This window comes from Collinsella sp. SGI.180 (assembly GCF_050313455.1).
Lineage (GTDB): Bacteria > Actinomycetota > Coriobacteriia > Coriobacteriales > Coriobacteriaceae > Collinsella.
This window is the reverse complement of sequence record NZ_JBNPLL010000016.1, coordinates 1-55,292: the sequence shown is the minus strand read 5'-3', so window position 1 is coordinate 55,292 and position 55,292 is coordinate 1. Positions and strand designations below refer to the sequence as shown.

At 61.3% G+C, this 55,292-nt stretch carries 42 protein-coding genes and 3 tRNA genes; 8 read left to right on the top strand and 37 right to left on the bottom strand.

Annotated elements, in window-relative coordinates; translation table 11 throughout:
* Positions 1 to 42 precede the first annotated feature (42 nt).
* From ACQRAP_RS07000 to ACQRAP_RS06900, 21 genes are all read right to left on the bottom strand, one after another.
* Positions 43 to 129: transfer RNA gene (locus ACQRAP_RS07000), tRNA-Leu, on the bottom strand.
* A 43-nt stretch (positions 130 to 172) separates the two neighbouring features.
* A complete protein-coding gene (locus ACQRAP_RS06995; RefSeq protein WP_427795232.1) occupies positions 173 to 1,090 on the bottom strand; it encodes a TatD family hydrolase in 918 nt (305 codons plus the stop codon).
* Complete coding sequence (rsmA, locus tag ACQRAP_RS06990; protein WP_427795231.1) at positions 1,080 to 1,940, bottom strand: 16S rRNA (adenine(1518)-N(6)/adenine(1519)-N(6))-dimethyltransferase RsmA; 861 nt, start codon at positions 1,938 to 1,940, stop codon at positions 1,080 to 1,082. The genes ACQRAP_RS06995 and rsmA overlap by 11 nt, the downstream gene beginning before the upstream one ends.
* 107 nt (positions 1,941 to 2,047) lie before the next feature.
* Complete coding sequence (gene metG, locus ACQRAP_RS06985) at positions 2,048 to 3,649, bottom strand: methionine--tRNA ligase (protein WP_154517665.1); 1,602 nt, start codon at positions 3,647 to 3,649, stop codon at positions 2,048 to 2,050.
* A 69-nt stretch (positions 3,650 to 3,718) separates the two neighbouring features.
* Entirely contained in the window at positions 3,719 to 4,597 is an 879-nt protein-coding gene (gene rsmI / locus ACQRAP_RS06980; protein WP_427728408.1) for a 16S rRNA (cytidine(1402)-2'-O)-methyltransferase, read from the bottom strand.
* A 6-nt stretch (positions 4,598 to 4,603) separates the two neighbouring features.
* Positions 4,604 to 5,665 (bottom strand): glycoside hydrolase family 5 protein, encoded by a 1,062-nt coding sequence (locus ACQRAP_RS06975; protein WP_427795230.1) that lies wholly within the window; start codon positions 5,663 to 5,665, stop codon positions 4,604 to 4,606.
* A gap of 603 nt (positions 5,666 to 6,268) precedes the next feature.
* Positions 6,269 to 6,341 (bottom strand) — tRNA-Phe (locus ACQRAP_RS06970).
* 181 nt (positions 6,342 to 6,522) lie between these two features.
* On the bottom strand, positions 6,523 to 6,882 hold the full coding sequence (locus ACQRAP_RS06965; RefSeq protein ID WP_427795229.1) for a DUF192 domain-containing protein: 360 nt from the start codon (positions 6,880 to 6,882) through the stop codon (positions 6,523 to 6,525).
* Positions 6,879 to 7,355, bottom strand: a complete 477-nt coding sequence (locus ACQRAP_RS06960) for a hypothetical protein (protein WP_427795228.1) — start codon at positions 7,353 to 7,355, stop codon at positions 6,879 to 6,881. Before ACQRAP_RS06960 ends, ACQRAP_RS06965 begins: the two co-directional genes overlap by 4 nt.
* Entirely contained in the window at positions 7,355 to 9,415 is a 2,061-nt protein-coding gene (locus ACQRAP_RS06955; RefSeq protein ID WP_427795227.1) for a hypothetical protein, read from the bottom strand. Before ACQRAP_RS06955 ends, ACQRAP_RS06960 begins: the two co-directional genes overlap by 1 nt.
* Before the next feature lie 76 nt (positions 9,416 to 9,491).
* A complete protein-coding gene (locus ACQRAP_RS06950; protein ID WP_427795226.1) occupies positions 9,492 to 10,028 on the bottom strand; it encodes a TadE/TadG family type IV pilus assembly protein in 537 nt (178 codons plus the stop codon).
* A complete protein-coding gene (locus ACQRAP_RS06945) occupies positions 9,964 to 10,182 on the bottom strand; it encodes a hypothetical protein (RefSeq protein ID WP_427795225.1) in 219 nt (72 codons plus the stop codon). Before ACQRAP_RS06945 ends, ACQRAP_RS06950 begins: the two co-directional genes overlap by 65 nt.
* Before the next feature lies 1 nt (position 10,183).
* A complete protein-coding gene (locus tag ACQRAP_RS06940; RefSeq protein ID WP_154517646.1) occupies positions 10,184 to 10,414 on the bottom strand; it encodes a hypothetical protein in 231 nt (76 codons plus the stop codon).
* 293 nt (positions 10,415 to 10,707) lie between these two features.
* The gene (locus ACQRAP_RS06935) at positions 10,708 to 10,941 is read right to left on the bottom strand and encodes a hypothetical protein (RefSeq protein ID WP_427719148.1); all 234 of its coding nucleotides are present in this window, start codon (positions 10,939 to 10,941) and stop codon (positions 10,708 to 10,710) included.
* 10 nt (positions 10,942 to 10,951) lie between these two features.
* On the bottom strand, positions 10,952 to 11,593 hold the full coding sequence (locus ACQRAP_RS06930) for a type II secretion system F family protein (protein WP_427795223.1): 642 nt from the start codon (positions 11,591 to 11,593) through the stop codon (positions 10,952 to 10,954).
* The gene (locus ACQRAP_RS06925) at positions 11,590 to 12,516 is read right to left on the bottom strand and encodes a type II secretion system F family protein (protein ID WP_427795221.1); all 927 of its coding nucleotides are present in this window, start codon (positions 12,514 to 12,516) and stop codon (positions 11,590 to 11,592) included. Before ACQRAP_RS06925 ends, ACQRAP_RS06930 begins: the two co-directional genes overlap by 4 nt.
* Entirely contained in the window at positions 12,489 to 13,817 is a 1,329-nt protein-coding gene (locus ACQRAP_RS06920; RefSeq protein WP_427728424.1) for a CpaF family protein, read from the bottom strand. The genes ACQRAP_RS06925 and ACQRAP_RS06920 overlap by 28 nt, the downstream gene beginning before the upstream one ends.
* Positions 13,814 to 15,451 carry an AAA family ATPase gene (locus ACQRAP_RS06915; RefSeq protein WP_427728426.1) on the bottom strand — a complete coding sequence of 546 codons (1,638 nt, stop codon included), beginning with the start codon at positions 15,449 to 15,451 and terminating at the stop codon, positions 13,814 to 13,816. The genes ACQRAP_RS06920 and ACQRAP_RS06915 overlap by 4 nt, the downstream gene beginning before the upstream one ends.
* Positions 15,451 to 16,110 (bottom strand): Flp pilus assembly protein CpaB, encoded by a 660-nt coding sequence (gene cpaB / locus ACQRAP_RS06910; RefSeq protein WP_427795220.1) that lies wholly within the window; start codon positions 16,108 to 16,110, stop codon positions 15,451 to 15,453. The genes ACQRAP_RS06915 and cpaB overlap by 1 nt, the downstream gene beginning before the upstream one ends.
* Positions 16,111 to 16,367: 257 nt before the next feature.
* A complete protein-coding gene (rsgA, locus tag ACQRAP_RS06905; protein ID WP_427795234.1) occupies positions 16,368 to 17,321 on the bottom strand; it encodes a ribosome small subunit-dependent GTPase A in 954 nt (317 codons plus the stop codon).
* Positions 17,322 to 17,790: 469 nt separating this feature from the next.
* Complete coding sequence (locus tag ACQRAP_RS06900) at positions 17,791 to 20,472, bottom strand: cation-translocating P-type ATPase (protein WP_427795219.1); 2,682 nt, start codon at positions 20,470 to 20,472, stop codon at positions 17,791 to 17,793.
* 442 nt (positions 20,473 to 20,914) lie between these two features.
* On the opposite strand from ACQRAP_RS06900, the gene pyk reads away from it, so the two are divergent.
* Positions 20,915 to 22,375, top strand: a complete 1,461-nt coding sequence (gene pyk / locus ACQRAP_RS06895) for a pyruvate kinase (protein WP_154517625.1) — start codon at positions 20,915 to 20,917, stop codon at positions 22,373 to 22,375.
* Positions 22,376 to 22,578: 203 nt separating this feature from the next.
* Here the strand turns inward: pyk and ACQRAP_RS06890 are convergent, their stop codons facing one another.
* From ACQRAP_RS06890 to pheS, 6 genes are all read right to left on the bottom strand, one after another.
* A complete protein-coding gene (locus ACQRAP_RS06890; RefSeq protein WP_427795218.1) occupies positions 22,579 to 23,427 on the bottom strand; it encodes a hypothetical protein in 849 nt (282 codons plus the stop codon).
* A 79-nt stretch (positions 23,428 to 23,506) separates the two neighbouring features.
* Positions 23,507 to 24,277, bottom strand: coding sequence for an energy-coupling factor ABC transporter ATP-binding protein (locus tag ACQRAP_RS06885; protein ID WP_427795217.1), 771 nt, complete (start codon positions 24,275 to 24,277; stop codon positions 23,507 to 23,509).
* A gap of 44 nt (positions 24,278 to 24,321) precedes the next feature.
* Complete coding sequence (locus tag ACQRAP_RS06880; RefSeq protein ID WP_427795215.1) at positions 24,322 to 25,158, bottom strand: energy-coupling factor transporter transmembrane component T family protein; 837 nt, start codon at positions 25,156 to 25,158, stop codon at positions 24,322 to 24,324.
* Positions 25,136 to 26,221 (bottom strand): cobalt transporter CbiM, encoded by a 1,086-nt coding sequence (gene cbiM, locus ACQRAP_RS06875; RefSeq protein ID WP_427748314.1) that lies wholly within the window; start codon positions 26,219 to 26,221, stop codon positions 25,136 to 25,138. The genes ACQRAP_RS06880 and cbiM overlap by 23 nt, the downstream gene beginning before the upstream one ends.
* Positions 26,222 to 26,467: 246 nt before the next feature.
* Complete coding sequence (gene pheT / locus ACQRAP_RS06870) at positions 26,468 to 28,921, bottom strand: phenylalanine--tRNA ligase subunit beta (RefSeq protein ID WP_427747845.1); 2,454 nt, start codon at positions 28,919 to 28,921, stop codon at positions 26,468 to 26,470.
* A gap of 181 nt (positions 28,922 to 29,102) precedes the next feature.
* Entirely contained in the window at positions 29,103 to 30,179 is a 1,077-nt protein-coding gene (gene pheS / locus ACQRAP_RS06865; protein ID WP_154517607.1) for a phenylalanine--tRNA ligase subunit alpha, read from the bottom strand.
* Between the two features lie 505 nt (positions 30,180 to 30,684).
* On the opposite strand from pheS, the gene ACQRAP_RS06860 reads away from it, so the two are divergent.
* Positions 30,685 to 32,259, top strand: coding sequence for a carboxypeptidase M32 (locus ACQRAP_RS06860; protein ID WP_427795214.1), 1,575 nt, complete (start codon positions 30,685 to 30,687; stop codon positions 32,257 to 32,259).
* A gap of 205 nt (positions 32,260 to 32,464) precedes the next feature.
* On the opposite strand, the gene glmM is transcribed toward ACQRAP_RS06860, so the two are convergent.
* The 3 genes from glmM to ACQRAP_RS06845 all read right to left on the bottom strand — a co-directional run bounded on the left by glmM (position 32,465) and on the right by ACQRAP_RS06845 (position 37,267).
* Positions 32,465 to 33,796 (bottom strand): phosphoglucosamine mutase, encoded by a 1,332-nt coding sequence (glmM, locus tag ACQRAP_RS06855; protein ID WP_154517601.1) that lies wholly within the window; start codon positions 33,794 to 33,796, stop codon positions 32,465 to 32,467.
* Between the two features lie 3 nt (positions 33,797 to 33,799).
* A complete protein-coding gene (locus ACQRAP_RS06850; protein WP_427795213.1) occupies positions 33,800 to 36,094 on the bottom strand; it encodes a DUF4012 domain-containing protein in 2,295 nt (764 codons plus the stop codon).
* Positions 36,095 to 36,244: 150 nt separating this feature from the next.
* Positions 36,245 to 37,267 (bottom strand): DMT family transporter, encoded by a 1,023-nt coding sequence (locus ACQRAP_RS06845; RefSeq protein WP_427795212.1) that lies wholly within the window; start codon positions 37,265 to 37,267, stop codon positions 36,245 to 36,247.
* Positions 37,268 to 37,557: 290 nt separating this feature from the next.
* On the opposite strand from ACQRAP_RS06845, the gene ACQRAP_RS06840 reads away from it, so the two are divergent.
* Positions 37,558 to 37,632, top strand: a tRNA-Val gene (locus ACQRAP_RS06840).
* 545 nt (positions 37,633 to 38,177) lie between these two features.
* Here ACQRAP_RS06840 and ACQRAP_RS06835 read toward each other — a convergent pair.
* A complete protein-coding gene (locus ACQRAP_RS06835) occupies positions 38,178 to 39,191 on the bottom strand; it encodes a hypothetical protein (RefSeq protein WP_427795211.1) in 1,014 nt (337 codons plus the stop codon).
* Between the two features lie 387 nt (positions 39,192 to 39,578).
* Between ACQRAP_RS06835 and ACQRAP_RS06830 the strand changes: the two genes are divergently transcribed.
* Positions 39,579 to 40,265 (top strand): DUF5710 domain-containing protein, encoded by a 687-nt coding sequence (locus tag ACQRAP_RS06830; protein ID WP_427795210.1) that lies wholly within the window; start codon positions 39,579 to 39,581, stop codon positions 40,263 to 40,265.
* A 445-nt stretch (positions 40,266 to 40,710) separates the two neighbouring features.
* Here the strand turns inward: ACQRAP_RS06830 and ACQRAP_RS06825 are convergent, their stop codons facing one another.
* On the bottom strand, positions 40,711 to 41,793 hold the full coding sequence (locus tag ACQRAP_RS06825) for an HNH endonuclease (protein WP_427795209.1): 1,083 nt from the start codon (positions 41,791 to 41,793) through the stop codon (positions 40,711 to 40,713).
* Between the two features lie 215 nt (positions 41,794 to 42,008).
* On the opposite strand from ACQRAP_RS06825, the gene ACQRAP_RS06820 reads away from it, so the two are divergent.
* On the top strand, positions 42,009 to 42,500 hold the full coding sequence (locus ACQRAP_RS06820) for a hypothetical protein (protein ID WP_427795208.1): 492 nt from the start codon (positions 42,009 to 42,011) through the stop codon (positions 42,498 to 42,500).
* Between the two features lie 100 nt (positions 42,501 to 42,600).
* On the opposite strand, the gene ACQRAP_RS06815 is transcribed toward ACQRAP_RS06820, so the two are convergent.
* On the bottom strand, positions 42,601 to 44,067 hold the full coding sequence (locus ACQRAP_RS06815; protein WP_152067326.1) for an ATP-binding protein: 1,467 nt from the start codon (positions 44,065 to 44,067) through the stop codon (positions 42,601 to 42,603).
* A gap of 576 nt (positions 44,068 to 44,643) precedes the next feature.
* On the opposite strand from ACQRAP_RS06815, the gene ACQRAP_RS06810 reads away from it, so the two are divergent.
* Entirely contained in the window at positions 44,644 to 47,688 is a 3,045-nt protein-coding gene (locus ACQRAP_RS06810; protein WP_427795207.1) for an insulinase family protein, read from the top strand.
* A 389-nt stretch (positions 47,689 to 48,077) separates the two neighbouring features.
* Positions 48,078 to 48,674, top strand: coding sequence for a 5-formyltetrahydrofolate cyclo-ligase (locus ACQRAP_RS06805; protein WP_427795206.1), 597 nt, complete (start codon positions 48,078 to 48,080; stop codon positions 48,672 to 48,674).
* Between the two features lie 91 nt (positions 48,675 to 48,765).
* Here the strand turns inward: ACQRAP_RS06805 and metA are convergent, their stop codons facing one another.
* On the bottom strand, positions 48,766 to 49,692 hold the full coding sequence (gene metA / locus ACQRAP_RS06800; RefSeq protein WP_427795205.1) for a homoserine O-acetyltransferase MetA: 927 nt from the start codon (positions 49,690 to 49,692) through the stop codon (positions 48,766 to 48,768).
* Positions 49,693 to 49,903: 211 nt separating this feature from the next.
* On the opposite strand from metA, the gene ACQRAP_RS06795 reads away from it, so the two are divergent.
* Complete coding sequence (locus tag ACQRAP_RS06795; RefSeq protein WP_152067319.1) at positions 49,904 to 50,881, top strand: L-lactate dehydrogenase; 978 nt, start codon at positions 49,904 to 49,906, stop codon at positions 50,879 to 50,881.
* 380 nt (positions 50,882 to 51,261) lie between these two features.
* On the opposite strand, the gene ACQRAP_RS06790 is transcribed toward ACQRAP_RS06795, so the two are convergent.
* From ACQRAP_RS06790 to ACQRAP_RS06780, 3 genes are all read right to left on the bottom strand, one after another.
* Positions 51,262 to 52,230: an SIS domain-containing protein gene (locus ACQRAP_RS06790; RefSeq protein ID WP_427795204.1), complete on the bottom strand. Its 969-nt coding sequence runs from the start codon at positions 52,228 to 52,230 to the stop codon at positions 51,262 to 51,264.
* A 144-nt stretch (positions 52,231 to 52,374) separates the two neighbouring features.
* The gene (locus ACQRAP_RS06785) at positions 52,375 to 53,130 is read right to left on the bottom strand and encodes a GntR family transcriptional regulator (protein WP_427795203.1); all 756 of its coding nucleotides are present in this window, start codon (positions 53,128 to 53,130) and stop codon (positions 52,375 to 52,377) included.
* A 2-nt stretch (positions 53,131 to 53,132) separates the two neighbouring features.
* A complete protein-coding gene (locus tag ACQRAP_RS06780; RefSeq protein ID WP_427795202.1) occupies positions 53,133 to 55,115 on the bottom strand; it encodes a RecQ family ATP-dependent DNA helicase in 1,983 nt (660 codons plus the stop codon).
* Between the last annotated feature and the right edge of the window lie 177 nt (positions 55,116 to 55,292).

Sequence of the window (55,292 nt, the reverse complement as noted above, 5' to 3'; positions counted from 1 at the left end):
CATAACAAAAAAGCTCCCATTGCTGGGAGCTCTTTCAATCAATGGTGCGGGCGAAAGGACTTGAACCTTCATGGGGTTGCCCCCATACGGACCTGAACCGTACGCGTCTGCCAATTCCGCCACGCCCGCGTGCAGGAATTAGAATAACGGAGCACCACCGTGAACGCAAGAACTATTTTTGAAAAAGTTTGCAGGCATTGTCCCACGCAGCTTGCGCAATTGCCTCTGCTTTCTCTCCAGTACGATCGACACGGTCGTTGACCAGCGCGTTTGCCGTGATGGAAATCATTGCCGGCTCACACTCAAGACCGCGAATGGGCTCCGGAGCCATATACGGGCAATCCGTCTCGAACAAAATACGGTCGAGCGGGGTCGCCGCGAATGCCTCGCGCACATCATTGTTGCGCTTAAAGGTGGCCGCGCCGCCATAGGCGATATAACAGCCCAAACCCACAAAGCGCTCCATCGTGGCGCGATCCTCGCCAAAGCAGTGCAGTACGCAACCGGCCTGGGGCACGCCGACCTCGAGCAACACGTTGTACGCATCCACATGCGAGGAGCGCTCCCCATCCGCATCCTCGTGGCGCAGATGCAACTCCACCGGTACGTTACGACGCACAGCAACTTCGAGCTGACGTGCCATGCAATCAATCTGCACGCTGTGGGGCGCCGGCGCGATGCCGTCGTCGTAATCCATGTGGTAGTCCAGACCGATCTCGCCGATACCGACGCATAAGGGATCATCAAGCGCAGCAACGACCTGTGCATGAATGTCATCGGTATAGTCCGGCGCACCATAGGGGTGCACACCGGCGAGATACTTTATCTGCGGAATATCCCGCATCGGTAAAATCTCGCGCACCAGCCAGTCGCTATAGTCCGTCACGCTGCGTTTGTCGGCAATGGGATCAAAGATCGTCACCAACAGGTCGACGCCTGCAGCCTTGGCGCGCACAAGCGTCTCGGGTACTTCCTTGCCCCAAAACGAGAGCAAGTGCGCATGCGTATCGGCAAGCGGCGCCAAGGGCACGGGGCAAGCAACCGTTTTCTTTTTCTTGGTAAACGTCACGCGCTCGTCATTAGGCATCATGGATTAGCTCCTGAGCTAGACGGACAAAATCGGCAACGCCAAGCGTCTCGGCGCGCGTGGTGGGTGCGATGCCGCAAGCCTCAAAGGCGGCATCGAGCACGTCCTTGGCAAAGCCGTTGGCGCTCATGGAATTGCGGATGGTCTTGCGACGCTGAGCAAACGCAGCGTCAATCACGCGGGCCACAAACTCGCGATCAAGCCCCTCGGGCGCTACGCCGTCGACACGGTCGATGCGCACGACGGCCGAATCCACATGCGGCGCCGGCATAAAGCAGCGCGGCGGCACCTCAAAGCGACCCGTCACCTGCGCATACAGGCCGAGCTTTGCCGTATAGCCGCCGTAGGTCTTGTTGCCAGGCGTTGCGGCAATGCGATCGGCAACCTCCTTTTGAACCATGACGACGGCGCGCTTGAGCGCGGGCATCGTCTGGAAGAACTGCAGAATGATCGTCGCTGCCACGTTATAGGGCAAGTTCGCGACAAACACCGTCGGCTCACCGCCCGCGGCCTGCTCAATCTGCCCCGGGCACACCTTGAGCGCGTCGCCCATGATAAAGCGGAAGTTGGCATAGTCGGCGGCATGGGCATCGAGCACCGGCTCGAGCTCGGGATCGGCCTCAATCGACGTGACGCACGCCGCCTCCTGAAGCAGCGCAAGCGTGAGCGTTCCAACGCCCGGGCCAACCTCGAGCACGCGCTCATCGCCCGCAAGTTCGGAAAGCTCGCAAATACGCTCGATCACATGGTTGTCGATCAGGAAGTTCTGGCCCAGGCGATGCTTGGTCGCAAGGCCAAACTCCTCCAGCAGCTCCCTTGTTGCCGTGGGGTTTGCCAAAGGCGAAGTTGTCATAGTTGCCTCCTTAGCATGGTGGCGGCGTCTTGAAACAAAAGGGCATGGACCGTTGCGGCCATGCCCTTACACCTAAACAGCAGATTGCCGATATGGCGCGCGGCGTCTTAACCCAGACGCGGGAACAGCGGCTCACCCTTCTCGACGGGCTGACCACCGGCAAGCAGACCCCAAGCACAAATGCCCTTGAGGTCGTCGCTCGCGGCCTCGTCCTCGCACGACAGGCGGCGCAGGGCCTCGGTAGAAGTCTGGGGCATGAGCGGCATCAGCAGGTGAGCGGCAATGCGGATGGCCTCGAGGAGGTTGTAGATCACAAACGCCAGCTCGTCGGCCTTGGCCTCGTCCTTGGCAAGTGCCCAGGGCTCGGAGTCCTCGATGTAGTGGTTGGCGGCGTGGATGAGCTCCATAACCTCGTCTTTGGCTCCACCGTAATCGAGCACGTCCATCTTGGCCATGTAGCGCTCGGCCAGGCCATCGGCGATCTTTGCCAGCGGGTTATCGAACGCATCGAACGATGCGGGCTTGGCGGGCGCGCAACCATCAAAGTACTTACCGCTCATGTTGAGCGAACGCGAGATGAGGTTGCCCCAACTGTTAGCGAGATCGGCGTTGTAGACCTGCTCCATGCGGTCGAAGCTGATAGCGCCGTCGGTGCCGGGGACCACGTCGGTCATAAAGTAGTAGCGATAACCCTCGACGCCCAGCATGTCGATAACATCCTGCGGGGCAATGGCGTTGCCACGGCTCTTGGACATCTTCTCGGCCTTGCCAGTCTCGGCATTGCGCACGGTCAGGAAGCCGTGGGCAAAGACGTGCTCGGGCAGAGCCTCGCCAATGGCCATGAGCATAGCGGGCCAAATGACGCAGTGGAAGCGAATGATGTCCTTGCCCACAATGTGGAACTGTGCAGGCCAGCGATAGGCCAGCTCGGCACGGGCCTCGTCGGTGTCGACACCGTAGCCGACAGCCGTCATGTAGTTGAGCAGCGCGTCGAACCACACATAGGTCACATGGCCCTCATCGAACGGAACCTGGATGCCCCAGTCAAAGCTCGTACGGCTCACGGAAAGGTCGTTGAGGCCGCCCTCGACAAAGCTACGCACCTCGTTCATGCGGAATGCAGGCTCGACGAAATCGGGATGCTCGTCATAGAGCTTGAGCAGCTTGTCCTGGAAAGCGGAAAGCTTGAAGAAGTAGGACTCCTCCTGCACGCGCTCGAGCGGACGATGACAGTCGGGGCACAGGTGCTGGCCGACGCTGCCGTACTCCTCGTCACCCTTCTGGACCTGCGTGTCGGTAAAGTAAGTCTCGTCAGGCACACAGTACCAACCGTCGTAGCTGCCCTTATACAGGTAGCCAGACTCCTTCATGCGCTCCCACAGATACTGCACCGCATGATGCTGGCGCGGCTCGGTGGTGCGGATGAAGTCGTCGTTGGAGATCTCGAGTTTGCTCCAAAGCTCCTTGAAGTGCGGAGCCTGGCTGTCGGTCCACTCCTGCGGCGTCATGCCATGCTTGGCTGCGGCCTCGGCGACCTTCTCGCCGTGCTCGTCCATGCCGGTCAGGAACTTGACGTTATAGCCGGCGGAGCGGCGATAGCGAGCCTGGACGTCGGCGATGATGGTGGAATAAGCCGTGCCCAGATGCGGATCGGCATTGACGTAGTAGATAGGCGTCGTGATAAAGAACGAAGGCTTGCTTTGATCCATGGGGTTTGTCCTCCAGAAAAACGTTGCATACAGGGGATGATTCTAACGCAAGGGCTGGATATCCTCCATCTATTGCATATTGAGCACCATGGCATAGACATCGCGCTTGCGGCGTGAATACTTCTGAGACAGGCGCTTGGCCACCGCAGAGGCGGGCTCCCCCTCCTCGAGCGCGACACGGATATCCGCGCGCAGGGCCTCATCGGGATCCGCTGCCGCTGCGCCAACCGGCACAATGCCGGCCTCCTCATCTTCACTCGGTGGCGCAATGACCAGCGCAATCTCGCCCTTTACTTCGCCGCGAGCACGCAGCCCCTCGGCAAGCTGGGCGGCGGGCCCGCGCAAGACCTCCTCGTGCAGCTTGGTGAGTTCGCGGCAGACGGCAACCTCACGCTGGGGAAAGACCTCTGCCACGGCCTCGAGCGTCGCCACGATGCGATGTGGAGACTCGTAGAAGATGAGCGCGCCGGGCACCACGGCAAGGCGCTGCAAACGGCGTACGCGGTCGCCGTGCTTTCGGCCCAAAAAGCCCTCGAAGAAAAAATGCTCGCAGGGAATGCCGGACGAAACGAGCGCTGTGACGCAAGCAGAGGGCCCGGGAATAACTTCGACGGGCACATCGGCCTCACGCGCCGCCTCGACCAGCGCCTGGCCGGGATCGGACACGCTCGGCATGCCGGCATCCGAGGCAAAAGCGAGGGTCTCCCCCGCCAGCAGGCGGTCAACCAGACCGGCGGCGCGGCTGGCGATCACATTCTCGTCACAACGGACAAGCGGCTTGGAAATGCCCAGGTGCATCAGCAGCTTTGAGGTCACGCGCGTGTCCTCGCAGCAGATCGCATCGGCGGCGGCAAACGCCTCGCCAACGCGCGGAGACAGGTCGCCCAGGTTGCCGATGGGTGTTCCGACCACATAGAGTTTGCCCGTACGGGCGCTGTTTTGCGTCATATCAACCTATTCAATCATGCCGCGCTCGAGCGTACCGAGCGCCGCGCGGGCGTCCCATGCTGCGATGCGTTTCTCGGTCTTCCACGTTTGGAAGAACCAACCGGCAGCCGGCGCAAACGAAGCCAGCTGATTGGCGATAAACACGCGCTCGTAGGCATTGCGGCCCTCGGGCGTAACCGACGAGTTGGCAAAGATCGCCGCGCCCGACCATTCGCCCACCAGCACGGGGAACCCAGTTGAAATCGCTTCTTTAAGCTCGCGCTTGTTACGCGAAATCGCCGTCGTCAGCCCGCGGGGGCTCGTGATGTCGAGCGCATGCTCGTCGCGGTAATGGTACAGGTGAAGGTCCATGTAGACGTTCTTGTACTTGGCACCGCGCATAAAATGCTTCCACTCGCTGGGATGTCCTGAGGACGAAAAGACGACGATCTTATCCTCGGGCATATACGAACGGACGAGCTCGTAGGCATCGCGATAGAAATTGCGCAGGTAGTGGGCCGGAATGCCATCCGTCATGGTAAAGAGACTCTTGCGGACACTCATCTGCGGCGTATCCAGCAGCTCAATGCCCAGCAGGCTCTCGGCCTCGCCGTAGCGATCGGCCAAGCGCTCCAGCACGTCGAGCGCAACGTGACGACCGTTGGTGGACGAATGCCACTCGGCAACAGCCTCCGGCGTGGTGGGCGAATCGTTGGAATCGCCCTGGCCACCGGGCACAGTCGCTAGATCGAGCAGCACGCGAATGTCGTACTTGGCAGCCCACTCAATTGCACGGTCAATGTAGTCGATAACCGAAATGTAGGACGCATCGGACTCCTGCGAGCCAAAGGCATACCAGGGCACCGGCAAACGCACGGCATTGAGACCAATCTGCGCCATACGGCGAAAATCATCTTCGCTTACGAATGTCTCATAATGGCGACGCATGCGCTCGTTATAGGCAGCAGTGCCCATAGCTTCTTGCAGTTCCGCCGCATTGGACGCACCTGTCGCCGCGTACAGCGACGGGGTCACCCAAGGCTCGGGAATAAACCAGCCAGAGAGATTAACGCCGAGTATCCTCTCCATCACGGCCCCCTTCGAATCGTGCAGGGCGAACCTGCATCGTATTGCATAGGAAAAGTATCGTTTTGAGTATACCCGCGCACACGGACAGCCGATCGAACGGTCTGCAAAGTGGCGCAAAAGTAGGAGTAATGTCTGGGCGGGCACACCCGAGATGGTACGCCAAGATGTGCACGCACGCCGAAGGCAGGCGCCGGAAGGTGCATCCCGTTTTTTTGCTCAATAATGGAATGCATTTTCCGCCAGCAGGCCCAACCGGAAAGCATGTCCCGTAATTTCTCGTCATTCCGGGTCGCATTTTCCCAAGCGCCCCTAAAGCGGAAAGCACATCCCGCTCAGGATTGAAATTCTGGGATGCGTTTTTCGCGGGTCCACATAAAAGAAAAGGACCTCTTTGCAGAGGTCCTAGTCAATTCAAGGTGGCGGGGAAGGGAATCGCGTCCGCGCGCTGCGCGGACGGACCGCTGCGGCGCTTGCGCGCCTTGCGAGCTACGCTGGCAAACGCTATCGCGTTTCCTCAGCTCCGCGCCCTCGCGGGGTTCGATTCCGTGCGGGGGCTACATAAAAGAAAAGGACCCCTTCGCAGAGGTCCTAGTCAATTCAAGGTGGCGGGGAAGGGAATCGAACCCCTGACACGAGGATTTTCAGTCCTCTGCTCTACCAACTGAGCTACCCAGCCATTTGAGGTGTGCCTTGTTTCAAGGCTTGATTAGTATAACCAAGGACGCGCTCCGGTCAACCGAGAATTTGAAAAAAGTTTTTGGACACCACCTCGGTTCTGTAAAGCAGCACGTCAGAGACATCAACCGGCCGCAAGAAGTTTTTCGCCCAGGGCCTTCAAGCCAGCACTCGTTGCAACTTCAAGCCAGCACTCGTTGCAAGACAGTGGGCGATACAAAGACTGAAGGGCGTTCCAGCACCGCCCAAGCACCGGGACAGGAACACATGCGCCAGGGGCGGACATTTTCGTAGCGTGCAAGGATATTGCCGCTGCAATCAATAAAGGCAATGTCGATGGGATAAGCCATAAAACAGGTGTGAACCGAAGAGCAGCATGGAAACGCCATGACGAGCGGCAGTCCGTCAGCCGTAATCGGCACGCGGCCCAGCATGCCGCGCAAGCGTGCGCCAAACGATTCTGCCACCATAAACTCTGCCGGCGACCAACCGAGCCTATTGAGCGCACGCGCGTAGGCGATATAAGACAAGACGGCGCTCACATGACCACCCCCGGTCGCCACGGATCGACCGTAACCGCGCGCTCGTGCGACAGCTTCGCCGGCGTCCCCAGAGAAACGCCGGCAATGCTAAGCAATCTAGGCCACGGCTCATAGTACATGACGCAGGCATAGGTCCTAAACGTCCCGGACAGAGAGAGCAAGCCGCCGTCAGACGACGCCGAGCTCTGCTCGCTCGAGACCTCGACCTGCAGATTATAGCCCTGCATAGCCGCCTGAATCTCGGACTGGACACGCACCGAGGCATCGGCAGAGCTCTTGTCGCCCTCCCCTTCCGGCGCCACAGCGTGCGCCAGCACGATATCGGGCACCACGCGATCGAAGCGCGCAACGGCGCCGGCAAAGACCATGACGTTGTACACAATGAGCGCAAGCGCCAGCAAAACGGGAGCGACCACTGCCATCTCGACCGTCGCTTGGGCGCGCTCCTCGCGCAGACGCATGCGGATACTCATTACGACCCACCGCCCAGAGCGCCAACCAGCGTGGCGACATCGACGGTAAGCGGGATGGAACCACCGCCGGGCAACGGAATCTCCGCAAGTGTGAACACTGTACCGCTAATGGTGCGTTCGACTTGATATTCCAACGCCTCGCAAAGCGTCTTGGGATCGGTCACGCCCAACGGAATACTTCGCAGTTTGTCTTGCGCTTGAGAGAGACCGGCAATGTCAGACCCCGGACTCTTAATGACGTTAGCGGAATCGGTCAGCACCGGCTTTCGCAGGCGCAAGTCGCACGGTTCCAAACCCAGCGCCGCCACGGACGCCGAAACGGTATCGCCGAGCCACGATGCAATGGAGCCCAACGCGCCGCTGCCCCTTCCTAGGTCTTTAATCATCTCGTCCATAAGTTCGTCGGCCGAACCTTGGATGTCTCCGTATCCCACAAGCAGGCGTCCCCAAACATCCATGACGCCATCGAGTACGCCGGCAACGCCGCCCGAGCGCTCTTCCAGTGTCGAGAAAAACCGCGAGAGCACGTTGTTTTGCGCCGTCGCGTTGTCGGGAGCCAAGACCGCGGCAGAGATTGCACCGCGACTGCCGAGCGTAACCGGCTTATTGAATGAAGAGTTGAGCTTACCGGGACTGGTCATATCGCCCGAGACCGCAAAGGCGACCACGCCGTTTCGGCCGGGCGGGGCGATACGCGGCCGCTCGCCCGAAAGCGCCTTGATGGCCTGGTCAAACGCATTACCCGCGCAATCGGCTTCGTCCTCGGTCTGACGCATAAGCTCGAGCTCTTTGTTGCGACATTCGACGTAATCTTCCAGGGCGTCTTTGAACTTGTCAAAGTGGTATTCGAAGCCGTTTTCGATAAATGATGGAGGCATGAGGGCGCGACCCAGGTCAACGACGTCAAATTGGCACTCCTCGCACACATCGTGGCCATCGTAATCGACGACGGATGCCAACCCGCCCGGCGACCCATTCTTATAGTTGGGGCATCCGGTCCCATAGTGCAGGTATGTCTTGCCGCCAATATCACTCGTAGGCCACATGGCATCGGTGTAGAGCTGGGTTCCCTTCACCTCATCTGGAGTGCGTGGCAGGAATGGAATCTGGGATAAGATTTTTTCACCATCATCTTTAATATACGAGTGATCGAGTTCTTCGATTGCATAAGCGTAAAACGCTTTGCGCGCGACAGACTCCGCTTCCATCTCTACACCCCCACCAAGCGGCCTTTCATTTGCCAGGCGCCGGCGGTAATAGGTCTTCGCACGATTTAGGGCGATCTGCGGCTCCCAATCGATACTCGAAGTATAGTGGCGGTTTTGTTCACCCGATAGCTTTGCCAAGCTCCCCGCACGCTCCCACATACATGAGTACTTGCCAATCGCATTCTCATCCGATCCGCCACAGTCCGCAAGCCAGGCGCGCTCTTTGGCCTTCGCCGTATCCTCAGAGGCCTTCTGCAGCTCCACAGCTGCGCGGTCTAAATCTTCCGACGTCTTTTTAATGGCATCGGTCGAGATCTCTGACCCCTCGAGCGCAACAAAGTCCGACTCCGATGTCCTGGGCACGGCGAGCGCTGTGCCGGTATAGATCACGTTATCGGTATCCTGCGCCGAAACAGCCTGCGTAGCTCGCGCGGCAACCAGATATGGCAGAGCCGTTTCGACTTTTTGCAAACCCTCCGACGCACTTTTGGCAAACCTATTGCGCGTTTTAATAATCTCAATCCCGGTATCGACCATATCGCTTGCGGCTATTTTCCCACCCGGCACCAGCATGGCAACCAAGCCGGTGCCGATTGTGGCAAACCCCGCCAGGCCCAAGCTCAAAATGCTCGCATCCACCACCGTGGCCGCTGTATGGTAGGACGATATCACGTTGGCACCCGCCAGAGCACCGCTATCGGCCGCCACCTGGGTATCCCCGGCGCGCGACATACTCCATATCGCCGCCGTCGACGAAAACAGCAGCGTAAGCACCACAAGTATGACGACCGCCGAAGAAAGCGTAGTGTAGGCACCGTCCTCGATAAACAAGTCGATACCGGAGCGGCCCATGAAGCCGCCCCGCTTGCGGCGGGCATTCGACCGGCAACGGCACACGAGCCCTCGCATCATTCGCAGCAGGCGACGCCTAATCCCACGCGGCAATCCACGAATCATAGTCTCCCTCCAGCCATCCGGGACGCGATCGATACGAAACGTCGACTTTCAACTCAACATTCCCTCCTCCCCCCACATTGCCCATGGCCTGCGCGAACGCGCCGATCACGGGCAGCGGCTTTACATCACCCGCGATAGATACAGACGAAACGCCCCCTGCGTCCGCCCGGCCAAGCTCGATATCCCACGACAGCGGTCCGCCGGCGTGAAAGATCGAGACATCGGGCACCGCGGCGAGACGGCGGCGGGCAAACTCCTTGAGGTCGTCGTCCTCCGCCGTCGTCGTGGTCATGAGCCGCGCCGTCTCGGCGGCGGCAGACTCCATGACCGCACGCGTATAGAGCAGGCACACCGGCTGCAGCGCAAGCAGGATGAGCGTCAAAAACGTCGGCAGCAAAAAAGCGGCCTCGACCGTGGACTGCGCCCAATCCTCACGCGCGATATCAATAGAGCGCGATGTCTTTGGCGCCTGCGGCGGCGTCGATAACCGATGTCGAGGCGACGCCATGGGACGCCGCCCGTGCAGCCAACGCCGCCAAGCGTCCGTCGGTGCCGGCGCGCCAAAGCCCCGCAATCGCCAGCACGATGGAAAGCAGCGCCATGGTGACGATGGCGTACTCAACGGTCGATTGGGCAGACTCCTCGCGCAAAGCGTCAAGCATTTCACGATCCCTCCTTTGACCCCGATGCTTGCGGAACCAAGCGCACCGCGCGTAAGCGGCACGAGGCGTCGCCGGCATCCGCGGCAACCGTCACCATGTCGACCCAGCCGCGCCCATCGCGCACGATGGCGCCCCATACGTTGCCCTTGATGTCGAGGTAACCGCTTAGAGCGAGCTGGGCTGTGGGCACCTCGCGATAGACACGCAACAGGTCCGCGGCAGCCTCGGTCATCGGTCGCTCCTCGGCCCATGTCAGCCGGGCTGCGACTGCGTTGTCCGCAGATGGACCCGCCGCAGCATCCGCCCGTTCGTCGAGGGCGCGCAGAAAAGTTTGTGCCGTGACGGCGGCATCCCTGTCGGCCGTGTCCCACGCTTTGTCATCGGGAGGCGCCACCGCGCCCGAGCTCCCATCCGCGACGGCCCCAGAACGCTGCTGTCGCACGGCATTCAGCCCCCAGAGCGTCGCCGCTATCGCCACAATCAGGCAAGCGAGCACCAGCAGCACGCCAACAGAATGCCCGCCTTCTACAGGCTGTTGATGCCGTCTTTGATCGCGTTCCATAGCTTTTCGACGTTGCCCTTAAATGCAACGATGGCAATGATCGCGATTACCACGAGCACGCCGACCAAGATGGCGTACTCGGTGGTACCCTGCGCGCTTTCCTCCTGCACCAGCGCCTTGGCACGTTGACAGGAACGCATTGCACGGTAAAGCGTCCGGCTCCAAACCCTACCCATAACGTCAGCCATTTTGTTCATGTATTCCTCCCTACATCATCCCGCCTGCTCCCAGCAGCGGGCCCAATATGGATAACAGCAGTGCCGGCAAGATGAGCGTGCCGGTGGGAACCAGCAGCTTGACGGGCGCTCGTTCAATCTCGCGCTCGACCGCGGCACGATGGGCGGCGCGGATCTCGCGACTTTGGGCAGCAAGGGTCTCGGCAAGCGGGGCACCCAGGGCGAGCGCTTGACCCACCGTAATGGCAAAGGTCTCGAGCGCCCGCACGTCCAGGTCCTGCGCGGCCGCCAACAACTCGTCCTCGCGCGCTCCCACGCCCACCTGCCACGCCATGCATGCCCGTTCAAGCCGAACAGTCAGCGCCGATCGACGATTGGCGCAAAAGATCTCGAGCGCCGCATCGAACGAAAGGCCGGCGGAAAGCCCCAGGCGCACCACATCAATCATCTCGGACACCTCACCGAGCGAAACCTGCGCTGAGTTGTCCACGCCAAATGCGCCCCTCACCCGCGCAATAGCGGCATCGATCACCGAATGGGCCGCAGCAACGACTAGCACCGCCTCGCCCCTGAAAATCTCCATGGTCTTGCGCACATCCGAGCGCTCCAGGCCCGTCGCGACAAATACGCCGAAGGCGCACAGGCAAGCCGCGGCGGCAACCAGGGCGCTCAAAGCTCCACCCGCATAATGCGTCGGATAACCATTAGGGCAACGCCGTTAAGGGCAAGCCCCAGAACCACGGCGCCGGCGCCTACCGGCGTTGCGAGACCGTAGCGAAAATCTGCCGAAAGCAGGGCCAGCACCGCGCACATACCCGCCGGCATCGCCGCGACCATATGCGCCGACATGCGCGCCTGCGACGTTTTGACATCCAGGCGGCGCTTGAGCTCAATACGCTCCCCCACCATGCTCGACGCCTCGGACAGCAGATCGGCAAGCGGGGCACCGGTCCGCTGCGACACCTTGAGCGCCAACGTGACAAGCGAAAGCCCGGGGGCGTCGATGCGGACAAGCAGGTCGTCGAGCGCATCGGCAGCCGAAATGCCACAGTCGATCGCCGCCGCCACCCGCAGAAACTCGGTATGCACCGGCTCTTGCGCGTGAGCGCCCACAAACCGCATGCCCTGGGCCAGCGAATGTCCCGAGGCAAGCGACATGGAAAGTGCCGTAAAGGCCTCGGGCATGGCTTCCTCCACATCGCGCTGCTCGCGTCGGTGGTCAAAGATGTCGCATGCGGCGCCCGCGGCAAAGGGCGCAACCGCCCCCAAAACAAAGCCGATGGGCGATAGCGACACCACGGCAAGCGCAAGGCAGCAGACGCCACTCGATAGCAACAGGAACGCTAAGCGTGAAGCATCATCCTCAACGACAAGACCGATGCGGCGCACGGGAACCAACGATACCCAGGAGCGGGCGATCTTTTTTAGCAGATCGTTTTCCACCAGCTCACGCGGCAGCTTCTCTGCCGCCGTCTCGAGCGTCTGGCGCACCAGCTCCGCCGGCGGCACCCTCGGCACATGAGGCTCCACTCCGCATACCGTCGCAACCGAAAACCCGGCAAGGCCCCCTACGACGAGGGGCACAACGACCTCCATTCGTCCACCTCCTCCTGTGTAAGCGTTCCCGAGCGCAAGCCCTCTGCGATAAACGGCGGCTCGCGGTTGAGGGTCCAGGTGCGCTCGGCGGCATCGAAGGTCACGTAGCGCTCGAGTTCCACGCCACCCGACGCGCCGCGTCGCACCCCCGAATAGGAGGACACAAAACGCCGGCCGTCCGCATGGCGCTCGGACATCACGATGCCGTCAAGCGCCATAGCGATTTGTTCCTCGATAAGCTCGCTCGGCAGATCGATGCCATAGCGCGCAAGCAGCGTCAAACGCACCACGGTCTCTTGCTCGGTGCCCGCATGAAGCGTGGTGAGCGACCCGTCGTGCCCGGTGTTCATGGCCTGCAGCATGTCGCAACATTCCGCACCGCGTACCTCACCCACCACAATACGGTCGGGACGCATACGCAGGGCGTTGGTCACCAGATCGCGGATTGTCACCGCACCCTCACCCTCAATTGAAGCCTCGCGCGCCTCCAGGCGAACCACATGCGGGTGATGCGCGAACTTGAGCTCGGCGGAATCCTCGATCGTCACGATGCGCTCGCCGGTAGATATCTCGCACGATAGCGCGTTGAGCAGCGTAGTCTTGCCCGACCCCGTACCGCCCGCAACCGCCAAATCTTGGCGCAGCGACACCGCACACGAAAGCAGTTGCGCATACCAAAGCGGCAGCGACCCCAGGCCCACAAGCTCGTCCAACGAACAGATGCGATCCGAGAACTTGCGGATAGTGAGAATCGGCCCATCGATCGCCACGGGCGGAATCACCGCGTTGACGCGATACCCTGTCTTGAGGCGGGCGTTGACGATGGGACTGCGCTCGTCGATACGCCTGCCCAGCGGTGAGATGATGCGGTCGATGAGCACGCGAATCTGCTCGTCATCCTCAAACGCATGCTCGATGGGGTATAAGACCCCGCCGCGCTCAAAGAAAGCCGAGCGGCAACCGTTGACCATAATCTCGGTGACGGTGTCGTCCTCGATGAGCGGCTGCAGCGGGCCCAAGCCCACCACGTCATCCAAGATCTCGTTGATGATGGTCTCACGCTCGGGCGTCGCCAGGTCGGTCGGTTCTTCCACGTTGAGTGCCGCCTCCACCGCAGGACGCAATTCCGAGCGGGCAAGAACCGGATCGACGTAGGCACTGATGCGTGCCACCTCGTCGTAGCCCACGCGGTCCATCACGGCCCGCTTGGTGCGGCGCTTGACCGCACGGCGCCGTCCCACATCGACAGGTGCCGTTGCCGCTGCCGCACCGGCTGCTTTAATTCTCGTTTGCAGGCTCATCGGCAATCACCCTCACGCGACCAGGGAAGGCGGATGCGCGGGCGTTCGGTGCGCGTTGCACGGTCGGCGACCATATCGCTCCAAGAGCCGACGGCGCACCCCAGTTCCACGAGCATCTCACGTGTGGCCTCGCGCACGCTGGTCGCAAAAGCGCTGGTCTGCCCCACTGCCTCGTCAGCGCGCCCAAACGCCATGAGCGCGGCGAGATCCTGCCCGCCATCGGCGATACGAATCTTGGAGCTCAACGCACAGGCAATCTCAAAGCGCATGGCGACATCCTCGTCCGCCCCACGCGCGCCAAATCGGTTGAATACGGCGCTCATGCGCGTGCGCGGCACGCCCACACGGCTCGCCAGCTCAATGACGCGCGCTGCAGACGTCGCAGAAGAAACTGCCGCATCACCCACGACAAGGCAACGGTCGCACGCTGCCACCGCAGCCGCCACGGCATCGCCCCAAAAGACCGAGGTATCGATAAGGACCACGTCGGACTCACGACGCAAGATGTCGAGCAGCAGCTCTACCGGACGCGCCATGAGCTCGGCGCGCTCGGGCGCTGCGACAGGCCCCCAAAGCGTAACGCCTGGGGCAACGCGCATCGATGCAGCGACCACGTCTTGCTCCGCAAGTGCGCCCGCGACCGACGGCTCGATAAGTGTCGCCATGTCATGCGGGGCATCGGCGCCCAGCAAGTCGTAGAGATTTCCAAACATTAGGTCCAAATCGAGTACGGCAGCTCGCAGACCCAGCAACGAAGCGGCATGCGCCATCGTGGCGACAATCGTCGATTTGCCACAGCCGCCCGATCCCGAGACGGCGCAGATGACCGGAGCTCGATGCGACGTCGACGCAGTGTCTGCCAGCGGTGCAGGGGCTGACGACGTGGGCGGCAACGTCCCCGTCTCGCCAGCCGCACCCAAGTGCTGCGTCCACGCCGGCACGGCAGGCTGCTCAAACGGTAGGGGCGGAACTGGGGATTCCGCTGTCACGTCGACGTGCGGGCCATCACCCGCGACAAGGCCCTCGACCTCATCGAGTCCATCGGCCAGGCTCACGCCGTGCACGTATCCCATATCTACGGCCAGGAGGTCTTCGCCATACGGCACCGACGCTCCGGCGTCATCACATGCAAGGGGGCCCGGGGAGCGCCGAACATGCTCGGCTTCCGCTTTCCCATAGTCATCAACACGCGGGCCTCTTGTAGCGCGAGGCGCCCCGGGTTCCCTATCAACAAAAACATCGGGCTCAGGCGACACGCCCCAATCGGAATCAACCGCTCCCTCGCCCACATGTCCGCTGCCGCATATGCTGTGCGCAGCGATGACCTCGGTCGCCCCCGCGCGAAACAGCCCCTCGATATCCGACGGATCGAGCGCCTCTATCAACACGACGACGCGGCTCACGCGTCCTTCGGCAGTCAGGCGCGCGACGGTCTCTCGCACATCTTTAGTATCAAACAGGGATGCCGCGATAATGGCAGCGCCACGGCGCGAAGGAAACGCCCGAGCCATAGACACCAACCCGTCTAGGTCGCCCACGCGAAGCACCTGCGCGCCCGCATCGCGGCCCTCGACTTCCTGCTGCAGCAGTCCGTAATCGCCACACGCGCAGCACGCAAGCCAGATCGCCTTCATCACTCGTCGCCTCCGCTCTTTTTGCCGCGTGCCGTGGCGGGAATCGTCAAGCTGACCGTTCCCTTGCCCGAGGCTCCCAGCAATTCCTTGACGTCTTTGGGGTCGGCCGCCAGCGTCACCCACTCGACCTTGCCTTCGCGCGTGGCACCGGCCTCGTCGCTGGTATCGATCACATGCGCGCCGCACAGCCGGTCGGTCACGCCGTCTTTTTGCACGTACACATCCACGTAGCTGCCCACGCCTGCGGCTCCGCCCACCGAATGCTCGGCATCGACCGCCACCGAAACGGCAACCTTGCCCTTGGGCACCTCGAGCGTATGGCTCTCGGCTTTGGTGTAGACATCGCAGACCACGGCATTTTTGGGAATACGCGAGGTCGTCACGTCGCCACGCACCTGGCGCAGCTCGGTCGCCGCATCGCGCGGCAGCAGGCTCGCGAGCCACTCTTGGGTTACGACATTGGTCTCGTCGAGGGTCTCACCCACATCGATATCACGTGCGGCAACGCAAACTTCGACGCGATCGCCGCCGTATTTGGCCAAGGTTTCGGCCTGGGCCTGCTCAGCCCGCGAACGAACCGATGACCCGTAAACCATGCAGAGTGCCGCGGCGAGCACGCCCGCTGCCAGACTGATGGCGATGCGCTTGCTCTTGTTCACGGCAGCTCCTCTCAAGACAGCACTGGGCGGATGGGATGCCCGTACCACTATTGTCCGAGCGGCCAAGCAACAAAACAGCGCGATCACCATCTTGGTTTTAAGTGTCAAACCAATTACCAGCCAAGAGCTGACCAACCCGTCAAGCCCGCGGCAAGGTTTTGGTCGGCGCGTCGGCAAAACGCTCATTTAAGGGCGCATCGCCAGTAAAAAAGCCGCCTCCCGCACAGTTGGAAGACGGCTGTCATAGATAAATTCAATTACAGATGGACATCGGGATCGAGCATTTGGGCACTCACACGCATGGATGACGCCAAGTTTTGGAACGTTTCCAGGCGCAGACCATCGATCTGCCCGGCATCGGCGGCCTCGCGAACGGCGCAGCCCGGTTCGTGGGTATGCGTGCAGTCGCCAAACCGACACGCACGCGACGCCTCGACGATCTCGGGGAAGGCACGCGCCAGGCCCCGCTCGTGACCAACGAGCGGCAAACTGCGCAGGCCCGGAGCGTCGGCAATGACGCCGGCGTCGCCCGGCAGCGCCACCATCACGCGCGCGACCGTGGTATGGCGGCCTTGGTCGTCGCGCTCGCGCACACCACCGGTAGCCAGCGCATCGTGGCCCAGCAGCGCATTGAGCAGCGTCGACTTTCCGGCCCCCGACTCACCCAGGATCATGGCGCACGTTCCCGCCGGAACACAGGCGCGCACCTCATCCAAACCACGGCCTTCGGCAGAGGACGTCACGATAACGCGCACGTCCGGGCCCACCAGACGGCGCACGCGATCCAGATCGCGCTCGAGTTCCGCGGCCTCGCAGCGGTCGGCCTTGGTAAGCACCACCACCGACTCAGCATCGCAGTCGAGCGCCAACACCAGCGAGCGCGCCACGCGGTCGAGCAGCACTTCGCCGGCGCCAAGTGCCTGCACGATCAGCACGCTATCCACGTTGGAACAAAGCACCTGACGCTCGCCGCGGGCGCGGCCACGCCAACGCTCAAAACTCGTGCGTCGCGGCAGGACGCATTCGATTACGCCCATGTCGTGCCCGGGTGCACGACGCACCGCCACACGGTCGCCCACAGCCGGCAGCAGTACCTCGTCCTCGCCGCGCGACTTGGCAAACCCCACGGCATGCTCGGCACGAAAGGTATCGTCGGCCGTCACCACCAGCGGAAACCCGCGATCTAAGCGCACCACGGCGCCCAGTTGCATCTGCTCGGGCTCCTCGGCTTGGGCGCAAAAATCGTCAAATGCTGCCTGCTGAGCCGCGGCGACCGGCAGATCGCCAAACGCCGGAACATCCTGCAGCGCATCGAGTCCCGGCACGCTCGCCAGCAGCTCCTCGGCAGACGCGGGGGCTTCGGTCGCAAGCTTCCGACGACGATCACGCTTGGCTCGCGCCCCCGTCGTCTTTTTCTTCGCCTTAGCCCTAGCCTTGCCCACAAGCGCCTCCCAGCTCCACAAATCACAACTGAGCAGGTATTTTAAATCAAAAAGAGCTGGCCGGGCAAAGCCCGACCAGCTCACATACTTTCCCTCAGCCAATGGTCCCGAGAGGCCATCCGAAGGCCCGACCGCCGAGAGGGGTTTCTTCTGAGCGATCCCGCAGCGCGAAGCGCGAGGACCAGCGAAGAAGAAACCCCGCAGGCGGTCGGGCCGGTGGGAAGGATGGCCTTTCGACCTACTCCTTCTCCACCGCGCGCATGATCGCCTTGTAGATCTCCATCAGCGGAATGATCAGGAAGGCAAGGCCCAGCGCGGCGATAACGCCCTTGAGCTCAAGCGTCACGGGGCCAAAGAACATTTCGGCAAGCGTCGGCTGCACGGTTACGATCACCGTCAGCACCAGCGCCAGCGCGGCAGAGGCCCACAGCCACTTGTTCTGCTTCTTCATCTTAAACAGCGACGTGCGGCGGCTGCGCATGTTAAAGCAGTGGAAGATCTCGACCATGTTGAGCGTGATGAAGGCCATCATCACGCCTTCCTCGTCGGCGACGCCGGCGATCATATCGGAGATGTGGATGTAGCCCATGTCAAAGTACACGCCCACAAAGAAGCTCGCCAGCACCAGCGCGGCAATGATCAAGCCCTGGACCACGCAGTCCAGGCCCATATTGCCGGCAAAGACGCCGTCCTTAGCGTTGCGCGGCTTGCGCTTCATGATGTCGCCCTCGGCATCCTCCATGCCCAGCGCGAGCGCGGGGAAGCAGTCGGTGACCAGGTTCACCCACAGCAGCTGCACCGGCTGGAAGATGGTAAAGCCGATGAGCGTGGCGATAAATACCGAGAACACCTCGGCAAGGTTGGCCGAAAGCAGGAACTGGATGACCTTGCGGATGTTGTCGTAGATGCGGCGACCCTCTTCGCAGGCACCGATGATGGTGGCGAAGTTGTCGTCGGCAAGCACCATGTCGGCGACGTTCTTGGTAACGTCGGTACCGGTGATGCCCATGCCGACGCCGATGTCGGCGCGCTTGATGGACGGGGCGTCGTTGACGCCGTCGCCCGTCATGGCCACGATCTGGTCGCGCGACTTCCAAGCCTCGACGATACGGGTCTTGTGCTCGGGCTGGACGCGGGCGTACACGCCGTAGTCCTCGATGTGCGCGTCGAGTTCCTCGTCGCTCATGCGATCGAGGTCGGCACCGGTGATGGCATGGCTGCGATCGGCGACGATGCCCAGCTGCTTGGCAATGGCCACGGCGGTGTCGATGTGGTCGCCCGTGATCATGACGGTGCGGATACCGGCATCGTGGGCCTCGCGGATGGCGTCGGCGACCTCGGGGCGGACCGGGTCAATCATGCCGGACAGGCCGCAGAAGACCAGGTCGTGCTCGAGCGCGGCGGGGCTGCAGTCGCTTGGGACCTCGGTGTAGGTGCGGCTTGCCAGCGCCAGCACGCGCAGGGCCTCGTCGGCCATGGCCTTGTTGGCGGCCACGAGCTCGGCACGACGCTCCTCGGTCAGGGGGACGACCTTATCGCCCTCGTAGATGTGGGTGCACAGGCCGATCACCACGTCGGGCGCGCCCTTGGTGTATTGCTCGTACTCGCCGTCCAGGGTCTCAACGACCACGGACATCATCTTGCGGCCCGAGTCAAACGGGGCCTCGCCCACGCGCGGGTGCTCGGCAGTCAGACCAGTGAGGCCCGCCTTTCCGGCATCGTTGACGAGCGCGCACTCGGTCGGCTCGCCCACGGCCTCACCCAGTTCCTCGTCCCACTGGGCATCGGAGCACAGCGCCATGCCTGCCAGGAACTTCTCCTTAGGCGCAGCGAGCTCGTGCTTGACGACGGTCATCTTGTTTTGGGTAAGGGTACCGGTCTTGTCGGAGCAGATGGTCTGCGTGCAGCCGAGAGTCTCGACGGCAGAGAGCTTGCGGATAATTGCCTGGCGCTTGGCCATCTTGGTCACGCCAAGCGACAGCACGATGGTCACGACGGCGACCAGGCCCTCGGGGATGGCAGCGACGGCGAGCGAGACGGCGACCATAAAGGTGTCGAGCAGGGCAGTCGGGTCGGTAAGGACGTTGCCCACGCCGTGGCGGACGATGTCGACGCCAAAGATCACGACGCAGATGACGATCACCATAATGGTGAGGATACGGCTGAGCTCGGCGAGCTTCACCTGCAGCGGCGTGAGCTCTTCCTTGGCCTCGGCCAGGGCACCGGCGATCTTGCCCATCTCGGTATCCATACCGGTGCCGACCACGACGGCGCGGCCACGGCCGTACACAACGGTGGAGCCCATGTAGCACATGTTCTTGCGGTCGCCGAGCGGCACGTCATCGGTGCCCGCGGCAAGCTCGATCACGTTGGCGTGCTTCTCGACCGGCACGGACTCGCCGGTGAGCGCGGCCTCTTCGATCTTCATCGTGGCGCTCTCGAGCACGCGGCAGTCGGCCGGGACGGAGTCGCCCGCCTCGAGCATGATCACGTCGCCGGGTACGAGCTCGGCGCTCGGCAGGTGCACGAGTTTGCCGTCGCGTAGAACCTTGGACTGCGCGGCGCTCATCTCCTGAAGGGCCTCGAGGGCCTCCTCGCTCTTGGCTTCCTGGACCACGCCCAGCACCGAGTTGACGATAACGACGAACATGATGATGGCGACATCGGCAAAGTCCGCCTCGCCCTTAACCATGCCCGTGAGCGCGCTGATAACGGCGGCAACGATCAACATGATGACCATGGGGTCGGCCATCTGCTCAAAGAAACGCTTCCACAGCGGCGTCTTCTCGGCTTCCTCAAGCTTGTTAGGGCCTGTCTTGGCGAGGCGCGACGACGCCTCGTCGTTGCTCAGGCCGAGGTTCTCATCGACACCTTGGTCGCTGAGCACCTCCGCCGCGGCGGACAGGTATTCCTTTTGCATATAGAGTCCCCTCCTGGGATTCGGGCCACTCAGCAGATTGATGCCCGATCATAATTCCCAGGAGAAGGGCAAGGGCTCATCAAGGCTGCCGTGCTGAGCGGCAGTTGATAGTGGAGCTATGGTACCCCAAAGCGACGCGTCTAGCCAAAACAATCCATTTGGAAATATGGTCCGTATGCAACGATGCGGACCGTGTGATGCTCAATACTGATAAAACGTTTTTTCTTAGGCGCGTCGCCAAACTAAAATATCGCCCAGATAGCAGCGGTTAGAGCGGTTGGTAAAGTTTTTTCATATACCGTTTTTCCCGTAAAAAAAGAACTTCTAATTCGGCATACGGTCGATTTTTTGGGGTATTCGGTCGGTATTTCGTTATAATCAACTCAGTTTTATTTCTTATGGTTTATCTATCAGCGCAAGACGATGTCAGATGGAGGTCTGAATGTACAAGCGCACTAAGATTGTATGCACCATGGGTCCCGCCTGCGATAGCGACGAGACCATCCGCGAGATGATCAAGGCGGGCATGAACGTCGCCCGTTTTAACTTCTCGCACGGCTCCTACGACGAGCACCACGGTCGCATCGAGCGCGTCCGTCGTATTTCCAAGGAGCTCGGTATGCCCGTCGGCATCCTGCTCGACACCAAGGGCCCCGAGGTCCGCACCGGTCTTCTGGTCGACGGCAAGAAGGTTGCCGTCAAGACCGGCGATAAGATCGTCGTCACCGCTCAGCCCACGTCCGAGGATTTCCACGGCACCGCTGAGCACATCTCCCTCGACTACCTGGCTCTGCCCTCCGAGGTCGAGAAGGGCTCCCTCATCCTGATCGATGACGGCCTGGTTGCTCTCGAGGTCGAGTCCGTCGACGGCCAGGACATGACCTGCGTCGTCAAGAACGACGGCCTGATCGGCGAGCGCAAGGGCGTCAACATGCCCAACGTCAACATCTCGCTGCCCGCCATCACCGAGCGCGATCGTCAGGACATCCTCTTTGGCCTGACCGAGAACATCGACTACATCGCCGCTTCCTTCATCCGTGACGGCGAGTCTGTCCGCGGCATCCGTGAGCTTTGCCGCGAGAACGGCGGCGAGCACGTGACGATCTTCCCGAAGATCGAGTGCGCCCTGGGCGTCGAGAACTTCGATGAGATCCTCGAGGCTTCCGACGGCATCATGGTCGCCCGTGGCGACCTGGGCATCGAGATCAAGCCCGAGCTCGTTCCGCACATCCAGAAGGAGATCATCGCCAAGTGCAACGCGGCCTACAAGCCCGTTATCACCGCTACGCAGATGCTCGACTCCATGCAGCAGAACCCGCGCCCGACGCGCGCCGAGGTTGCCGACGTTGCTAACGCCATTTACGACGGTACCGACGCCGTCATGCTGTCCGGCGAGTCCGCTGCCGGCAAGTACCCGGTCGAGGCCGTCAAGATGCAGGCCAGCATCGCTCTCGAGACCGAGAAGTACCTCCCGGCCCACGCTCCGCTCGAGGTTCCGGCCGATGCTCACGGCACCCGCGTCGTCAACAACGTTGTGGGTATGTCCGCTGTGAACATGGCCACCACCGTTGGCGCCAAGTGCATCACCGTGCCGACGACCACCGGTCGTACCGCTCGCCTGATCTCGCACTTCCGTCCCAACATGCCGATCTGCGCGTTCTCCCGCCACGAGTGGGCCGTCCAGCAGATGATCATGTACTGGGGCGTTATCCCGCACAAGGCCGAGATTACCCAGGGCACCGTCAACGGCACGATCGTCAAGGCGATCGAGACCGCTAAGGAGCTCGGCTACGTCGAGACCGGCGATTTGACCGTCGCTACCGCCGGCGATCCCCGTATGAGCGTCCAGCTTGAGGACAAGGTCTCCTCGACCAACGTCGCCTACGTCGCTCAGGTGCGCTAAATCGCACTTGCAAGCACATTTGCATTAAAAAGGGCCCGGAAGGCTTCGCCTTCCGGGCCCTTTTTAAGACCTACTTCATATGCCGCCTCATCGATTTGTGTTCAGTCGCGAACCTTTCCGATGCCGAGCGCACCACCAAAGACGCCCTGCGGCGGGGAGCTGTTGGTCAATTGGGATGAACTGTTCACCGCGAAGTCAGCCGGCTAGCAGCTAGCGATCAGAGGGACTGCGGGGACGTCAGAAGCGGCAACGCGGGCGGCAAAACCCGCCTCGGTTAGCTCGACGACCTCGGTAAACGTTGCGTCAAAGAACTCTTCGGTCAGCAGACGGTACGGCGGATGATCCGGATCGCCGGGGTTTTCGCGCACAATCTCGTGCATAACGCCAATGGTCTTGAGCACATACTCTTGTGGAATCGAATACTGACCAAACTGGGCCGCCGCGGTATAGAGGCGATCGGTCGCACGCGGGATAGAAACGATGCCGAGCGTCTTGCCAAACCAGTCAAAGTCTCCCTGCTTCTTAATGCGGAACTCCTCGCACGGCTTGCCGCCGCGCGCCTCGAGATATTGGTTCACGCGCGTGTTCCACACGGTATCGGCCACCAGATGCGACCAAACGCCCAGCGTCAAATCGAGCAGCGACTGCGCCACGTCATCGGGCGCGAGCGAAAACTCGGCGGCGCCGGGGCCGTCAACCGGCTCGGCGTCTTTGTAGCGCTGCGGATAGTGCACCCGATTGAGCCTTTCACGCTCTTCGACAATCGAGGTCGCTGCAGCCGGCGCACCCGCCGGCGCACCTTTAAGCAACGGCGCCACATAGGTGTCCCAAAACTCATGCTCGCGTGGCTTAGGAATGGGCTCGGGCTTGGCAAAGTGCGTGATGCGATACGGGATGGGGTCGGCAATACCGGGAACCATGTACCCCACAAAAATGTCCGGAACCACGCTGCCAAACAAAAAGGCATTGCGGTCGCGCACGTTATCGGCAAGCGCGCCGGCACGCGCCAGAAGTCGTTCCGTCTGAGCGATATGAATATTCCAGCTTGGCATAGCTACCCCCGTAAAAACCCGGATAACTATACCATTCGCAGCAAGTCACGTGCGCGGCCGCAACCCCACTATGCGGCAACTATTCTGCTGCACCGTTTTCGGTTCCATATGATGGCACGGGAGCCTCGACAACGTGGTGATATCGATCGATATAAATCGCACGGGCCCCAAGACGTCGTACTAAATCCTGATGATGCGTGCTCATCAAGACCGTCTTACCGGCAGCAACATAAGCCAGTAGAAAGTTAACCACGATGTCGCAAGATTCCTCGTCAAGTCCGTTGGTAGGCTCGTCGAGCACCAGAATATCGGGGTTCATCGACACGACGGCAGCCAGCGCCACACGCTTCTTTTGCCCGCCCGAAAGCTGATAGGGCGAAGCATCGACCAGATCGGCAACCTGAAACAGCCCCATGGCATCACGGACGCGGCGCCCGAGCTCGTCCGCCGAAAGCCCCATTTGAGCCGGGCCAAACGCGACCTCCTCGCCGACCGTGGCGCAAAAGAGCTGTGCATCGGCGTTTTGGAACACGAAGCCCACGCGCTGATGGAACCGCTGGGCCGTCGCGGAATCCTTGAGATATGCCGCATCGACCACATGTCCATCAAACAGGTACGTACCCGCATCCGCAAGCTCAAGGCCGTTGATAAGCCGCATGATCGTCGTCTTGCCGCAGCCGTTGGGTCCAAGCAGCGCAACCAGCTCACCGCGATTAACCTGCAGCGACACGCTATCGACCACCGTATGGCCCGCATAGGAAAACACCACGTCGCGAAACTCGATGAGCGGCGTGGCCTTGGCGCCGGCAGCACCGCTCGCACCCATCGCACCATTTGTATCGTTTGCCAAAACGTCGCCCTTCCCTATTCACATCGACGGCTTGACCGCCCGCGCTACAGCACCGCGCATAACACGGCGAGCAGCACCACAACAGCCGCATAGACCGCGTCGCGCCAGCCAAAGCCGTTCCGTGCAGGCGCCGGATATGCGCCGGCAAAACCGCGGCAAAGCATAGCCTCGTCCATCGCGCGGCTGCATTCCATCGCCTTGATAAAGGTCATGCCCATGATACCCGCGATCGAATCGGTACGCGAAAATCCTGCAGGCGCGCGGCCCACACTGCGAAGCATGACCGATTCGCACAGGTCGTGCGCCGTGCGACCCAGCACCTCGATGTGTTTGAGCGCCATATCAAACGTAAAGATAACCTCGTCGGGCAGGTGCAGCATCTTAAGCGCCGCCGACATGCGACTCCAGGTAAGCGTCCACGAAACGCCCAGCACCAATGACACATTAACAAAGGTCTTGAGCGCAATCTTGAGCATGGCGCCCGTGGCAGAAGCACCCAGCAGCAGGGCGGGCAGCGCCAAAACCACGGCAAACCCCGCGGCAGCCAACGCCGGCACAAAGGTCGCGTGCAGCCCGTGTACGGGGCGCACCGCAACGAGCACCAACGCGATCGCTGTCATCAGCATCAAGTACAGCGGGCTCTGCGTCAGGCATACGCACAGGACGCAGACGAACATCCCCACCAAACGCACTGGCGCCGAAACGGAAGAAAGGGCGCGGTCGATAATCGACCCGCCCTTATGCGCGCCGCCGCCTAGGCGAACCCGCTCAAGCAGGCTCGCCAGGTGCAGGACATTCTTTTGCATCACACGATGCCGAGCCCCCGCGGGCTCATAACACTGCTCGGCCGCAAGCCAGCTAGGCAGCTCGACCGTCGCCATGGGCTCCGCTTTCCTTAACCGTCAGCGAGATCAGGCGAAAGGCGATGGTGAGCACCGCCACGCCAATCACGCCCGAAAGAATATACATCGCGGCCTGGCCGGCAAAGCCAAGGCCCTGCTCCTCGGAATAGGCCTGCAGATAATCGCCCGTGGGCAGGGCATCGGCAAAGGTCGGGGTATCGAGACCGACCGAAGTCTGCAGACTGTCGTCACCAGCCTCCTGAACGGCGGTCGCGGCGCCCTCAGCGTCCCACTCGCCCCAGGCGTCACCCGTGGCAAGCAAGCCGAGCGGCGTGGCCACGACAAGCACGGCGACCAGGATGAGCGTGGGGACCAGTGAGGTCTTCTTGGCAGCAGCGCCCTCGGCAGCAAGCTGGCCATCGGCGGCCTCGGGCCCGACGATAACGCTCGGCGCCGTCTTCTTAATGAAACCGTAGATCGCAGCCGTCACCACGCCCTCGACCACGCCGGCTACCAACATGTGCGGGATCATCATGGCCGGAATGGCAATAGAGAGCGGGAAGGGGCAGTACAGCGGAGCGCCCGAAGCGTTGGTAAAGAACATCGGCTGAATACCAAACTCGATCGCCGTGCACAGGGCCGCCAGGCACAGGCCGACCCAACCGCTTACGACGGCCGAAACCGAGGTGCCCCAGCTCTTGTCGTGCAAACGGCTGTTGAGCGCACGGAACACGATAGCGGCGGCAAACGGCAGCACGAAGGCCATGTTAAAGCAGTTGGCGCCAAAGGACAGGATGCCGCCGTCGCCAAACAGCAGCGCCTGCAGCGCCAGCGCGACCGAAACCGCGATGGCCGCGGCCTCCGGGCCCAGCAGCAGCGCGATGAGCGCGCCGCCGACGGCGTGACCCGTGGTACCGCCGGGTAACGGCACGTTGAACATCATGAGCAAGAAAGAGAATGCGGCGCAGATACCCAGGAACGCCATGTGCTCGCGGTCGAGCGTGGCGCGCACCTTTTTGATGCAGTGAACCCACACAGGGACCATCGCCACCGCCATGACGGCATCGGTCTGCGGGGACAGATAATTATCTGGAATGTGCATGTACGCCTCCCGGTTATCGGCGCACAGAATTACAACGCCGCTTAAATCACCTTGCCAGTGTTACGTATTGTCAGATTCGTAACACGCCACGGGCTATCATAGCAAAACGGCGCACTGCCGACAAAGCAGCACGCCGTTATGCAATGCGCGTGTCATATATGCAGGCTCAGCAGTGCCTTATACCGAGGACAGCAGTCACGTAAGGCTCGGCAGCAGCCACCGCTGACCCATACCCCAGTGCAGAACCTAGCCGCGGACCTCGCCGTTTACGCCCTTGCACACCTTGGTGACGATCTTCTGGTGCGCTTTTTCGACCTCTTCGCTGGTAAGCGTGTGGTCGTCGGAGCGATACGTAAGCGCAAAGGCCATGGACTTCTTGCCCACGCCCACGCGGACCGGATCGCGGTAGACGTCGAACAGACGCACACCCTCGAGCAGCTTGCCGCCGGCGCTGGTAATGCGGCGCTCAAGGTCCTCGCAAGTCACGGAGTTGTCGACCACGATAGCAAGATCGTGCTCAACAGCCGGGTACTGCGAGAACTCGCGGTAGTTCTCCTGGTTGCGGGCGCCCTTGATCAGCTTGTCCAGGTCGAGCTCAAAGGCAACGACGACCTCGTCGATGCCCATGGCTTCGCGCGCCTCGGGGTGGATCTCGCCGACCCAGCCCAGCACGGTGCCGCCAGACAGAACCTCGGCGGCACGGCCCGGCTGCAAGAAGGCATAGCCCTCGCCCTCGACGGGACGGAAGCGAACCTTCTCGATGCGCAGCTGGGCGAGCAGCTCCTCGACAATGCCCTTGCCAAAGAAGAAACGCAGCTTGCGGTACTTCATGTTCCAAGACTGCTCGCTCCACTGGCCCGAGAGCACGCCCGCCACGGACTTAGTCTCCTTGGGCAGGCTGGCGTTCTCGCGGCCGTGGAACAGGCTGCCGACCTCGTACAGGTGCACGTTGGGCGTGCCATGGGCCTCGTTATAGGCCACAGACTGCAGCAGGCCCGGCAGCAGCGAGCGGCGCATCTCGGTCTGCTCGGCCACCAGCGGGTTCATAAGTACCACGGGGCAGCCGCGGCCCTCGGTGGACATGCCGATCTTCTCCAGGTCGCCCGGCGCGGCAAAGCCAAAGGTCGTGGTCTCGTTGAGGCCGCAGGCGCGCAGGATCTCGCCGACCTTGCGGGTAAGCTTCTGCTCGCGGGTCAGGCCACCGATGTGGTTCTTGGCAGCCGGGATGGTCGCCGTCACGCGGCCCATGCCCCACAGGCGCAGGACCTCCTCGATCAGGTCGATTTCGCGCGGCAGGTCGGGGCGGAAGCTCGGCGGGGTAACCATAAAGTCCTCGCCGTCGCGCTCGACGGTGCAGCCCAGGCGGGTGAGCGAGCGCTCGATAAAATCGGGCTCGATGTCGGCGCCGCAGATGGCGTGCACGCGGGCCAGGCGCAGCTTAATGCTGTCGATGGTCTTGGGCGCGGGGAACACATCCACGTAGCCGGGAGCGACCTCGCCGCCGGCGATCTCCTCGATGAGCGCGCAGGCAACATTGGCCACATCCACGCAGCCGGTCTCATCGACCTGGCGCTCAAAGCGGATGGAGGCGTCGGAGATCAACGACAGGTCGCGGCTGGTGTGCGAGGTGCGACCGGCGTCGAAGCAGGCGCTCTCGAGCATCACGTCGACGGTGTCGTCCTCAATCTCGGAATCCATGCCGCCCATAACGCCGGCCAGCGCCACGGGACGCTCGCCGTCGGTAATGAGGCCCATGCCGGCGTCGAGCGTGCGCTCCTCGCCGTCGAGGGTCGTAAATTTCTCGTCCTGCTGGGCGGCGCGAACCACCACGCGGCGCCTGCCCTCGCGCTCGGCAAAGGTGTCCAGGTCAAAAGCGTGCAGCGGCTGACCGGTGAGCATCATCACGTAGTTGGTTATGTCGACGATGTTGTTGTGCGGACGCACGCCCAGGGCGTTAAGACGCTTGACCATCCAGTCGGGCGAGGGGCCGACCTTCACGTTGCGCACGATGCGGGCGACATAGCGGTCGCACAGGCCCTCGTCGGCGATCTCGACCGAAAGCTCGTCGTCGGTCGCGCGGCCGGTCTCCGCCTTGATGGCGGGCAGCTCAACGTGGAAATCGCGGTCGAAGATGGCACCGGTCTCACGGGCCATGCCGATCATGGACAGGCAGTCGGGGCGGTTGGGCGTGATCTCGCAGTCGAGCACGGTATCACTCGAGCCCACATACTCGGCAAACGGCATGCCGCAGGGCGTATCCTCGGGCAGGATCATGATGCCGGAGTGGTCGCCACCCAGGCCGAGCTCGCGCGCGGAGCAGTTCATGCCCATGGACACGACGCCGCGAAGCTTGCTCTTCTTGATCTTGACGTCACCGGGAAGCACGGCGCCGATCATTGCCGTGACGATGTGGTCGCCGGCCTCAAAGTTCTGCGCGCCGCAGACGATCTGCAGCGGAGCGGGGTTGCCGTCGGCGTCGAGGTTCTTGTCACCCACGTCGACCGAGCACACATACATATGGTCGCTATCGGGGTGCGGGGTCTTGGTAAGCACCTTGGCGGTCACCACGTGGTCGAAGGACTCGCCCACGGTGTCGATCGCCTCGACCTCGGTGCCGGTACGGATATATTCGTCCGAAAGGGTCTTGGGATCCTCCGGAATATCGATCATGGTCTTGAGCCAGTCGTAAGAAACACGCATCTAACTGGTCTCCTTTCATCTGTAACGTCTGCAATAAACAGACGGAAAACTCCAGCTACGGAGACGGGTTTCCGAGGTGCCGTAGATTGCCCCGGAAGAGGAGCGCCGCGTACTTGGGTACGCAAGCGACGGTTTGAGGGGCAAGGTGCGGTGGCTCGGGAAGCCGCCGGGACAGGTCAACTTAAAACTGATTCAGGAAACGCATATCGCCTGTCATGAGCGTTCTGAGGTCGGGCAGGTCGTAGCGCAGGGCAGCGACGCGCTCGGCGCCAATGCCAAAGGCGAAGCCGGTGTACTTCTCGGGGTCGATGCCGCAGTTGATCAGGACGTTGGGGTCGACCATGCCGCAGCCCAAGATCTCGATCCAGCCGCTGTGCTTGCAGAAGTTGCAGCCCTTGCCGCCGCAGACGTGGCAGCTCACGTCCACCTCGCAGGAAGGCTCGGTGAAGGGGAAGAAATGCGGGCGGTAACGCGTCTTGCGGTCCTCGCCAAACATGCACTTAACAAAGTAGTCGAGCGTGCCCTTAAGATCGCCAAAGGTGATGCCTTCGTCGACGACCAGGCCCTCGATCTGGTTGAACTGCGGCAGGTGACAGGCGTCGGCCGTGTCGGGACGGTAGACGGTGCCCGGGCAGATCATGTAGATGGGCGGCTTCTGCGACTCCATGGTGTGAATCTGCACGCCCGAGGTCTGGGTGCGCAGCAGCACGTCGGACTCGCCGTGGGCATGCGCCTCGGGGTGCGCGACGCTGCCGGGGTTGTTGTCGACCACATAGAAGGTGTCGCGGGCCGAGCGGCTCGGGTGATCCATGGGGGCGTTGAGCGCGGTGAAGTTGTAGTAGGAGGTATCGACCATGGGACCGGACTCGACGGTGTAGCCGATACCGCTAAAGATATCCTCGGCCTCCTCGATGATCTGCTTGATCAGGTGCTGGTGGCCGATCTGCGGACGAATGCCCGGCAGCGTGATGTCGACGGCCTCGTGCTCCAGTGCGTGCTTGAGGGCGGCGGCCTTCATCTCGGTGGTGCGCTCGTCGAGCATGCCCTCGATCAGCTGGCGCATCTCGTTGGCGCGCTTGCCCATCACGGGGCGATCCTCGGGGGCGAGCTTGCCCATCATGCGCATCAGGCCGGTAATACGACCCTTGCGGCCGAGCAGCTCAACGCGCGCAGCCTCGAGCTTGGCGGCGTCGTCGGCGCCTGCGACGAGCTCCTTGGCCTCTTCCTCGAGTTTGACCAGATCATCAATCAGACTCATGTCTTCCCTTTCGTCTCTCGCGTTCCCCGCTCGCCAGGACGACTGCCGCCGTCTGGCGTTGCAAAAACGCGGCCCGATTCGGTAACAAAAAACCGTCCTCGGGCATGTGCATTGCCCAAGGACGGTTGAATTCCGCGGTACCACCTTGTTTGACCCGGCGGATGTCTGGCCCGCCGTGCCCACTCTGTGCCCCTTATCGCGAGGCTCACGGCTTCCCTACTGGGGCTTCGCCGCCGCTGGCCGCGCGCCCGTTGAGGTTGCTGCTCGGGAGTGAACGCTTGGCCCTTGCCACCGCAGGAAGGCTTGCAGCCCATGACCTTCCCTCTCTTGCCGGCGACGCGGCGGGCAAAACCCTCTCCGTCAACGCATTGGGCTATAGGATAACACATTCTGCGAGCATATCGCCGCGTTCCGTTTTGTTCGCACTGGGTACAAGGCAGATAGCTGTGCAAACTGGCCGCACGCCCACCCGTGGCGTCCGGTCTGCGAGATCAAGGATATAGGTATGGGAAAGAAACTCGATAAGAAAGCCAAGGCCGCCGTGGCCAAGGCCTCTAAGAACGCCAAGGCGGGCAAGGGCATCAAGAAGCTCCGCAAGCTCGAAGGCAAACTATGGACCCGCGAGTACCTGCTCAAGATTGCCGAGTTCGATGGCGCGACGATTGCCCCCGCCAACGGCGCTGCGGCCCGCGCCGATGCTATGGGCACCCTTGCCGGCGAACATCACAAGCTCCTGACCAGCAAAAAGTCCGTCGAGCTTGTAAGCTCGCTGGCACACGAGACCGTCGCCGGCGGCAAGATCGACGACCCGCAGCTGCTCGACGAGATCCGTGTGCTCGGCCGCGACCAGCGCGAGGCAAGCGTTATCCCTACTGAGGAGGCCGAGGCCTGGACCAGGCTCACCTGCGAGGCCGACGCCGTGTGGCACAAGGCCAAGACGGCCAACGACTGGGCGAGCTTTGAGCCCTACGTGGATAGAATCGTCGCCCAGCTCAAGCATCAGGCCGAGCTCATGGACCCCAAGCGCGACCCATACGATGTTTGGCTCGACCAGTACGAACGCGGCCTTTCCGCCAAGAGCTTCGATGCGTTTTGTGACGAGGTCAAGGCCACCGTCGTGCCGCTCGTTCACGCCATCGGCGAGCGCGGGCAGCAGCCTACTGCCGACTTTTTGCATGCCCGCGTGCCCGAGGCCGCCCAGCGCGCCATGAGCTTCGACCTGATGAAGCTCGTCGGCCTTAACCTGGACGACACCACGCTCGCCTTTACCGAGCACCCGTTTAGCGAGGGCTTCTCGGTGGGCGATGCGCGCATCGCCACGCACATCTACGAGGACGACTGCATCTCCAACGTCTATAGCATCATCCACGAGGCGGGGCACGCCATGTACGAGCTGGGCGTCAATCCCGCTTACGCGCGTACGTGTCTGGAGGGCGGCACCTCCATGGGCATTCACGAGAGCCAGAGCCGCTTTTTCGAGAACACCGTAGGCCGCAGTCGCGCTTTTATGGGCCCGCTGCTCGAAGTGCTGCGCCGTCACGCGCCCGAGGTCTACGGCAACGTGGACGAGGACACGCTCTACCACGCCGTGAACATCGCTCAGCCGTCGCTGATCCGTACCGAGGCCGACGAGCTCACCTACCCGCTGCATATTATGGTGCGCTACGAGATTGAGCGCATGCTGTTTGCCGGCGAGGCCACGGCCAAGGACATCCCCGCGCTTTGGAATCGCTTTATGGACGAGTACCTGGGCATTCCTGTTCCCGACGACACGCGCGGCTGCCTGCAGGATACGCACTGGAGCGGCGGCTCGTTTGGCTACTTCCCCACGTATGCGCTGGGCAGCGCCTACGATGCCATGTTTGTGCCGGCCATGTGCCGCGACGGTGTCGACCTTAACGGCGCCTGTGCGAGCGGCGACCTGACACCCGTCCGTGCTTGGCTGGGCGAGCACATTTGGCAGTGGGGCCGCGCCAAGGACGCGCCGGAGCTCATCAAGGGCGCGTGCGGTATGGCATTCGATGCCCGCTACTACTGCAGCTACCTGCAGGACAAGTTCACCACGCTGTACCAGCTGTAAGGATTGACCAGCACGCCATCGCCAACGCCAACCATGTTGACGTCGATGTCTTGGCAATGTCAGCGAAAACGGCCCCAAGCGAGCAAGGTGACGTGAAATGAAAGGGCGCTAACCTTCTGGTCGCGCCCTTGAAATTGAACGCCAGATTGCCGCTTGGGGCCGTTTGTAGCGTCGAGCGGTTACGCGGTTTGGTAAAACCGCGTAACTACAGAGCCTCCAGCGCGGCGGCGATGCGCTTCATGGCGGCGTCGGCGGCGTCTTGGTCGGGGGCCTCGGCCAAAACGCGAATCACCGACTCGGTTCCGCTCTTGCGCACCAGCACGCGGCCCTCGCCCGCCAGCGACGCCTCGGCCTCGGCAATGGCGGCCTGCACGCCCATGTTGCCCAGCGCAGCATCCTTGTCCGCCACGCGTACGGCAACCTGCGCCTGCGGCAGCAGCTTACACGGCACCGCGAGCTGCGAAAGCGTCTCGCGTTCGGCACGAATCACTTCCATCACACGCAGCGAGGTCATAATGCCGTCGCCCGTACGCTCGATATCGCCAAAGATCGTATGGCCCGTCTGCTCGCCACCCAGGCTGTAGCCGCCCTCGCGCATCTTGGCATACACGTGGCGGTCGCCCACGCCGCTGGTCACGGCACTCAGGCCGGCAAGCTCCAGCGACTTAATCAGGCCAAAGTTGCTGGCGATCGTCGGCACCACGGTACCGCCCGAGAGGCGCCCGTGCTTGTTAAGATACACGCCGCACACGTACAGGATCTGGTCGCCGTCGACCACGCGGCCGCGCTCGTCCACGGCCAGGCAGCGATCGGCATCGCCGTCGTAGGCAAAGCCCACGTCCAAGCCTTGCTCCACCACATGGCGCTGCAGGCGCTCCATATGCGTAGAGCCGCAGTCGACGTTAATGTTAAAGCCGTCGGGTGCGGCGTTAATCACGCGCACATCGGCGCCGAGCGCATCGAACACCGGCTTGGCGACAGAGGACGCCGAGCCGTTGGCGCAGTCAATGCCAATCTTGACGCCCTGCAGCGAAAAGTTCGCGCTTGCAATGAGCGAGGCAATGTAGCGGTTGCGGCCCTGCATGTAGTCGACCGTGGCGCCAATGTGGTTGCCCGTGGCCAGCGGCACCTCGCTCTTGCCATCGATGTAGTCCTCGATGAGTTCCAGCACGTCCTCGTCCATCTTAAAGCCGTCGCTGTTGACGAGCTTAATGCCGTTATCGCAAAACGGATTGTGGCTCGCACTGATCATGATGCCGCAATCGAAGCAGCCCTCCACGGTCTGGTGCGCCACGCCCGGCGTTGGAATCACGTGCAGCATATATGCGTCCGCACCGCTCGCGACCAGGCCACTCACCAGCGCCGCCTCGAACATGTAGCTCGAACGACGCGTGTCCTTGCCCACGATCACGCGCGCCTTGGCCCCGCGCCTGGCGCCGTAATACCAGCCCACAAAGCGGCCGATCTTGTACGCGTGCTCCACGGTCAGCCCAACGTTGGCCTCGCCGCGAAATCCGTCGGTGCCAAAGTACTTCATATCTTACTTATCCTGTTCGAACGTTTGAGCGGTCGGCGTGGTACGAACCTTAAGCTCCTTGTGCCCAGAGTCCTTCGAAGTCGTGACCGTGTACTCAACCTTTATGTCTTGTCCAAGAAGCATGTGGACACCGCCCCATGCAACCTTCAAGCCATCGTGCGTCGCTTCGTTCATCTCGATAGAACCGGAGCCCGAAGTCTTAATGTCCGAAATGCTGCCTCCCGCAGGAGCATAGAGATAAAGCCTCAGCACCTCATCATCAATATCCTGGCTAATGCCGTTGTGGCCCTGGAAATAACCAGGCATCTCGGCCTTCTCCTGGGGGGTCATCGTGTTCTTGAGCGTAGTGGTCACTCGATACGTCGTCGAACCGTCGGCATTTTCAACCGAAGAATCGATGGTGACTCGCTTATCGAGAAACCAATCCATCTTTGAGTAACTGTAGTTGTTCACATAGACGCCCAAGATCGGAGCCTCCGACGTATCGGTTTGGAGAGCGCCGGAGATGCCAAGGGCCTTCGCGGCCTTTTCCTCGTCGTCGTTTCTCGAATACATCAGGATGCGACCCTCGGAAGCACCCTTTTCGATGGCGGCAGCGATCTTAGTAATATCGCTGGAGCCCAGTTCGTCCACGATCTTGTTAAAAGCCGATCCAGCAACCGCCGCAAAAATGGCGTCCTGTTCCTCTACCGGGTAATTCCAATAAACATCGTGCATCAGTACCTTTGCAGCGTTGCTTCCGTCGACGACGGTGCCGTCGGGAAGCTGCGTGCCGCCTACAATGCCGAGCATATACTGCAAAAATACCGGATCGACTGCAAATACGCCGTCGATGTCATCTCCGACAATGGCCTTCTGCATATCGCTGACAAGCTGAGCCGCACGCGGATAATCGGGCGTCATCGTAACGTCGCCCATCGTGTATCCGAGCGTGTTGAATCCCGTCAGGCCCCATCCGGTCGTGAACAAGTTTGCCTCTTCATCGGTGATGGGAAGCGGACTCAAAGGCTCTTTCATCAAGTCGACTTTGACAAAATCGCCCAGTTCGAGCTTACCGTCAGTCACCGACATCACGCCGCGAGAACCCGGGAAACCGCCGCAGGCGCGGATCTCGACATTGCTCATCGCGAGCACAAGATAATGGCGCGTCTGACCGTTGGCGCCGAGCATCTGGGGCAGAACGGGGGCGACCTTCTCCGCCGCGTCAACCGCGCCGTTGAGGGTGGCAAAGCCGTCCTTTGCCTTATCGACCAGCTCGGTCACCTGGGCGATATGCGTATCGCCAATACCCTGAATCTTTTCATTGGCGCTCTTGAACGCCCTCGAGCTATCGGAAAGCGAATCGGCGACCGCCTGCAGCGCGGACACGTTGATTGTTCCGTCCTGGAACAGCTTGCCGGGCGTTGCCTGAGCGAGATTATCGGCCATGGGGACCAGCGCGCCGCTCGAAACATCGGACAGAGCGTCGACCATGGTGCGGGCGGCATTAATGTCGCTGCCGTACACCGGGACAAACGAGGCCATCGTCCACAGCGGGCTCGAGGTCTCCGTCTTCATGCTGCTGCAAAGGTCGTTGATCTTCTTCGTATCGTCGGGCAAGGTCGAAAAATCGCCCGACGTGACCTTACCCTTAAGGTCTGCGACGATACCCACGGCCTCCTTTGCCTGGGCCTTCACGGTCTTTGCCGAGTTAAAGAACATGAAGCCGCTCACGCCAAGTGCAACGAGGACAACCGCGACGACAGCAACGACCGCTGTGGCGGCATAACGGTTCTTGTTCTCGCCCTTGCGATGACGATGACGGACCAGCCCGTCCGACGTCGTGCTCGACGAAGTGCCGTCGCCGTAGTTCAGGCCAAAATCGTAATAGTCTTCTTTAGAACCCGAGCCCACAAACTCGGCACCGCTATCGTCCAGACGGGCAAACGTGCCGGTCTCGGAAGCTCCCGTGTAAATCGTGCCCAAGTTGCCCGTGATTCCTACATCCTTGGACGACGAGGCGTTGCCGGCAGCATTGGCGCTGCCCGCATTGCCCGCGGAATTTGCGGAGACCTCGCGCGGCGGCACTGCGGGGGTAGCCCCGGTCGCAGCGGCCTGACCGTTTGCGCGGGCGGCCTTTTTTGCCTTCTGAGATTGCTCATACAGAGCGGTAAACATCGCCGTCTCGCCCGGAGACGTGCGATTGCCGCCGCCGTTCTGGCCAATGCCGCCCGGAGCGTCGGGCCTTCCCGCCCCATTAGAACGCGGCGGGACCGCCGGACGGCCGTCTCCGCTACCCTTAAAATGATTTCCAGCCATAGAGAAATCCTCACGATACAAAAGTCGATAAACGTTATCAGTTTATGTCATATTGAACGCGCGCAGCTAAACTCCAGACATGCGTCCTGATTACACGCAACATGCGCGAATCCCTATTCAGTTTTTAACTTGTATCAGCCGCTGCGTCGACTACACCGTCAAAAACACCATCGCGATAATCATGGCAAAACCCGCCAGGTCGGTGGGCAAAAATACCGTCCCCAGCATAAGAGCGCTGGTGATGGTAGCCGAAACCGGCTCCATGGTTCCAATGAGGCTCGCACGAACCGAGCCGATCTCCTTAACGCCCTGCATATAGAACATATAGGCAAAAAACGACCCAATCACGATGAACACCGCGAGCGCGCCGACACCCGAAGGCTCGAGCGCCGGCATGTGTGCCCACGGCTGGGTAAAAATGCTCAGCACGATTCCTGCCGAAAGCATGGCTGAGCCCGTGACAACCGAGCTGCCGTATTCCTTGAGGATTCCGGCCGGAATAATTGCCATGCAGGCACCGCCCACGGCGCACAAAAGGCCCGCGAGCAGGCCCATCGGCGAAATGCTCAGCGTACTGGGGTCGCCGCCTGTGGCGATAAGAAACGTTCCTCCCAAGGCGAGCAAAACACCAAGCGTCTCGCGCGTGCGCGGAAGTCGATGCGTGGCAACGCAGGCATACCCCATGACGACCACCAGCTGCAGGCACTGGAACACCGTCGCCGTGCCCGCGTTGGTTAGGCGCACGGCAGACAGATAGCAAATCTGGTTGAACAGCAAGCCAAAAATCGTAAACAGGATGAGCTGCTTGCGGTCGGCGGGGGTAGTCCACAGTTTAACCAAGCGGTCGCGATCCTTGTTGAGCACGACGAGCATAAAGAGCAGGCCGGCGCAAACCTGGCGCATGCTCATGAGCCAAAACGTCTCGATATGGCAAACATCGAAGAGGTAGCTGGCGCAGGTGCCAGAAAATCCCCAGAACGTTCCGCCGGCAGCCGCGGCAAGCACACCCAGGGCCATCTTGCGCGTCTGGGCGTCGTTGAGGCGGTCGCGCCATGCACGGCGGGTGCTGCGGCTGAGCTCATCGGTGCCCTCGGGCACATCAATGTTCGATATATCGGTCATCGGCACCGAAGTCCCCGCGCCTTCGACCTGCTCGACACGCTCTTTGCTCATCCCGCTCCCCCGAAACAGCCTGGAAACAATTCGGCTTACCTTACCACGGCGAAGGCTCCAGCTGGGGGCTTGTCCGCTTATCGGTAGGACAATTCCGCAGACGTCTCTTCCATGGTTCGGCATCGCAACGGCTTTGCATTATGCGACAGCCAAATCACGGCAGCGAGCTCTTTTAAAATGGGCGCGACAAAGCCCTTTGATTCCACAACGTTAGCGATTTTAAAAAATATTCTTGCCACCGAGTTCAAGCTCCGTTATATTATCCCTTGCGCACTTGCGCACCCTTGATCGGGCGTTTAGCTCAGGGGGAGAGCGCTTCCCTGACACGGAAGAGGTCAGAAGTTCAAATCTTCTAACGCCCACCAAATGTTCGCAGCTCAGAGGCTATGCCTCTGGGCTGTTTTGTTTTATGTGCTAAGCCAAAAGGGCGCCGTGGCACCCAAAACCGCTTCGGCAGCTCCAATAACCATCCCAATCGAGGCTGATACCGCCTCTACATAACCGACAATCATCCCGGCAGACCCCAAGTTGCTTCGGTATCGCCGGCAATTACCCCTGCCACACCCAAAGTCGCCCAGACAACCCCGGCGATCGCCCCAATCAGCCCCAAAATCACCCAAACAGCCTTGGCGACTGCCCCGATCTGGCCTTCGCAAGCCTCGCGGCCACATCCGGACAGCCTTCCCATAATCAGGTCTAATACTTTTCCCGAGAAGTGAACGACCTTATTTGGACCCCCGAAGCATCCACACTTTTTACAGCCAAAACCGCAGGATTCCAATGATAAAACCGCAGGAAATAAGCCACCAAAAGTGTCGATGTTTCGGGGGTCCGTTTTGACTCGTTCACTTCTCGGGAAAAGTATTAGACCTGACAATGAGACCCTTGGTCCCATGCCCAGCAACCGCCCCTACCAATGTTGACGCGCCTCGATTACGGCCTGCCAAAGCTTAAACCGCTTCGCTTCGACGCGCTTGAGGGCAAAGTATCGCTGCTCCTCGCTCATGGGCTTGTTAAAAATGGGTCGCTTGTTCCGGTGCAGCTTCCGTCGGATGCGTTCGCACAGCCGGATGAGCTTGTCGTAGTCATTTGCCTGCTCAGTCGTCACGGTGAAGTGTGCCACGCCGCTCAACAGCTCCAACTCGTTGCGGCGCTCGGCATCCTTGTAAATCTTCTCGCGTCCGTCATGAATGGCATCGCTGTCGTAATCGACCATCGCGGTCAGCACCTCTGGCAGCAGCCCGGCCTTTACTTTATCCATGCCCACCTCGACTTTAGCCGTAAGCGTTATGTCGGGTGTGCGCTCCAACACGCGAAGCTTGTGATCACGTCCGTCATTGTATCCATCGCGAATGAAGACCTTCTTGTTAAGTTCGGCCTTGCCCAATGCATACCCGCCGTAGCGCGCAGGCAGCGACATAAACATGCAGAGCCCCGACTCCCTCGGAGAGCGCGACCCCTCGATCACATATGCAAGCAGCGCCTTTGCCTTCGCGATACCCCTCACCTTGGGTGACTTCTCGATATACGCCTCGATGAGCTCCTTAGTCGTGAGCCTGCTATCGCGCATGCCCGTATCCCTGCCTGTTACCCCACCGGGAGCAAGGTTATCCAGCCGGTAATCCGATGTCATCGCATAGCCGGCATAGACGGCCGCTGCCACATCGCCATCGTGCACAGCCTGCAAAAACGCCAGCTCGGGAGAGCACACATACGCATCAAGGTCGCCCATCCAGTGGCCCAGCGAGATAAACGAACCCGCCGGGAGCTCGTTGGTGCACAGATGCGTCTTAACATGCTTGCTCTGCCGACGGCCGGCGCGCGACGGCACCAACAAATCCAGCGTTTCGATCCCCAGGTCATAGCGATCGATAACCTCCTGCGCTTCTTGGTCCAAGAGCGCACAGGCACCTGCAATCGACACGACCTCTGGCTCCGAATCCCCAAAGCGAGGGTTCGGCATGTGCGCCAACAGCGCCAATGCGGCGTTATGTGAAACGATAAAGTACCTCATGGCGCGAAGATAGCACGCACGCCGGCGGCGGCTGGCGGTCCTGTTAAGTTTCCGGTAAACGACCGGCGGTTTTTTCGCCGAGGTGCGCCAAAGTGTTCATTCGACGATGCCCAAACCGCAATCCGTCAAGTTTTTGGCAAGGTTGCCGCCCAACTGGCCAAAAGCCGACCATCTACTTGCCAGTTTATCCAAGGCGTAACCAACCAGTCCGCACCGCGGCTTCTCGGCAAAACGCCACAACGTCCACACCCTGCGGTATCCTTGAGCCACTTACACCTGCAGCACCAAGGAGCCACCATGCGCACCGAGCTCGATGTTCCCTTTTCGCGCAAAGAAGAAGCCAAGGCGCTGGGCGCCAAATGGGACCGGACCAAGAAGATCTGGTATGTACCCAGCGGCGTCAACCCCGAGCCCTTTGCCGAGTGGCTGCCCGGTGTTGACCGATCCGACCCCTCTGCGCCGTATATATATCTAGTACTGGGCAAGCGCGAGTGCTGGAAGTGTCACAAAGAGACCTCGGTCGCGGCCTTCGGCATTCCCTATCGAACCGATAACGGCGAGGGCATCGCCATCGCGCACGCACCCAACAAGGCCGGGCACATTGCCATCGACACGACCAATGCCAACGCGCTCGCCATTGTTCCCGCTCTTGGCTGCGTCCCGGGCGAGATCCGCGACTATCTTTCTAAGCGCTGTGGCTACAAGCCCGTAGGCGCGCGAGCCTCCAAAGCCCCATCGCTCGGCAACACGTGCACCAGTTGCGGCGCGCTGCAAGGCAGCCGCTATCTGTTCGAAGAACCCACGTCCCCGTTTGCCCTCACTGCCATCAACAAGCTGCCGGCACTGGAGTTTGTGCGCGTCGAAGTTGCCGGCGTCTTTGGCGTCCCGGCCACGCATACCAATTTTGACCAGGCACTCTTTACCTGGGCACGCGACCATCACGCCGAGTTCCACAAGAAGCTCGGTGAGGGGGTTTATTTGTAGAGACGGAGAGGCCTTCACAGCCAGCTCCTCCGCATCACCTATCCCCCGTCGCAAACGTCATACACGATATCGAGACCGCAAACAGGGCATTTCTCCGGATATACCGGCATATGAACGCCCGTCCGTTTTCTCACTTCGTCGCTGAGTCTGTCGCGCGCATCGATGAACCGAATATCGAGACACGATATTTGTGAGCCGCAATAAGGACAGGCGACGGCAAACGACCCGCAATCAACCTCTACGCCCGGAAACATATTGTTGTCGATAAGGGCACACGGCAGTTTTCCGTACTTCCCCATCGCAATATCGCCTCGCCAGCTCACACGCGCTCCTCTCTCGCTATCCAAATCAGGAAGAGCATGCACCGGCGGGCGTGCACGAGATTGCATCGCCACGCGATCCGATCAAACAACACGATCGTAAAAGACCGCCAAAGCCAAATACGCTAATACGGCAGAAGCCCCGCCTTTTCACGCTTCTTTTCCGAGCGATCGAACTCGATGCGATGGGCCTCGAGAAACACCGCATTGGGTCGCCACTGACGCTCATTCGGCTGCCTTAGCGTCGCACCTGCAAAGGAAGCGTAGTCGGTCTTATCCAGCAGGTACGATCCGCACAGCCGATATTCGCCGCAAACAGGCTCAAACGAAATCAGATGAGCATCGAATAGAGCATGAAAGTCGCGCCGAAGTAGAATGCCGTTGCTGGCAACCTGCGATTTGGGTCCCGAGTAATTCTCGATATGTGCAGCCTCCAGTGCCTCGTTAACCCCACAACCCGACACCGCGCAGCGACCATCATAGGCGGCAATGAGCTGCTTGCGGAACCATTGCTGCCCCAATCGCTCGCGTCTCAACGCATAGCGAACTTTTTCGTCATCGGTCGCACTCTGTCCGGCAAACTCAATGTCGGCTGGCATGTGCTTCAGATAGCTCATGTCGGACGCAAAACGAGGATCAGGCCCGCCTTTATGAACGGGACCATGCAGAACAAACCAGCCGTTTTCGGGCTCAAACCGTTCAACAAACGCAAGGCCGAGCACCTTATAGCCCACCTCGGTTGCAAATATGACTCCAACTGGAACGCCATATTCCATACAGTTGAGCATTTTACGGTTGTAATTCTGGTCTCGAGAACCAACGACGCCTGGCGCTTGAACCGAATACTTAATGACCCACGTACCGTCATCCAAATAGAGCGGAGGAACATCGGTGTAGAAGCTCTTTTTAGAGTTATGGACCGAAAGCGCAAAGATCTTATTGGGATCTTGCTTCACCCGATCCTGGCCCGGCCAGAAGATCCCTGAATCCCGCGTTACGGGAAAGAAGTCCGCGCCAATTCTCAAACGATACTGATACTGAGGGCTATCTTCCTTGGTGCGGTGCGGAAGGCTGGTCCAAACGCCGCCGCGCTGCTCCTCACCCAGAAACCACTCCCATGCCTCAACGTATTCGGAAGGCACGAGACTGCAGGCACGGTCATAGCTTGGTCCATCCATCAACGGAACAGCAAGGTCAATGTCGTTCATCGCCAGCACCTACAACCATACGAACGCGAGTCATGCCCCTCAATAATATGGCCGAGAGTCAATTATTACGAGATCTCATTCCGCGATCGGCACATCGTTGATGCTCTCGGTTTGCCGCTGGCGCGCTCATACCCCGCCATCCCACTCCCCTGTATACTGATGTAGCACGTGTTTCATCCGGGCTTATTGGGCCGGATTGTTCATGGGAGGGTCTTATGGCTGCTTCGAATCCGCCTAAGGGAAGCGTTTCTTCTTCGTCCATCAAACCGGTTACGCGCAAGGCCGTGCGTTGCCAGCGCGAGGTCGCTTGGCTTGTCACGCAGGCGGCGGGCAGGCTTGTGGCGACCACGGAGGACGTCAATGCGCCTACGCCGAGCTTTGTGTTAGCGGCGGCGCTGGATTTTGTGCGCCAATTGGAGCTTGCCGCACAGGATGCCAGCGGCCACCTCGACTACCAGAATGTTATGGCGCCCGACCTGCAAACGTTCTGCCACATGGCCAAGTTGCCCGCCGCGCCCAATGCGCTTTCGGACGCGGGCTACATGTTTACGCTTTCGGGCGCGGACCTTATCCGCGACATCTACGCATACTGCAGCGAGCTCGCCGAGCGCCACGTCTTTGACGCGGCAGAAATCAAACCGGGAAATGCCATCAAGCTGGTTCTTAGGCTGTTCCTGATGGATGGGTTCGGGACTATGCCGGCGTAAGCCGGATTTTTAACTTCGCCGTCGACTGGGCAACAACCGCCTTACCTTAGCGGGCGCCAATCGAGAGTCGATTATTGGGTCACCTCGTCCGCTGGCGCATTTATTCCGCACGCTCCGACAGTCGATACTTGCGGTTGCGACTCGTCGCCGGCGCTGTAGGCTCAAGCTCGCCTTGAGCAATGAGTGTGTTGACGCGCGACCTAACCTGGGAAATTGTGAGCCCTGTGTGCTCCGCCAACTCGCGCGTACCCAGCTCACCGCAACGCTTAAGTGCCGCCACAATTAAGTCACCGCCGTGGTCGACCGGCTCGACCTTTGAGCGATAGAGAACCACTTTGAACCGATCGAATCCCGGGCAGAACAGGGGCTCGGCCAAACCATGAGCACACATGGCGTCGATCATCATCGGAATGCCCGAGCCATTGCCCTCAGCCGGCGAACCTGCGCCATCCGGCAGCGGAACAATCGACATGAGTTTCATGAGCGTCGCGTTGCGGCACCGGGAGCTGCCGTCAAACAAGTTCTCGCGAGTCTTTCCTCCGTATAGGCCGCCGGGGTTCGTCACTTCGATACGGTCATCAAAGACGTCAACAGCGACCGACTGCCCACAGAACCGATCTCCGTATTCTCGGTGGATTACGGCGTTGGCGATTGCCTCGCGCAGGACCTCCTCGGGAATCTCCAGCGAGTCGACACGCGAGACGCCTTGGATCGTCGAGGTTCGCCGCAAATTCTTGGCGACTGCCGCGACGGCATCCGAGATCATTTCGCCCAACGTTCCCTCGCAGATCGTACGGTCCATGAACCTCAACGACCCCGCCGCGCCCTTCTGCGTTCCGGCATAGACCGCCACATCGATAAAGAGCTTAGGATAGAACTGCTGAGGATAGGCACCCGCAGCCAGGAGCCCGGCCTTAGTAACTTTGCCCTGGGAGTCGAGGAAATTCAGGCGCTCCAGCTTCGTTTTCTTGTCCGGCGCGCCGCGCATTGCCCGAGGTGTCAGCGAGAAAGCACGCTCTATCGTGCGATCGACCAGTGCCTCGTCAAGATCGCCTGCAACCGCGCCGGGCACTGCATCGCGATCGCTAGGACTCGTCCGCTCGTATGACGACAGTGCCAAAACCTCGGTCGATGAAAGTGGCACGTCTTTGTCATCAATGCGCTTGTAGCTGCCGCCCTGGGCGCCGCGTTCTATTACATAGCAGGGCTTGCTCGACGGGTCGAGCTCCTCAATCGTGATAACGAGAACCACGGTGCCCCGAAGCTCCACGCGCTCAATAGTGTATTTGGGCGGATTGGCCAGTTTTCCGCGACCGCCGGCATCACCCATGCCTGCGACAAATTGGTTGAGCACCTTCTCGGTCTCAAAGTCCTCAACCGGGACAAAGCCCGCGCGCTCGCTCACGCCGAGCACGATAATTCCGCCGGCGGTATTCGCGAATGCGCTAACCGTTTCCCATACGTCGCGAGAAAGCGTCGTGGCGCTCTCCTTGACCTCGACGCTAAGATCGTCCGAGCCCATGCGCCTTAAAGACTCGAGCAGACCGATCAGCTCGTTCTCGTTCATCTGCACGTCCTTTCGCTCGGTCCGGCGGAGAATGCCGCGAATAGATTTCCTTCGTCTCTCAGTTATCTCTCGTAATTATCTCTTGTCTCTCTGTTATCTCTCGTATTAGAGATGAGTGAAAGATGAGAGATAAGATATCTACCATCTGTTTCATTTAAACATGTTTTTGCTGGTAGAACAATCAGTATTGAGACAATACCGTGATTTCTTGTCTCTTTGCTGCTCAGTTATCTCTCATATTCATCTCTCGTCTTTCTGTTATCTCTCGTATTCGTGACGAATGAGAGATGAGAGATGAGAGATGCGCGGGCGGCGGATGAGCGTGAATTTTGGACGGTCGGGAAATGAGGGTGGATATTTGGACGGTTTTTGGACGTTTTGAGGCTGATTCCGTCCGAAAATCCACTCTCATTCGATAGGCGTCCAAGTTTCCACGCTCGCACGGCGGTCACGCGGGGTCTATGCCCAATCCGCTGGCATCGTCTCCAGTTCGCCGCAGAGCCGCGGCCCCATATGGGTATACTCACGAGGATTCGACTCGATTCGCCCCCGCTGGGGCGTCAAAGGAGACTGCATATGCCCACCACCTCAACCGACCCGCGCGCCGCTGCCGCCGCGCTGCTGGTGCCCGGCACCACCTGTCACGGCTTTGCCGTCGAGCGCTGCGAGACCGTGCCCGAGCTCGACTCGGACGCCTACGTGCTGCGCCACACCGCCTCGGGCGCTCGCCTGCTGTACCTGGCGTGCGACGACGAAAACAAGGCTTTTGCCATTGGCTTTAAGACGCCGCCGGCCGATTCCACCGGCGTGTTCCATATCCTCGAGCACTCGGTGCTGTGCGGATCGGCCAAGTTTCCCGTCAAGGAGCCGTTCGTCGACCTGATCAAGAGCTCCATGCAGACGTTCCTCAACGCCATGACCTACCCCGACAAGACCATCTACCCCGTTGCCACCACCAACGAGCAGGATCTGTACAACCTGATGGACGTGTACCTGGACGCGGTGTTCAACCCGGCCATCTATACCAAGCCCACCATTTTTGAGCAGGAGGGCTGGCACTACGAGCTGGACCTGCCGAAGGGCGCCGAGGGCGAGGGCAACGGCAGTTCCGCAAGCCTGCGCGAGGGAACGCTACGCTATAACGGCGTGGTGTTCAACGAGATGAAGGGCGCGCTGTCCGACCCCATGAGCGTGCTGGACGACGCCGTCAACGCCGCGCTTTATCCCGACACCGCCTATGCGCACGAGAGCGGCGGCGACCCGCGCGCGATTCCTGCGCTCACCTACGAGCAGTTCCTGGACACGCACGCGCGCCACTACAATCCTTCCAACTCCTACATCACGCTCTACGGCGACCTGGATGTGGACCGTGCACTGGCCTTTTTGGACGAGCGCTATCTGTCGCAGCCAAGTGCCGCGAGCCGCCGCATGGACGCAGCCGTCGCCGCCGGCGAGGACCCGTCCACGCTGGCGCCCAATCCGCTGGTCGTGCAGGCGCCCGTGACCTGCGAGTACAAGCGCGTCGAGATGGCAACCACACCCGAGAACGCCCTGGTGGGCCTGGGTCTTGTGCTGGGCAGCGCGCTCGACCGCAAGCGCACGATCGCGGCGGACATCCTGTTCGAGGCACTGCTGGGTTCCAACGAGGCACCGGTTAAGAAGGCCATTCTGGCCGCCGGCCTGGGCGGCAACGTGGTGAGCTACACCGCGGCCGAGAGCCTGCAGCCCTACGAGCTCATCATGCTGCAAAACGCTCAGCCCGGCGTGGCGCGCGAGCTGCGCCGCGTGTTCCAGGACGCCTGCCGCGACCTGTGCGAGCACGGCGTTCCGCGCGAGCGCCTGGAGGCCATCATCAGCAGCAACGAATACGACCTGCGCCAGCGCGACTACGGTATCGCCGACGGCGTGGCCATTGCATGCGACGCGCTGAGCACCTGGCTCTACGATGACGACGCCGCGACGCTGGCGCTCAAGTACGGCCCGGTGTACGAGGAGCTGCGCGGCGAGCTGGACGGCAGCTACTTTGAGGACCTGCTGCGCGAGCTCGTGCTGGAAAACGACCACATGGCGCTGGTCGAGCTGGTTCCGGTGGATGCCGCCGAGGGTGCGGAGAGCGCCGAGGCCGCCGAGCTGGTAGCCAAGCGCGATGCCATGACCGATGCCGAGCTGGCCGATGTGGTCGAGCGCACGGCTGCGCTGCGCGCCGCGCAGGAGGCGGATGACGCGCCCGAGGCCAAGGCCACGCTGCCACGCCTGCGCGTGTCCGACATTGGCGAGGCACGCCCCGAGCCGCCGCTGGTCGTGGACACGACCGCGCCCATCCCCTGCCTGCGCCACGGCATCCCCACCAACCGCTTGGCCTACGCCATGCAGTATTTCGACCTGAGCTGCGTCGCGTTTGAAGACCTGCCCTATGTGACCCTGCTCTGCCGCCTGCTCAAACAGCTACCCACGAGCGAACACTCGGCCGAGGAGCTCGACAACCTCATCGCCGGCAAGCTGGGCTTTTTGAGCTTTACGACCGAGGTCATGACCCAGCCCGACGTGGACGGCGTGCGCCCCTACCTGCTAGTGAGCGCCGGCGCCCTGTCCGAAAAGATCGATGCGCTGGCGAGCCTGCCGCGCGAGGTGTGGTCGAGCACGCTGTTGCTCGATGCCGAAGCCGACCGCGTGCGCGACGTGCTCACGCAGATTCGCATTGGGCTTGAGCAGGGCTTCATTAACAACGGTCACTCGGCGGCGCTTGGTCGCGCGATGAGCTACAGCTCGCCTTCGGCCGTGGTGCGCGAGCAGCTTTCGGGCGTGGACTTCTACCTGTTCCTGCGCGATCTGCTCGACCACTTTGACGAGCGCCTGGACGACCTGCGCGCCAAGCTTGCCGAGCTGGCAGGCCGCATCTTTGTGTCCGATGGCTGTCTGGCGAGCTTTACCGGCAGCGATGAGGACTTTGACACGTACTGGGCCGCCGCGGGCGACCTGGGGTTGGGCGCGGGCGACGGTGCTGTTGCCGGCCGCGACACGCTCGTGGTGCCGACGCCGTGCGACCGCCACGAGGCTTTCCTCATCCCCAGCGACATCTGCTTTGCGGCAAGCGCATGCGACCCGCGTCGCCTGGGCATTGACGTGACGGGCGCCTGGGCGGTTGCCGCCAACGCGCTCTCCTACGACTACCTGTGGAACGAGATCCGCGTGAAAGGCGGGGCGTACGGCTGCGGATTCCGCGCGGCAGGCGAGCGTCAGGCGGCGTTCTACACCTACCGCGACCCGGCAATCGACCCCTCGATTGAGCGCGTGGCGCGCGCAGGCGAATGGCTCGGCGGTTTTGAGCCCGACGAGGCCGCCTTTGAGGGCTTTATCGTGAGCTGCGTGAGCGGCATGGATGCGCCGGTGAAGCCGTACGCGCTCACCAAACGCCGCAACACGACCTACTTGGCCGGACTCGATCCGCATGCACGCGAGGAGCGCCGCGCCCAGATGCTCGCCGCCACGCCCGGTGAGCTGCGCTCGCTCGGCGCCGACGTGACGTGCATCGCAGCCGTCTCGCCCACCTGCGTCTTTGGCGGCCGAGACGTCATCGCCAAGAGCAACGCCGGCTTCAACGTCATCGACCTGCTGGGCTAACGCACAGCAAAGGTAGATTTTTGGGACATGCCTGAAAATCTACCTTTTCTTTTGCCGCTGCTTGGGCGGGGCAGCTCAGCCCGTCACACCAGTTTGTCTAAATCTGTAACATCTAGGCGGCAATATTGGCTCCAGATGTTACAAATCGAGACGTTTTCGGATGACGCCGGCCCTTTGTCTCAATCTGTAACATCTAGGCCCGATTTTGCCGAGTTACTGTTACAGATCGAGACACACCGCCGCGAACACCCACTCTTCGTCAAAACCCACGAAGGTGTCCATGAACTGCTCCCCTTGCGATGGTTTGCGTGGTGGTTTCGACATTTGACCAGATAAAACCTACCAAAATAAACCTGTCCCTTTTTGGTAGGTTTGAGAGAGGGGCCGGGATGGATAAGGCCGAGTTGCGGCGGGCGGTAATTGCCCGGCGCGATGCTCTAGATTTGGATATGCGGGCGGCAAAGTCTGCTGCTGTATGCGCGCGGCTCGTTGAGTTGCTGGGCGGCTCGGGTCCCGCGGCCCCGCGCACCGTTGCCGTCTATGCCGCCATGGGCTCCGAGGCAGATCCTGCCGCGTTTGCCGCAACGGCCGCAAAACACGGCTGGCGCGTGGCCTATCCGTGCATGTTCTCGGCAGCTGACACCGTGGCTTGTGGCCAGCGCATGTGCATGCGGGCAGTTGCTGCCGGCGATGCGTCCGAGGCCCCGTTTATCGCCCACCCTACGCGGGCCTTCGCAGCCACGGACGTCGACAGCAGCCGCTTTCCTATCGTGCCTGCCGAGGCGCTCGATATGATCGTCGTGCCGCTCGTAGCCTTCGACCACACCGGCGCGCGCCTGGGCTACGGCGGCGGCTGCTACGACCGCTACCTGCCCACGCTCTCGCCCGCATGCCAAATCATCGGCATCGCCTTTGACGAGCAGCGTGTCGACCACGTTCCCACCGACACCCACGACCTGCCGCTACCCCACATCATCAGCGCCTAACCGCCGTTGTATCGCACCCGCAAGATGGGCATCCGAAAATCCACGCTCGTCACGCCGCAGCCGAAGCCACAACCGCAACCGCGGCCGTAGCCTAGTGCTCCTCGCCGGCGCGGGCCAGGTCGTAGGGCGTGGTCTGGTAGACGTAGTAGTTGAGCCAGTTGGTGTAGAACAGCTGGGCCTGGCTGCGCCAGACGTTGCGCGGCTCGGCGGTGGGGTCGTCACCTGGGAAGTAATGCGCCGGCACCTGGGGGTTGAGCCCGCGCTTCACGTCGCGCTCGTACTCCAGGCGCAGCGTGTCGGTATCGTACTCGGGATGGCCAAAGACAAAGAAGCGGCGGCTGTCGGTCGACTTGACGATGTACAGGCCCACCTCGTCTGATACGGCCACGACCTCAAGCTGCGGCTCGGCCTCCACGTCCTCACGGCGCACATCGGTATTGCGTGAATGCACGGCATAGAAGCGGTCGTCAAAGCCGCGGACCAGCGGGCTTTGCGGCTTCACCAGATAATGCTCAAACACGCCGCTCGCCTTGGCCGGCAGGTCGCACTTCTGGATACCGTAATGATGGTAGAGCCCTGCCTGTGCACCCCAGCAAATATGCAGCGTAGAGTGCACGTGCGTGGTGGACCAATCCATGATCTGGCAGAGCTCGGGCCAGTAGTCGACCTCCTCGAACGGCATCTGCTCCACCGGCGCGCCCGTGATGATCAGGCCGTCGTAGTGGATATCGCGGATGTCGTCGAACGTACGGTAGAACGTCTCCAGGTGGCCGGCACTCACGTGCGTGGCCTCGTGCGTCTTGGTGCGTAGCAGGTCCACCTCTACCTGCAGCGGCGTGTTGGAGAGCTTGCGCATGATCTGCGTCTCGGTGGCGATCTTGGTGGGCATGAGGTTGAGGATGAGCACGCGCAGCGGACGGATGTCCTGGTGCAGCGCGCGGTACTCGGTCATGACAAAGATGTTCTCGCTCTCGAGCTGCGCGGCGGCAGGGAGGGCGTCGGGGATGCGAATGGGCATGGATGCTCCTTACGAGTCAGTTGCAGCTATGGTACAACGAGCGGCCCCATCCGCGCGAGTGCATCGCCCCGAGACACCGTCAGCGGCCCAAATCACTCCAAAAGTAGAGATTAAGGCGTGTCCCAAAAATCTACGGCGCTTTAGCCTAGCAAAGTGGCAGCAGGACGCTACAATGGTTCGATGCGAAAAACTCGGCCGAAAGGATATGAATATGTACCAGACGCGTAAGATCGGTGTGGTCGGCCAGGGCCACGTAGGAGCACATGTCGCCAACAGCCTGCTCATGCAGGGCATTGCCGATGAGCTGTACCTCTGCGATATCAACGAGGCAAAGGTGACGTCCGAGGTCCAGGACCTGCGCGACTCCCTTTCGTTTGTTCCGTACAACACCAAGATCGTCAACTGCTACGACCACTACGAGGAGCTGGCCTGCTGCGACGTCATCGTCAACGCCGCCGGCAAGGTCGCACTGGCCGCCGGCAACCGCGACGGCGAGCTGTTCTTTACCACCGACGCCGCCCGCACCTTTGCCAAGCGCATCGTCGATGCCGGCTTCGACGGCATCTTCGTGAGCATCTCTAACCCCTGCGACGTCGTGTGCACCGAGCTGTGGCATCTGACCGGCTACGATCCCAAGAAGATCATCGGCTCGGGCTGTGGCCTGGACTCTGCCCGCCTGCGCACCGAGATCTCCAAGAAGGTCGGGGTGAGCCCCAAGTCCATCGATGCCTACATGATCGGTGAGCATGGCTTTAGCCAGCTGGCCGCCTTTAAAGCCGCAACCATCGCCGGCAAGAGCCTCAACGAGCTTCAGGCCGAGAACCCCGACAAGTACGCCTTCGACCACATGGAAGTCGAGGAGCTCGCACGCAAGGGCGGTTATGTGACTTACGCCGGCAAGCAGTGCACCGAGTACGCCGTTGCCAACTCCGCCGCGCGCGTCTGCGCCGCCGTGCTGCACAACGAGCACGCCGTGCTTTCGGCCTCTACGCTTATGACCGGCCAGTATGGCGAGGAGGGCATCTTTACCTCCCTGCCGTGCGTGATCGGCGCCGAGGGCGTCGAGGAGGTCTACACGCTCGACCTTTCCGAGCACGAGCTCGAGGGCTTCCACAAGAGCTGTCAGCATATCCGCGACAACATCGCCCAGCTCGACTGGTGGGACGCCGAGGCCTACGACGCCAAGTAGTCCGCCGGTTGATGCGACAACTCACTCATACGGACACAATGTAAAGCGGGCCGCGCCGGAAACCCACCGGCGCGGCCCGCTTTTTGACACACGCGACATGCTTGCAGATTTAGGTCTAATACTTTTCCCGAAAAGTGAACGAGCAAAAACGAGCCCTCGAAGCATCGACACTTTGTGGAGACCATTTCCTGCAGTTTCATTAAGATTTTCCTGCTGTTTTGGCGTCAAAAAATGTCGATGCTTCGGGGGTCCAAAATAGGTCGTTCACTTCTCGGGAAAAGTATTTGACTTCGTTTTCGACAAACAGAAAGGGGCGCCGTGACGCAAACGGGGCCCGCGCTTGGCGAAGGCCCGTCATGAAAAATCGCGTTCCCCGTTACCTAGTACCGCTCGACGCCCATGTAGCGGCGAACCTCGGGACTGTGGTCAAATACCTTGCCGCGGGCGGCGCGCAGCTCACAGCTCATCGCATAGAAGAAGATCGGCTCCAGGTACGAACGCACGCTGGCAGGCACCTCGCCCACGCCGTACTCAAGCGCATCGAGCACCATGACTGTATCGGTGTGCGTGTTGAGAAATGCCAGTGCGCGCTCCTCCATGGGGCGACACTCGCCAGCGCCAAGCTGCACAAGGTAGAACACGCCGGGCTCGGTAGCCTCGAAGGGACCGTGGAAATACTCGCCGGAGTGGATGTAGCAGCAGTGCTGCCACTGCATCTCCATGAGCGAGCAGATGGCCATGGCGTAGGTCTGGCTAAAGTTGGGGCCGGAGCCCAGGATATAGAAGAACTTGTGCTGCTGGCAGAGCTCGGCAAAGCGATCGCCCAGCTCGGCGTTGACCTTCTCGCGGGCAGCGGGCAGCAGTGCGTCCATCTGCTTAAGGCCGGCGTACATGTCGGCGAGCGCCTCGTAGCCCTCCTGCTGGTCGAGCAGCTCGGCGGCGATCAGAGCGCCGATGCCCTGCGGAACTTCGGCCTGCGACTCGCCCTTGCCCCACGGGTAAACCCAGGTGGTCCACTTGCCGTTATCGATCTTGGAGCCCGCGTAGTCAGTCATAGTCACGACCTCGGCACCGGCGGCCAGCGCCATCTCGCAGCCGTCGACGACCTCTTGCGTGTTACCGCTGTGGCTACAGGCGATGACGAGTGACTTCGGCCCTAGGCTCTTGGGGGCCATAAGGCAAAACTCGCGCGCCGTGTAGACCGTCGAGGTAAACGTGGTTGCCTCGCGCTTGAGCAGCTCATTAGCCGGCATAAGGTCAATCATCGAACCGCCGCAGGCGATCCAAAAGACATTCTCGATCTTACCCTTGCGCTCGATAATTTCCTGAACCAGATCGTGTGCGTTCACGGTGACGTTCCTCCCTGTGTGGCGGCTTTGAGCGGCGACAGCTCGTACCTGCGGTCGTTCTATGTTGTCCTATTTATAACACGCAAGCTGTCGCAGGTGAATTCATTTCACCAAACTTGTTCTGTATTGTTCTATCTATGGACGTTAGATGTCGAACACGTAGCGCGACCCCACGATCTTTTGGCGCCCGAGCAGCAAGGGCCGCTCGTCCGCATCGGTAAAGTACGCCTCCATATAAAAGAGCGGCTCGCCGACCGGCACCTCCAACAGCGGGGCCGTCTGAGCATCGGCGAGCGCGATCTCCACGGTACAGGGATCGGACTTGAGCGGTGCGCGGCCCGAATGCACGGCAACGAGCGCAAAAATCGAATTGTCGGTGAGGTCCTCGTCGGCAAGCTGCTGCAGATAGGGATGGTCGGCCAGCACAAAGGCGTTGTTCTCGAGCATGACGGGCACGCCATCGGCCGTGCGCACGCGCTCGACCACGATGAGCTCGCAGCCGGGTTCCACGCCAAAAAACGCCGCGTCCTCGCGCGCCGCCGCAACCACCGTGCGCGATACCAGGCGCGCTCCGGCCGCCATGTCGTTGGCAGCGCAGGCCTCGGTAAAACTCTGGACGTCGCCTTTCTGGACAATCTTGCGCTTGAGCTTGGGCGCACACACAAACGTGCCCCTCCCCTGCTGACGGTTGAGATATCCCGCGCGCGACAACTCCTCAATGGCGCGACGCACGGTAATGCGCCCCACGCCGTAGGACTTCGCGAGCTCCATCTCGGAAGGAATGCGCGAGCCGGCAGCGTACACGCCGCGCGCGATCTCGCCCTTTAGGTCGTCCATAACCTGCTGGTACAGCGGCACGGCGGACACGTCAGTACGGTCGGTCTTGCTATCGGCTGCCATCGTTACGCTCCATCCCGTGCATGCTCGGATTCAAACTCTTCAATCGCCGCCATAAACTGCTCGCCAAAGGCGTCGGCTTTTTTCTCGCCAATGCCGTTGACCCGGATAAGCTCGTCGCGCGTCTGAGGGCGCAGGCGGCACAGACCGCGCAGGGCCTTATCGGAGAAGACCATGTACGGCGCCATCTCCAGCTCGATCGAAATCTCCTTGCGGAGTGCACGCAAGCGCTCGAACAGCTCGGCATCGTCGCCCACGCGCAGGCGCTGATCCAGATCGGCCTCCTCGCGCAGCAGATCCACCGCACGGAGGGCGCGGGCCGAGGCCTTGCGCTTGGATGCACGACGCTTAACGGTAAAGGCAAACGCCTCGTCCTCGACCTCGCCGGCACGTGGGCCCAGCCCCACGACCGGGTACTGTCCCTGTGAGGTGGCCAGGTAGCCCCGCCCGCACAGCTGCCCGATGATGTCCTTGATGCGCCCGACCGATTCGCTCGACAGCTCACCGTAGCCGCGATCCTCGTCCAGATGCATCTGGCGAATGCGCTCGGTGTTGCCGCCGTGGAGCACGTCGGCGATCAGCGACTTGCCAAAACGCATGGGACGCGTAGCCACATAGCGCACGGCGGCGCGGGCCATATCGGTGACGTCCTCGACCTCGAACTGCGTGAGGCAGTTGCTGCAGTTGCCGCAGCCCTCGGCGTCGTCCGTGGCGGCACCGCTAGCACCGGCTGCGGCGGTATGCTCGGCCGCAGCCTCGTCGCCAAAGTAGCGCAGCATGTATTCGCGCAGGCAGCCGGTGGTATTGCAGTAGCCCTCCATCTGGCTGAGCAGGCGGTATCGATTCTGGAGCGCCCACGCGCGTTGCTCGTCATCGAGCGCCTCGTCGGCAGCATCGCCGCGGTCGATCAAAAAGCGACGCATGCGAAAATCATTGCCGTTCCACAGCAAATGGCAGCTGGCTGGGTCGCCATCACGGCCGGCGCGGCCCGCCTCCTGGTAGTACGCCTCGATGCTCTCGGGCACGTTGTTGTGAATCACGTAGCGCACGTTGGGCTTGTCGATACCCATGCCAAAGGCGTTGGTGGCAACCATTACCTGGATATCGTCGTCGATAAAGGCGCGCTGGCTTTGCCGGCGGGCGTCGTTGCCCATGCCGGCATGGTAGCGGCCAACGCGAATGCCGCTGGAGCCCAGCGCCTCGGCAAGCTCGCTTGCCAGCGCATCGACGGTCTTGCGAGTCGAGCAATACACGATGCCGCTTTCGCTCGAATGTGCGATCACATAGTCGCGCACCCACGCGGCCTTGGCCTTGTCGCCCATCTCCTCGCAGCCAAAGTAGAGGTTCTTGCGATCGAAGCCCGTCACCACCGTCGCGGGGTTTTGCAGGCCGAGCATCTGCTGAATGTCCGCACGCACGCGCTCGGTCGCCGTAGCGGTAAAGGCCGCCACGATGGGGCGCTGCGGCAGGGAATCGATGAACTCGCGAATCTGCAGGTAGGCGGGACGGAAATCCTGGCCCCACTGGCTTACGCAGTGGGCCTCGTCAATGGCCACGAGCGGCACGCCAATGCCGGCGGCGGCCGCGGCCTCCCGCGCAAAAGCTAAAAAGCGCGGCTCGAGCAGACGCTCGGGCGCCACGTACATAAGCTGGTAGCGGCCCTCGCGCGCCCGCTTGAGCACGGTGTTTTGCTGGGCCGGAGTAAGACTGGAGTTGAGATAGCTGGGTCGCGCACCCGCCGCGAGCAATGCACGGGTCTGATCCTCCATAAGCGACAGCAGCGGACTCACCACAAAGGTGATACCGGGCAGCATGAGCGCGGGCACCTGGTAGCAAATGGACTTGCCGGCCCCCGTGGGCATAACGCCCAGCGCATCGCGGCCGGCAAGGATCGCATCGACCATGCGGTCCTGCCCCGGGCGAAACGAGGTGTAGCCAAAATAGGCGCCGAGCGTATCGAGCGCCATCTGCTGCATGCTATCGGTCATGGTTTCCTAACGTCCGAGTCATCTGCCGCCGATTATACGCCGCCACGCGGACCGGTGCCGCACGGCTGCCGGCCACGGGCAATGTAATCCGATGGGAACGAGCGTGGATAATCTCCCACTTTGAGCCCGTACGAGGCCAAAAACGGAAGATTATCCACGCTCATTTTTTGGTGAAGG

Coding starts and splice junctions, on each gene's coding strand:
- ACQRAP_RS06845 (WP_427795212.1), bottom strand. CDS start 37,267: ATGAGCAAAGAGCGTGTCGAGCAGGTCGAAGGCGCGGGGACTTCGGTG.
- rsmA (WP_427795231.1), bottom strand. CDS start 1,940: ATGACAACTTCGCCTTTGGCAAACCCCACGGCAACAAGGGAGCTGCTG.
- cbiM (WP_427748314.1), bottom strand. CDS start 26,221: ATGCACATTCCAGATAATTATCTGTCCCCGCAGACCGATGCCGTCATG.
- ACQRAP_RS06945 (WP_427795225.1), bottom strand. CDS start 10,182: ATGCTTGACGCTTTGCGCGAGGAGTCTGCCCAATCGACCGTTGAGTAC.
- pheS (WP_154517607.1), bottom strand. CDS start 30,179: ATGAGTCTGATTGATGATCTGGTCAAACTCGAGGAAGAGGCCAAGGAG.
- rsmI (WP_427728408.1), bottom strand. CDS start 4,597: ATGACGCAAAACAGCGCCCGTACGGGCAAACTCTATGTGGTCGGAACA.
- ACQRAP_RS06785 (WP_427795203.1), bottom strand. CDS start 53,130: ATGGCAGCCGATAGCAAGACCGACCGTACTGACGTGTCCGCCGTGCCG.
- ACQRAP_RS06920 (WP_427728424.1), bottom strand. CDS start 13,817: ATGAGCCTGCAAACGAGAATTAAAGCAGCCGGTGCGGCAGCGGCAACG.
- pheT (WP_427747845.1), bottom strand. CDS start 28,921: ATGCGTGTTTCTTACGACTGGCTCAAGACCATGATCGATATTCCGGAG.
- ACQRAP_RS06890 (WP_427795218.1), bottom strand. CDS start 23,427: ATGCCAAGCTGGAATATTCATATCGCTCAGACGGAACGACTTCTGGCG.
- ACQRAP_RS06880 (WP_427795215.1), bottom strand. CDS start 25,158: ATGGCGACGGTCGAGCTGCCTAGCTGGCTTGCGGCCGAGCAGTGTTAT.
- ACQRAP_RS06940 (WP_154517646.1), bottom strand. CDS start 10,414: ATGACCGAGGCTGCCGCGGACCTGTTGCGTGTCTATCGCGAGGTGCCC.
- ACQRAP_RS06955 (WP_427795227.1), bottom strand. CDS start 9,415: ATGGGCCGCTCCGGTATCGACTTGTTTATCGAGGACGGTGCCTACACT.
- ACQRAP_RS06830 (WP_427795210.1), top strand. CDS start 39,579: ATGCGCACCGAGCTCGATGTTCCCTTTTCGCGCAAAGAAGAAGCCAAG.
- ACQRAP_RS06860 (WP_427795214.1), top strand. CDS start 30,685: ATGGGAAAGAAACTCGATAAGAAAGCCAAGGCCGCCGTGGCCAAGGCC.
- metA (WP_427795205.1), bottom strand. CDS start 49,692: ATGCCCATTCGCATCCCCGACGCCCTCCCTGCCGCCGCGCAGCTCGAG.
- ACQRAP_RS06795 (WP_152067319.1), top strand. CDS start 49,904: ATGTACCAGACGCGTAAGATCGGTGTGGTCGGCCAGGGCCACGTAGGA.
- glmM (WP_154517601.1), bottom strand. CDS start 33,796: ATGAAGTACTTTGGCACCGACGGATTTCGCGGCGAGGCCAACGTTGGG.
- ACQRAP_RS06925 (WP_427795221.1), bottom strand. CDS start 12,516: ATGGAGGTCGTTGTGCCCCTCGTCGTAGGGGGCCTTGCCGGGTTTTCG.
- metG (WP_154517665.1), bottom strand. CDS start 3,649: ATGGATCAAAGCAAGCCTTCGTTCTTTATCACGACGCCTATCTACTAC.
- rsgA (WP_427795234.1), bottom strand. CDS start 17,321: ATGCAACTGGGCGCCGTGGTGCGCTTAGATCGCGGGTTTCCGCTGGTG.
- ACQRAP_RS06950 (WP_427795226.1), bottom strand. CDS start 10,028: ATGGCGTCGCCTCGACATCGGTTATCGACGCCGCCGCAGGCGCCAAAG.
- pyk (WP_154517625.1), top strand. CDS start 20,915: ATGTACAAGCGCACTAAGATTGTATGCACCATGGGTCCCGCCTGCGAT.
- ACQRAP_RS06900 (WP_427795219.1), bottom strand. CDS start 20,472: ATGCAAAAGGAATACCTGTCCGCCGCGGCGGAGGTGCTCAGCGACCAA.
- ACQRAP_RS06820 (WP_427795208.1), top strand. CDS start 42,009: ATGGCTGCTTCGAATCCGCCTAAGGGAAGCGTTTCTTCTTCGTCCATC.
- ACQRAP_RS06825 (WP_427795209.1), bottom strand. CDS start 41,793: ATGAACGACATTGACCTTGCTGTTCCGTTGATGGATGGACCAAGCTAT.
- ACQRAP_RS06810 (WP_427795207.1), top strand. CDS start 44,644: ATGCCCACCACCTCAACCGACCCGCGCGCCGCTGCCGCCGCGCTGCTG.
- ACQRAP_RS06975 (WP_427795230.1), bottom strand. CDS start 5,665: ATGGAGAGGATACTCGGCGTTAATCTCTCTGGCTGGTTTATTCCCGAG.
- ACQRAP_RS06850 (WP_427795213.1), bottom strand. CDS start 36,094: ATGGCTGGAAATCATTTTAAGGGTAGCGGAGACGGCCGTCCGGCGGTC.
- ACQRAP_RS06805 (WP_427795206.1), top strand. CDS start 48,078: ATGGATAAGGCCGAGTTGCGGCGGGCGGTAATTGCCCGGCGCGATGCT.
- ACQRAP_RS06915 (WP_427728426.1), bottom strand. CDS start 15,451: ATGAAGGCGATCTGGCTTGCGTGCTGCGCGTGTGGCGATTACGGACTG.
- ACQRAP_RS06960 (WP_427795228.1), bottom strand. CDS start 7,355: ATGAGTATCCGCATGCGTCTGCGCGAGGAGCGCGCCCAAGCGACGGTC.
- ACQRAP_RS06815 (WP_152067326.1), bottom strand. CDS start 44,067: ATGAACGAGAACGAGCTGATCGGTCTGCTCGAGTCTTTAAGGCGCATG.
- ACQRAP_RS06995 (WP_427795232.1), bottom strand. CDS start 1,090: ATGATGCCTAATGACGAGCGCGTGACGTTTACCAAGAAAAAGAAAACG.
- ACQRAP_RS06935 (WP_427719148.1), bottom strand. CDS start 10,941: ATGAACAAAATGGCTGACGTTATGGGTAGGGTTTGGAGCCGGACGCTT.
- ACQRAP_RS06780 (WP_427795202.1), bottom strand. CDS start 55,115: ATGACCGATAGCATGCAGCAGATGGCGCTCGATACGCTCGGCGCCTAT.